Here is a 56,067-nt window from a genome sequence, read left to right as displayed (position 1 = left end):
GGCCGTCCGCGCCGAAGAGGCCGGCCTCGACGTCTACGCGACGGGGGAGCACCACAACCCGCCGTTCGTGCCGTCGTCGCCGACCACGCTGCTGGGGTTCGTCGCGGCGCGCACCAGCCGGATCGTGCTGTCGACGTCCACGACGCTGATCACCACGAACGACCCGGTGAAGATCGCCGAGGACTACGCGACGCTGCAGCACCTCGCGGACGGCCGGCTGGACCTCATGCTCGGGCGCGGCAACACCGGCCCGGTGTACCCGTGGTTCGGCAAGGACATCCGCGACGGCATCGCGCTGGCCGTGGAGAACTACGCGCTGCTGCGGCGGCTGTGGCGCGAAGACGTCGTGGACTGGTCCGGCAAGTTCCGGTCTCCGCTGCAGGGCTTCACCTCGACCCCACGTCCGCTGGACGGCGTCCCGCCGTTCGTCTGGCACGGGTCGATCCGCAGCCCCCAGATCGCCGAGCAGGCGGCCTTCTACGGCGACGGGTTCTTCCACAACAACATCTTCTGGCCGGTCGAGCACACCCGGCGGATGATCGCGCTCTACCGCGAGCGCTTCGAGCACCACGGCCACGGCCCCGCGGACACGGCGATCGTCGGTCTCGGTGGCCAGACGTTCATCCGGCGCCGCTCCCAGGACGCGATCGCCGAGTTCCGCCCGTACTTCGACCACTCGCCGATCTACGGCCACGGCCCCTCGCTCGAGGAGACGATGGACCAGACACCCCTGGTCGTGGGCAGCCCGGAGCAGGTGATCGACCGGACCATGCGCTTCCGCGAGGACTTCGGCGACTACCAGCGCCAGCTGTTCAACGTCGACGGCATGGGCCTCCCGCACGAGACGGCGCTGGAGCAGATCGACCTGCTGGGCGCCGAGGTCGTCCCGGTGCTGCGCAAGGAGTTCGCGCGAGGACGGCCGTCACACGTCCCGGACGCGCCGACGCACCGGTCGCTCGCCGCGGTGGAATAGCCACCCGCCGCCTGCGGTTGCGCTGAGCGTGACCGAATCAGTGCGGTTCGAGGTGCTGGGCCCGGTACGGGCGTGGCGTGGCGACGTCGAGCTGGAGCTGGGCCCGCCCCAGCAACGGGCGGCGCTGGCGGTCTTGCTCCTGCAGGGTGGCACATCGCTCTCACCCGCCCAGCTGGTCGAAGCGCTCTGGGGCGGCGCGGAACCGAGGGCGGCGACCGGCATGGTCCGCTCGTACATCTCCCGCCTGCGCCACGCCCTGGAGCCGGACACCCCGATCAAGTCGATCGGCGGCGGCTACGCGATCATCGCGCCGACGTTGGACCTGACGAAGTTCCAGCACCTGCTGACCACCGGCGACGCCGCCTCCCTCCGAGCCGCACTAGACCTGTGGCACGGCACCCCGCTGTCGGGCGTCAACGGCTTCGAAGCCGAGCGTGTCCGCCTCGAGCAGCTGCGCCTGAAGGCGATCGAAGACCTGGCAGCAGCTGACATCGAGGCGGGCCACCACGCCGGCGCCATCAGCGCCCTGACGGAGCTGATCACCGAGCAACCCCTGCGAGAACGCCCCCGCGAGCTGCAGATGCTGGCCCTCTACCGCTCCGGCAGGCAAGCCGAGGCCCTGGACGTCTTCGCCCACATCCAGCGCCGGCTGGAGGACGAGCTGGGCCTCTACCCGGGCCCGGAACTACGCGAAATGCAGCGCAGAATCCTGTCCTCGGACCCCACATTGGCCGCCACCATCACCCGCCCCACCCAGCTACCTCCGCAGCTCCCGGAGTTCGTAGGCCGCGAGGACATGCTGACCGCGCTGGCCGACACCCTGCGGACAACCGGCCCAGGCGTCCCGGTGGTGGGCGTCGAGGGCCTGGCCGGGATCGGCAAGACAACGTTGGCGATCCAGCTGGGCCACAAGATCGCAACGTCCTTCCCGGACGGCCAGCTGTTCACGGACCTGTCGGTCTCACCGGACCCGCTATCCGAGCTGCTACGCGGCATCGGCGTCACGGACCTGCCACCGTCGACGAGCGAGCGAGCGGCGCTGTGGCGCACCCGCACGACAGGCCGCCGCCTACTCATCGTCTTGGACGACGCCCAGGCAGCGGAGCAGATCCGCCCGCTGCTCCCAGGCACCGGAGGCCCGGCGGTGATGATCACGGCGCGCCAGCGCCTCTACGGCCTGCCTCACGCCCACTGGCAGAAACTACGAGGCCTGGACCCCACGGCATCGCTGCTGCTGTTGAGCCACCTGATAGGCCCCCGAACCCACCACGACCCTGCAGCGACCGAGGAACTGGTCGCCCGCACAGCGGGCCTACCCCAGGTCCTGCAGGCGGTGGGAGCCCGGGTGTCATCCCGCCCGGAGTGGACGATGCCCCAGGCACTCAGCCGCCTGGGCCGCCCGGCGCCAGACTCGCCGGTGACACCCCCGGAGTGCAGGGCAATAGAGAAGCCGTACGAGTCGGCAATGGCCCAGCTGACCCCGGCCCAGTCCCGAGCATTCCGAGCGCTGTCCCAGCTCCCAAGGCCGGTAGTCCCGCTCGCCGTTGCCGCCGAAACCCTGAACCTCGAGCTACCGGCGGCAGCGGCGATCCTGGAGTCCCTGGTGGACGCTCACTTACTGGACCCAGCCGGCCCAGACGCCTACCGCTACCAGGAGCCCCTACGCGAGTTCGCCCGAAGCCGAGCAGGCCAAGAGGACTGGATCGATACAGCAGCGAGCCAAAACGCATGATCATCCCAACCTGCGACAACGCGCCGATCCGGACCCCCCTGAACGCCCCCACAAGGCGGCCGGGTACTCTTTTCTTCAGCAGGTCCGAGTGGCGGAATGGCAGACGCGCTAGCTTGAGGTGCTAGTGCCCTTAACGGGCGTGGGGGTTCAAGTCCCCCCTCGGACACACACGTTACCCACACGGGGAGAGGCAGTCACCGCGACTGCCTCTTTTTTGTTGTCGTAGACCACCTGTAGGCCCAAGTCGCGGTAGACCTGCGTGATCCTCTCCGGGCTCCGCGAGTTGAGGTGCCGCTCGACGTTGCCGAGCTGGTCGAGCATCGCGTATACCTCCGCCACGTCGACCGCTTGCGCGTCCGGCAGGTGCCTCAGCTCCTCCATCGCGGCCTGCCGCTCGGCCTGTGCGCGCTTCATCGGCTCGACGAAGTTGACGGGGTCCACGCCGGCCTCGATGGCTGCCAGGTGCCGCCGTAGCTTCTCCTCGGCGCCCTTCAGCCGCTTCTCCGCGTTGGCTCGACGGCCGTCCACCCGGCCATCCTGCGACCCGGCGAGCAGCCGAACCGTCTCGTCGCGGTTGTCCGGATCGAAGACCTGGCACAACCACTCGTTGATCGGCGGGACTACGACGTTTTCTCGCAGGTTCACCGTCTTCGGGTGATCGGCCAGCGCCGCCGATCCCGGCGCCATCGTCCGTGCGATGCACCGGTAGTAGACGCCCTTCCGGATCGCAGCACCTTGCATCTTCCGGCTGCAGATCTCGCACCGCACCAGCCCCTTCAACAGGTACGTGTGCTTGGTGGCTGCGCGATTCCGTTCGAGCTTGGCAATGCCGGGCAGTCCGCCGGCCGCACGGGATCGGCGCATCAACTGCGCCTGCGTGAACGTCTCGACAGAAACAATCTCCGGGTGAGCAGGTCGCCGCGACCGAACAACGCGATCCGGCGCCGCTCGCTTGAACCGCACGACGTGCCCGGCGCTGACGTCGTCCGGATTCAGCAGCGTCTCTTGCTTGATCCAACGCCCGAAGATCGCGTACCCGGTGTACCGCGGATTCTCCAGAATGGACCGGACGGTGCTCCCTTGCCAGCCATCGGCGAGCCGGTGCCGGTTCTGGTCGGGCCGGCGTTCGGAAGGGCAGGGCACTCCGTCCTCGTTGAGCCCCTTCGCGATCGCTCGATCGCCGACCCCTTCCATGTACTCGGCGAAGATCCGCTGGACCACCTCGGCTGCGTCGGGATCGATGGCCAGTACGCGCAGCCGGAACCCCTCGGCGGCCTTTCGCGGGTTCGGGTGCGGACCGCCATCGACAACGACGTACCCGTACGGCGCCCGGCCGCCTTGGTGTCGCCCTTCGTTGACAACCTGCGCGTCCATCGCGGCGCGGACGCGAGCCTGGACGTGCTGGCGTTCCGATTCGCTCATGCCACCGAGCACGCTCATGAGCATCTTGTGCGACGGGTTCCGCGCGTCGTACTTCCCGCCAAGCTCCGGCACCCACAGGTCGACGCCGTACGCGGCGAACCGCGGCGCGATGAGCGAGAACTGATTGCCAAACCAACAGCGCGTGCCCTCGCCGACGACCACGGCGTTCCACGTCCGCCGCGGATTCTTCAGCTCGGCGAGCAGCCGCGCGGCCTCGTCCCGGCGCTCCCACGGGACTGACCGCGACTGCCCAATGTCGAAGTATTCGGCGACGATTCGGCCGCCCAGCGGCTCGACGAACTTCCGAGCATTCCCAAACTGCCAGCCGCGCGAGGTCTCCGGGTCCTGGTTGTCCTCCGTCGAGCACCGGCCGTAGACCGCGAGTTCACCAATCCCGTCGTCGACCGGCTCGGCCACCTCAAGACCAAGGATGTCGTCCAGTGTTGACCACGGGTCGTTGCTGATTTCAGCCGTCACGGTTCCTCCTCTGCCGGTCCGTCCAGGACCGGCACCTCGGTAAGCTCGATCAAAACGGCCAGCAGCCCGCGTGCCACGGCTGGGGTCAGCTCTGGCAATCCCACAGGTAGGATAACCCGGATCGGTCGATCGTCGGAGTGAGTGGCGCTCATGAACGACCTTCCTGCCCGGTCAATTCGCCGCCTCCCCCCGCGCGGTCGATTGCACTCCTGATTTCAGCCGTCCGGTACCCGCGAACCTGCCGCGTCTCGCCGTCTTCGCCGGTCACGCGGTCGCGTGTCGGCCGGCATCCCACCTCGGCCATCTGCTGCGCGAACGTCCGGGAGTCGACCTCCAGGACGTCCAGCAACTCGGCTGTCGGCACGAAGTCTCGGCCGTCTGGCCCGAGATCGTCTCCCAAGTACTCGACGAGCGATGCGAGCACCTCGGGCAGCTCACCGGGCGACTGAGCCTCGCCAACCACGTGACCTGCACCGATTGCCTTGACCGCGGCCGCGTGGTCGAGCACCGGCATGGTGTCTTGCCCGGTCGCGTGCCCGGTGAGCGTCCCGGCTGCCTCGCGCAGCGTCCGGCCCTGCTCGCAGATGGTCCGCCAGTCCTCGTTCGGCATGTAGTACGTCCGAACCGTCATGGCCAGCACATCAGCACCGGCCGACGTGTCGCCATCCGGCCGCAGGATGCCAACACCCTTGTGCGAGGGCAGCAGCCGACTGGAGTCGAACCCGCGCGTGTTCATCTGCTCGCCGAGCACGATGTTCGAGTCGCGCCAGTCCATCACCCGCAGCGCGAACCGCGACCCGAGCACCGCCCGCAGCCCGGACGGAATCGTCTTCGAGTCCGGCCGCTGCGTCGCCAGCACAAGCACGATCCCGGCGGCCGGTCCCTTCTTCGCCAGCCACGTCAGCAACTCGCCGACGTACTCACCCGCGGTGAGCTTCTTCCCTTGCACGTCCACGGGCGTGCGATCCTCCAACGGAACCTGAACCTCATCGATGAAGATGGCCGTAATGGGCATGTTCAGCGCCTTGTCGCGGGACATCTCCGGCGTGACCTTCGATTCCGGGCACGTGAGGTCGTCCAGATCGCGCATCCGCCGAAACCGAGTCTGAACCTCACCGACCAGCTCAATCAGCCAGTCCACAAGCGCCAGAACGTGTTCGGGCTCGTCGCCCGACATGAAACGGTGCGCCACCAGGCCGGCCGCGTCCCAGTCCTTCCCAGCCTTGAAGTCCGCGACGTACAGCCGTACCCAAGCGTCGAGGATGAGCCCCGCCGCCGCGAGCCGGGCGGCGAAGGTCTTGCCCTGCCGAGGGATGGCCCCGACCAGCAGGGACGTCCACACCAACGGAAGGTCGATCCGCCGGTCCCGCGCGTCCCGTCCGAACGGGATCGGCCGCCATGCATCCCACTGAGCCACGCCCAGCAGCGGCGTCCGCAGCGGCGGAGAGGCGTACGGGTCTTCATCAGCCACCCACATCGATACTCGTCCCGCGTGTCCACCGTTGCCGCGGACCCGTTCGACGATCAACTGGACCTCATCGACGGCAAGCGCCGACGCGAGCGCGTCCCGGTTCTTCACGACGTCAGCCGCCTTGCGGGTGGCCGGAAGGTCGACCGTGACCGCCCAGCCGTCACCGACACGCGTCGCGCGCTCGACGAGCCGTAATGCCTCATCCTTGCCGATCAGCTTCGCGTCCCGGAACGCGTCCACCAGCACCTGCGGGTCCATCGTCCACGTCAGGGTTCGCGGCCCGGCGAGCGCCGGCTTTCGGCCGGGACTGCCGTCCTTCTTACGTCCGAGGATCGCGAGCGCCAAGGAGGCGGCGGCCGCACCGATCCTCAGAGGATCGGTGCCGTACACCAGGTCAACGACGGCCACCCCGACGATCGCGACGACCAGGACAGCACCGGTCACCTTCCAGCGGAACAGGGTGAGCGCCCGAATCTCAGTGAACTTGTCGGCCAGCTTCTCCGACTCCTCGGCCGCCGTTCGGTAGTCCTGGACGGTGACCCACCCACGCCACCACCGCGCCCCGACGACCAGCCCGCGAACAACCGCGCCGACGTACCGCCACGGCGACTTCACCAGCCCGACGACGGCGTCCTTGCCCGCTTGGACGGCCTGCGGCTTGCTCTTCAGCCACAACGGCACACGCGGCGAGTGCCGCCACCACCGGACGAAGCGGTTGGTCTTCGGCTCCCGGCGTCGCGGTTGAGGCAACGTGTCGTCGACCAGTTCACCGTCGAACACGGGATCAACCTTGACCGGCAACGACTCAGCCATTGCCCACCTCCGACCGCAGTGCCCGCGCCAGCCGGGGCGACAGGCCCCGCGAGCAGCCGGTAGCCCGCCGTACCCACGCCGGGGTGATCTCGACGTCCGGCGTCCAGCTCTCCCGAGCGATAGCGAGGTAATCGGCGAACAGCACTCGTCGCCCGGTCTCCTGGACGGGACGCCGTTCAGCTGCGACCAGGACGGCATCGGTGAGCTTGTCCCGCAGGTCAGTGATCGCCTCGACGGCGACGAACACGACCAGCGGCGGCACCGAGTGCAGCACGATCGCCGCAGCCTCCCCCGCGGCGAACGACGTCCAGGTGTTCATGACGTAGGTAGCCGCGAGCGTGAACCACTTCGCCCTCCGCACCCAGACACCCGTCCGGACCTGGTACCGCGCGGTGACCTGCTCGGCCCGCAGAATCGCCAGCAGAACGAGCGAGACGGTCGGGTCCAGCACCCACGCGGCCAGCCACGGCAGCGACCCCGGCCGGGTGCCGGCTGACGCGAAACCCTGAACGTTGGTCATCGTGAACGCCAGCCCGAGCACGATCCCGGACCAGCACATCCAGTCGACCTGCCGCCGCACCCGCTCGATCCGCAGCGCGACGACGTCCGGATCGGTCTGGTAGGCGCGCACCTCGGCGGCTTTGGCCGCGTCCTGCGCGAGCCGCTGCGCCCGGTTCATCGCCGACCACCTCGCTTCGAGGTGTCGACCGTGGTCACCGTCATTGCGCGGGTCAGCGCGTAGGACGCGAACAGCGCCGGCAACCCGAGGACGGCGAACAGCAGCCATGGGCTACCGGGGTGAGCGATCACCACCCACTGGACCGCGACGATCAACCCGGCGTTGAACAGCACCCGCCCGACCAGCGACACGAGTCGGGCGCCGCTCCGAGCGGCTTCAGCAGCGGCCTTCGCCCGGCGGGAACTGGCCCGCCAGACCCAAAACAGCACGAGCAGTACGCCGACACCGGCGAGGATCTGCGTGGGCGTCACGGTGAGTCCGTTCATCGCGCACCCCGATCGGTCCGCTCACCGCGCCGCAACCAGACGGGGTGCAGCGCGCGCCGGTCGTCGTCGGTCATCCCGCCCCAGACGCCGACGGTGTCGAGGCCGGCCGTCCGCAACTCCAGTTCCAGGCACTCGTCCCGGACGGGGCACCCGCCGCACAGCCGCCCGGCCAGCTCGCCGTCACTGTCAGCGTCGGGTGGCCCGTCGTCAGGCGGGGGCCACATGCAGACTCCTTCGCTGGTCACGACGTCAGTCAGGACCTCGGTCGGAACCCAGCGCAGCCGGTCCAGCCGCCAGGCGATCCCAATCAACTGCAGGTCGTCGGCGCTCATGCGGCACCTCCGGCCTGACGCGACCCGAGCAGACGGGCCAGCTCGGTCGACGACACACGGAGCCCGGAACGGCACCGGGTGGCGCGCAGCTCGCGTGTCCGGATCGCCCGGCTCACCGCAGCGCGGGAGACGCCGAGCAGCCAGGCCGCTTCTCGAATGGTGTGAAAAGTGATGTGCGAGTTCATGAGAAAGACCAATCTGATGATTTCAAGACTATGTTGTTGATTTCAGCTCTTCGTAGAGCGCGTTTGTCCGACGCGCCGCCGACGAAGTGCTAAGCGACGTGGTGAAGGCTTGAAGAACCGCTAATCTCGGCGCTGAGGCGGAGCGCGGAGGAATACGTGACGGAGGACTGGACGGCAGTCGCCAAGGCCATCAACATGCGCGTGAACGAACTCGGCTGGCGACAACGCGAGCTGGCCGAGCGGTCGCACGTGTCGCAGGCGATCGTGCGCGAGCTCCAGCACCACACAGTTGAGCGCCGCCGGAGCGCGCGCACGCTCGAAGCGCTGTCGACGACGCTGGGCTGGCACCCGCAGCATCTGCTGGCCGTGCTGCAAAACCGCACCCCGCCGCACCCGGACGAGCCGGCCGACGACGGCCACGAGCTGTGGTCCCGCCTGGACGTGCTGGAACAGCGCCTGGCCGAGATCACCGACCGGCTGGAGGACGTCCAAACGAGCCTCGCGACGGTGGTTGAACACGTGAAGCCGAAGCGTTAGCGGAGGGCGATTCGGGCTGGTGAACCAGGTGATTTCCATACCTAGAATTCAAGGCCGAAACGACGTCCGATCCCATGCACAACCAGTGCAGAAGCAGTGCGCAACCACTGCATATCCGCTGCACAAGAGCGCTTTGGGGCGGCAATGAGCGGGGTAGGCGGCTGGACCGGACGGTCAGCGTCGGCGCTGCAATCCGCGTTGCGGCTGAGCAATGAGAAATTCGCCGAGAAGCTCGGAATCGGCGCGCGTACGGTCGCGTCCTGGCACCAGAAGCCAGATCTTCGCCCGCAGTCAGAGATGCAACAGGTCCTCGACACCGCGTATGAGCGAGCGTCGGACGCCGAGCGAGCCCGCTTCGCCGAGCTGACCGGCGACGGGCCGGCCGCCCACACCAGGCCGGACACGAGGGAAGCCGACCGACGACTTGCCGCGGACCCCCACATCGGCGCGGCTCTCGAATGGCTCGACCAGCACGCCTACCGGAGCCCTGGCGCCGCACGCCGCGCCGTCGCCGAGCAGGCCGCGCGCGTCGACGCGCAGGAGGCGTACGCCCGGGCCACTCGCCGCGGGTGGGTCGACCAACGCGCCGTGACCGACGCACTCGCCGAGTACTACGGTCGACGTCACGGTGACCACGGCTTGTATGCCGGAAGCTGCGGCGAGCAGGCCGTGAACACTAGCATCCTGACCTGCGCTGATTGGCTCGATCTGGCGTGCGAGCTACGCCCGCCGCGCGACGGGCTCACGATCGCGAGCGCCCGGCCAGACGCGCGGGAAGTGCTCGACGAGCACGCGACGAGTGCAGCGGTTAACCGGCTGGCCGAGACGGTGGCCATGAATACGCGGCTCATGAACGCGCCGCTCTACCGGCTGCTGAGCACGGACATCCGTGAACGCCACCTCGGCGGCACGTTCGGCGTGGACCACTTCGTCCACTACGCCCTGACGATGGACCTGCTCGAAGGCGAGCTGCTCGACGCGCTCGCGGCCGGCGACACGACGTCGCTGCCCCTTCGTGATCGCTACCTCCCGGACGTCGGCGCCGTCCTGGACGTCGGCGGCCGACTCTGCGCAGGCGGAGCCCTCGCCTTGACGGCCATCGCGCGGCCAGCCGACCCGTACCGCGGCGAAGCGGACTACGTGCTCTTGGTCCAGGAACGCTCCGGCCACGTACTCAACGCCACGCGCCGGCTCGCCGTCATCCCAAAGGGCTTCCACCAGTCGCTCACCGACGTACGGCGGGAAACCCAGATCGGCGCGACCCTGCGGCGAGAGATGGAAGAGGAGCTGTTCGGCCGGCCGGACGCCGACAACACCGTCGCCGACACGCTGACCGCGGACCCGATGCACCCGACCAGGCTCACGGAGCCGATGCGCTGGCTCCTCGCCGAGCCCGGCCGGTTGCGCATGGAGTGCACCGGGTTCGGCCTGAACCTCGTGAGCGGGAACTATGAGTTCGCCAGCCTCATCGTCATCGACAACGAAGAATTCTGGACACGCTATGGCGGAGTGGTCGAAGCAAACTGGGAATCCGCGACTCTTCGTCAGTATTCGACTACCGATGCGGAACTCGTCACCGAGTTGTTGAGTGATGTAGCGTGGAGCAACGAAGGACTGTTCGCCATGACGCAAGGGCTTCGGCGCCTTGCGGAAATCGGCGGAGAGCGCGTAAAACTGCCCGCGATCGAATGGGAGATAGGCCAGTGAGCGACGGTTGGACCGCCGGCAATGCCAACGAAGACGCGGCCGGCACGCGCGGCTGGCTGGTCGGCCACTTCATCGACCCGTCGCAGGGCGTCCGAGCCTCCAAGGACGTCGAAGTCAAGTGGGCCAACCATCCCGCGGGGGACAAGCGCCCCGAGTGGACCTCCGACGACCAGCGAACAACGCTGGTGATGCTGATCTCCGGCGAGTTCCGTGTAGAGGTCACCGGCGGTGGCAAGATTATGACACGCCAGGGTGACTACGTGATGTGGGGACCGGGCATCGACCATTCTTGGGAAGCGTTGGCGAATTCGGTCGTCCTGACCGTTCGCTGGCCCTCAGCAACTTAATTCGACGGCGGGAATCTTCACCCGATCACCGCCGATCTCGGCGAGCCGACGTAACCCCTGGAGAAACGCGAACAGTCCTTCGTTGCTCCAGTTTTCGTCACCGATCAGTTCGGTGACCAAGTCACCGTCGAGCGTCGAATACTGCTGTAGGCCGGCCGCCTCCCAGTTCGCCTCAACGTCGCCACCGAACTGCGGCCAGAACTCCTCATCCTCGATCACGACCAGGCTGGCGAACTCGTAGTTCCCGCTGACCAGGTTGAGCCCGAACCCGGTGCACTCCATCCGCAGCCGTCCCGGCTGCTCGGTCAACCACCGCATCGGCGCGGAAAGCCTGGTCGGATGCATGGGGTCGGCGACCCGGAGATCTCCGGCGGACCGGTCGACGTCCGTCCTGCCGAACAGCTCCTCCTCAAGCTCGCGGCGCAGGGTAGCTCCGATCCGGGCGTCTGCCCGCTGGTCCGCGAGCGGCCCGTGGAAGCTTTTCGGGATCACCGACAGACGATTGGCCGTGTTCACGACCTTTGTTGACCTCTTCTGCACCAGCAGCACGAAGTCGGCGCCACCACGGAACGGGTCCGCCGGGCGCGCGATCGCTGTCAACGCCAGCACGCCACCCGCGCAGAGACGGCCGGGCAGGTCGAGCACCGCGGACACGTCGGGCAGCTGGCGGTCGCGGAGTGGCATGTGCCCTGGACGGGCGCTGCGACCGCTCGCCAAGTGCTCGATCAATTCGCGTTCCAGCAGGTCGACGCCAAGCGCGTATTCGACAAACGACGCGATCCCGACCTTCGCCCGCAGTGCTCCGGGCTGCGGGTCGACCTCGAGCAGCCGGTAGAGGGGAACGTCGGTGATCCGAATGCCGCCCGCTGCTGCGTCCGCGAGACGCTGCACCGCAGCTCGCTCATCGACTACCGCCGATGGCCTCGCTCTGCCGCCCTCGAAGGCGGTGTGCTCGCTCGTGGGCGTCAGCGAGCAGGCGAGATCCAGCCACGCTGGCCGCGTAAGGACGCTGGTGGTCACCTCCACCTGACCGCAGCGCGCGACGTAGGGCCGGTGGTCGCTGGTCGGCGGCGCGTAGTAGTCATCCAGGGCATCCGCGATGACGCTTCGCAGCGGATTCTGCCGGTTCCGAGATGAGGCGACTGCGCTCGCGTACACCTGCTCACGGGCTCTCCCCAACGGCCACCCCGCGTGCCGATCGAGCCATGTGAACACCGGCTCGAACGAGTCGTCGGGGCTGAACTCCCGCGTGACGGCGCTCGGACCGATCAGGGCCTGCAACTCGTCTCGTGAACGACCGAGCACGTTCGCGAGCTTCGGCCAGAGGTAGGGGAGTGGCACGTAGTCGCCCGCCTCCCAGCGAGCAACGGTCGAGCGGTCGACGTGCAGCACGTCCGCCAGACCCTCCTGGGTGAGGCCGGCGACCTTGCGAGCTGAGATCAGCCCGTCACGACGTCGCCCTATGGGCATGACCAACCTCCAACCCTGCGTGACCAGATCAATGTAGCAGCAGTAACCGCAGATCAGACCGGCTAGTGCGACGTCCGCGCCACGCAAATGCCGCGCTGCTGCTCTGGTCGTCGAATTTGACTCCCGCTTGACTGATTTCATCAGTCGTGAGGTCGAAGGGAGGGGACGTGACAGGCACTAGCTGCAGGTCGCTGCACTCGGCGCTCTACATCAGCTGGTACCGGTGCGTGCTGGACGGCCTGACGCACGCGGTCACGGACGACGAGTTCCTCCGTGGCGTCCGCCTCCAGGAAGGCCGGTACCACTCTCTGTGCGGCCACGAAGTGCTGATTCACTCCTGCCTGGCACCGGCCGACCGTTCATGTCCGATGTGTCGTGAACTCGTGAACGCCTCCGCGCGCGCCGCGGTGAGGCGACGATGACGCCGATCTCGCCCCCGTCGCGTATGGACCTCGACGCGCTGTTGCTCCAGCCGGTCCGCCTGTTCATCGCCTGCCTGCTGGCCGACACCAGCTGGCGTTCGCAACTCGCCGTTCAGCAGGCATTAGGGCTTCCCGCGCCCGATCTCGAACTGCACATCGAGTTCCTGCGCGCGGCTGGCTACCTCCAGTGCCGCGCCGAACCTCGCGAACTCCGCCTGACCCCGCTAGGCCTAGACCGCCTGTTGGAGCACATCGGCGCGCTAAATACGGTCGCGGCAACAGCCGGTGCTCTCGTCGCTGAGGTGCGAGCTGCGCTCCCCACCGAGAACTCGCCCTGATAGCAGGCCACCCCACCGTCGTCCTCAATCCGCAGCCCACGTGGGCGTTCCTGCCACCACCAGCCCTCAGCAAGGACCCGAAGATGCCCAAGCCGATCATTCGTCCACCTGCCACTGTCGCCGTCAGCAGCAGCCTGCGCGACGCGCGCAAGCGCCGTGGAATTGGCCTGCGGAGGCTTGCGGACAAGATCGGCGTTCACCCCGCGACACTCTCGGCGTGGGAGCTGGGCATCAAAGTCGCACCGGTGACGTCCGTGGCGTGGATCCTCGGGTACCTCCGGGTCGAGTCGGCCGAGTACGACCGAGTGATGGCGCTCGCCCCGCACGCCGGCGACGCGAACCTGGTCGACCAGTCTGACCCGCAACTGGGGCATCTGCTGTGGACATACGAACAGATCTCCAGCCGCGTCGTGGAGTGGGCACCGTCGTGCATTCCGGAGCTTCTCCAGACGCGGGCGTATGCCGAACGAGTACTCGACAAGGCTGTGATGCCGGACGACCGCAGGGACATGGACCTGCTGAGCCGCCAAGTCCGCCAGCAAGCACTGAATGACGGGAGCCGTCACCACGTGTTCCTGATTACTGAACAGGCGCTACACGGTATGGACGACCTGCACAAGGAGCAGATCGGGCACCTTCGCGTGGTAGCGCAGCTCAAGCACGTGACCGTCCGCTTCATGTTGTCAACGGAGACCGCACTGAAGTCGATCGGCGCCTTCACACTTTTCGAGGATCGATCCGATCCGATTGCCGTGCTGCTTAGACACCACCACTGCAACACCTACCTGACCGACCGGACGATGCTAAGCCGCTACCACGGCACGGCAAGGGCACTGCTACGGCGCGCGTTCGGTGAGCTGGCGAGCACCTCTGTCTTGAGCGCGCCCGCACTGATTGAGGCGACGCAGTGACTGCGGCGATCTATATCGATCCGATCGTGATTCAGCCTGTAATCGACGGCGCGTGGCATCGGGTCCGCCTGACCGAGATTCCGACACCGGGGCAAGTCATCACGATGCTCTGCGGAGCATTTGGTGCCGCGGAGTTCCACCTGTCCGCCGAACGCCGACGACACCAGATCCTCCGGCAGTGCGAACGCTGCGACGTAATCGATCGACGACAACGCGGCATCCCCCTTCGACAGGATCGAACCGGTCGTCCTTGATGCGTTGACCGCATTCTGTAGCGAGACGCTCGCTCGGCGAACTCGACTTCGACCGCCGATGTGACCAGGTAGCCTGTACGAGGTGTGACTTCGGTGCTCGCGGGACCCGTGGGGGACGGCTGTGACGAGTTCAATTGCACCCGTCACAGCCGTCACCGGCGACATCTGCGCAGGTCAAGCCGCTTCGCGGCTGTCACATCAGGTGACACGGATCGCATCAAGTCGTGACAGCCGAACGTGTGACGTGTCTCGCGGCAGTGTCTTGTGCTGCGTCGGGCTTACCGTCATAAGGTGGCCGCGGACAGTCACAAGAATCGACCTGGCGTTAGCGGCATAACGCAGACAACAGCAGAGGTCGCTCGGCCCATCGAACAGGGCGACTGGCGACGTCTGCCGTCCCTGCGTGCAGTCAAGTCCCGTCGAGCGCCGACTCGCTGGGGATCTTTGATACCCGACCCCCGGGTTCGCTTCCACCCAGGTCATCGGCATAGCCGACGCGTGCCGCGCCGCGACACGTCCGGCGACCGCCCACATACGTTCAGTGGACACCCCGCCGCCCTGGGCAACTGCCGGCAAGTGGCTGGGGTCGCAACGACGTCTTAGTGACGTCGAGTGCCGCCCCCGACTGCTGAAGCGCTGAACGTGAAAAGATCCTCGCCGTACCTCGCGGACTGTGCGCATCCCAACGCAGTGGGATTGCTCCTCGCCGCTACATGCAAACGTCGTGGGTCGTCAGCCGGAGGACCGTGTGTGGTTATGGCCAGCACTTAGCACCTTCGAGGTCCGATAGACCGAGCAATTGACAACGGTCGGACACCGACAACCCGACGACTCAGTGAGCCATCATCTAACTACGGGCTGCTGACGTCGTGCGCTTCTGCCGGATCTTTCCCTCGTTGGGGCGAGTCGACGGGCCAATCGACGCAGTTCGCAGTAAAGTGCCCCTGTAAGGCGTCTGGGCCGCCTGTGGCTCGATGAAAGGGAGGTCCTGTGCGACTTGCTCGGGTGTACGTTCGCTTCTTTAAGTCGTTCAACTTCGACTATGAGCGACGCGCCAAAGAAAATGCTCAACGTCATGACTGGGAGCAGTTGGAGGAGGGCTGGTATCCGCATGTTCGCTTGAATGTGGATCCAGAGGTTACAGCAGTAGTTGGCGCAAACGAGTCTGGAAAAAGTCATCTCCTTGATGCAATAGAATGCATTGTTGGAATAAAGAGTGTTCGGCGCAGTGATTTCTGTCGTCACTCTCAGCTCTATTCGATAGAGACCCATGAAATCAGGCTTCCCGATGTGGGTGCAGAATTCATCATCTCATCGCAGTCGGAAGCTAGTACGCTTGCTGAATTTGGAGTAGGCGCTAGTCCTGGGCAAAGATTCCTCTTCATGCGCCCGGGTGCTGGCAGGCCTTTCGTTAGCCTGGGCAACGAGAGGGTCGAACTTGACGACGATGAACTGAAGATTGTTGAGGATATTTTTCCTCGCGTAATTCGATTCTCTACGAAAGTCGCCATACCTGACAGTGTGCCGATCTCGACCCTTTGGGGTGGTAACAGCGGCGCTCTGAGCGACCGGCGTACGCGAAGCCGATTCATTGATATGGCTGAAACCGTTCGGGCGTCGGATGCCAATGAGTTCGGCCCGTTCGTTCCAAAGTTCCTTGAGTTCTTCTCGTCTCGTGGAACTGCTGCTGTTGATTCTGCAAAGAAGCAGAAAGAACGAGACGAACGCGAATTGGCAAGAAAGCTGCTAGTCGACGTTGCTCGTGTCGATCCGGAGATCTTCAAGGATCTCCAGGAAGCCATCTCTGCTGGAAACGAAGGCGATGTGAGCGGCCTGGTCGGGAAGATAAATCAGTCTTTGAGTCGTCATCTGAACCTATCTCGTTGGTGGACTCAAGATAATGATTTCGCGCTGCGCGTATCGCCTCGCGAGCGCGAATTGGTTTTACGATTCAGGATAGAACTGAAAGCGAGTACTCATTCGCTGAGCGCAGTCGAGGGCTCACGCACTTCTTGGCGTACTTTGTGCAATTGCGCGCGCACCGCCGAGACCCTGCTCGATCTGAAATACTCTTGATGGATGAGCCGGACGCGTATCTATCTAACGCTGGGCAGCAGGATTTGTTGCGCGTTCTGGAGAACTTCGCCGTTTCTGACAGCGGCGTACGGCGTGATCAAGTTGTTTATGTCACCCATTCACCTTTTCTGATCAACAAGAATGCAGCTCATCGTCTTCGTGTTTTCGATAAAGGAACTCAAGAAGAGGGGACCAGGGTGGTAAAAGACGTCGCGCGTACACACTATGAACCACTGCGCTCCTCTCTTGGGGCTTACGTTGCCGAGACCGCTTTCATAAGTGGAAAGAACCTCATTGTCGAGGGTGTTGCAGATCAGGTGCTGTTGGCTGGAATGTCAAACGCGCTTCGTGCTGGGGGGTATCCCTCGGCTAGTCTTCTCGATCTGAACGAAGTTACAATTGTTCCAGCGGGGAGTGCGGATAGCGTGCCGTACATCGCTTACCTTGCGCGAGGGCGGGATCCGATGAAGCCGCCTTGTGTTGCATTGCTTGACGGGGACATCGACGGTGAGCGGGCTGCCGAAAAATTGCGAAGGAGTGACGTCAATAGAAGGCCGGTGCTCGATCAAAAATACATCGTAAGATTAGGTGTGTGGGCCGCTTCGCAGAGCCCGGAAATTACTGGCGCTTCAAACTTTGGAAAGATCGTCGAAATTGAAGACTTGATCCCGCCCCGCATTGCTATTCTCGCCGCCCGTCGCTATGCGGTCCAGGTTATTGGCTCTGACGTGGAGGCGTCTGAGGTACTTAAGGAAGTTGATTTAAAGGCAAGAGTCGAGTCGTCGAGCCGGCCACTCTGGGATGAACTACGCGAGCTATTTTCAGATAAGATGAACGGCGAAACTATAGACAAAGTGGGTTTTGCGAGGGAGGTAGTCGCATATGTTGAAGGATTAGATCGCAACGAGCCACGCCCGGTTGGGGTCCCTGCTTTGGAGGAGAACTTCACCAAGTTGCTCGGGGAGCTAACTTCTCTTCTCGATTCGGCTGCTATCGAGGAAGCTGAGCGTCGCCGCTCTAAGCGAATGGGCCGCGTCATTCGAAGCTTCATTGAAGACTATCAAGAGGGTGCGACGCGATCTCTGGCTGATGCTCGCCTGCGAGAAATTGAAGCAGCCCTTGCTGATATTGCATCTCACGACGTTGTTCGACAAAAAATCTCAAGTATCCGGCGTGACTTTCATCTTCGACAAGAGCCAAATAAACCTATTGAAGATTATGCAAACTTCACGGATAGGCTACGGGGATTACTGGTTCAAGAACGTTTAGCGAGTCAAAGTTCAGATAATGAATGAAAGTCAGAATCGACGCAATGACCCATTGGTTTGCCGGGTCATGATAACATGACTTCATGTGGGATTGGTTGCAACCGACATTGTCTGCACTTAGTCCAGTGGCTACGGGGACGGTCGTCTGGATTGCTGGGCGAGAAGGCCGAAAGAGTGCTTCGCGCGAAGCTGATTTGGATCGGTCAGCGGCTCGTAGTCTGCATATCCTTGAAAGAAGGACTGAAGCTTACCAGCGGGTCCTGCAGATTGGATTTGATCTTCAGGATGATCTCAGGTCTGCTGGCAACGAGTTAATCTTTGGTGATGCTGCAAAGATTTCGATGAAGCATCAAGAGAAATGGCCCGAAGCTCGTGCGATATGCAGAACGGTCGGAAGCTTATCTATCGTTTCGGCGTTCAAGGAGTGGCATAGCAACTACGCTCTTGCGGCTGAGGAGTTGAGTCGCGCCGTCATTACGGGGATTCGTACGGCTCGTGGCCTTCCTGTTAGTTCTGGTCAGGAGGATCACTGGGACAATTTTAAGAAAAATATGGAGACTGCTAACCATTGCTTCGAGCGCTTGCAAGATCGCATGAATGCTGAACTCGGGGTCGACGAGTAGGCAACAACTTTCCTTGGTCACCGTTAGTGCTAGCTGGGGAGTCAGTTGAAGCCAGCACAGGTTTACAGAAAGTGTGCCAGTGCGACGTCGGGATGGCTCGTGGGCGACGATCACTGGTAAGTCCGACGCTGGTGTGGCAGTGGTGGACGGAACTGGGCGTCGACCTCGACCGGTTTGGGCGAGCACTGCGCTTGAGGCGGAGGTTGCCGCAATTCTGTCGGCATCGGTCGGCGGCTCCGGCCTGGTTAGTGCTCGGCTCGGAGTTCGCTCGCGGCATTCAGTCGCAGCTGACGCGCAGTTTGGCCGGCCGCGTCCGTAACCGGGGTGCGGTCCCGAGCTGCACGGGCTGACTGGACTCATCCGTGGAGCCAGGGGCACGCCGAGATCGTCGTGGCTCTAGCTGTCTACCTAGTGTGCAAGGTCGTCCGGCGTCATGTGGTCTCGGGTGGCTGTTCAGCCTCGGTGGTAGTCCTCATCGAAACGCTTCGCTCAGCCGATAGGCGAGAGAAATGGCCGAAGGCCAGCCAGCGTCAACGAAGGCATGGAGTACCGACCGGATCGATGTCAGCAGCTTGTTATCAGCGATCACAACTTCGCGGAACTCGGCCAGGTAGCGCTCGATGAATTTGGTCGTTTCGGCGGCTGCGACTGAGTCGTACGTGTACTCGTCGCCTGCGCCCACCGCTGTTGCTGCTGTGTGGAAGGCTCGAGACGGGTCGGCGGCGGCAAGATGGCCCAGTGCTTCGATCAGGAAGTGCGTGATCGAGGGATGCTTGAATTGAGCGATCCCGTCCAATACGGTGAGGGCTCTGGCGGCGAATTCGCGATCTTCGGTGGGATCACCGCTGGTCACTAGAACCGCTTCTGAGGCGAGGTTGATGTTGCGGGAGATGAGGTCGACCGTGAGAAAGATCTTGCCCAGCCGGTCCGGGGAGTCAGTAGCTGTATGGCGAAGTTGGGCCAGGGCAGCGGTCGCAGCCTCCAGCATGTCGAAAGCACGTGCGCGTTCCACGGCTTGTTCAGGTGGCAGTTCAGTCCATGTGCGCAGGTTGTCGACAGCATGCTGGGCGGCCGCCGTCGCGATGGGATCGGAGAGCCAAGTTCGGACCAGCTCCTTGGCGGTGGGTGTCTGATGTCGGATGGCGAGCATCAAGGCGAGTGAGGTGATGATTTCGAGCGGTTCGAGTTGATCCGAATCGGATTCGATCTCGTTGAGCAGCTCCATCCAAGGTTCCTGATTCACGAGGCTTGCTAGGACACCGTCGACCTCTGCGGGCCGATCTGAGCCGCAGTCCCAAAACTCTCGGAGGAGTACAGCGGCGATAAGAGGCTGCTTTTCGACGAGAAGACGGTCGCGCACGAGCTCAAATCCACCTTCTGGCTCGAGGGAAAGTCGCCGCGCCACCTGGGCGACGTGGAGCCGGATGACGTCGTCAGCATCGTTGATCTTGGCCCGGAGAACCTCACGGAGCAGGTTCGCGTGCTGCGACGACCGCCAGGCGGATTGACACCAAAGGGTTGTCAGTGTGCTGATAGCTGTCCGTTTCGGCGTCGGTGTCCAGGACATCATGATGCGGGCTCTTCCTCATCCGGCGTGTCGTCTGAGTCCGCTGCGGAGAGCAGCAGGGGAACGATCAGTTTGGCCAAGCCGGAATCCGGCTCCGGTGGTTTGGCGCGGACTAGAGCTTCGATGGCGCGGAAGATCATTTCGGCGCCTGGCAGACGGTGGTCGGGACCGCCTACTCCGGCGGCAACAGCTTGGCGGAGTGCCTGTTCGAGAGCGGTCTGCTGGTCCGGAGACGGGGTGGTAGGCAGCGTGTCGACCAGGGTGCGGAGCGTGTCGAGCGCCTCACGTTGCTGGAAGTCGGTAAGGTCTGCGTCCTGTTTCCCCAGGTAATCCTGCAGGGTAAGGGGCTCGATGCCCGCTACGGGCCCGTGAGGTTGGGGGATGGGAGGTGGTCCGCCGGCTTCGGCCTGCAGATGTGCTCGCTCGGCGAGCGCGGAATCTTGGATCTTGTCGATGTCGAGGCAACCGCACATCTGGTCCAAGAGATGTTCCGTCGCCTCGTCCGACGGGTGTACGAAGTGGCTGGGGCCGGCCAGGATGGCTTGCTCGAGATCGTGCTCTTCGGCGGTGGAGATCGAGGGACCGACTGCCCGGATCAGCTTGCCGGCGGCGGCACGGGTCTGAGAGTGCGCAATCAGTCCTCCGCTCCCCAACACGGTAAGAAATGCGTGCCCCAAGTCGGCGGGCCTCTCCGCGGCGGTGACCAGCAGTGCCTGCCAGGCCTCAGGGTGCTGAATCCGCCGGACCAGATCTTCGACGAGCGCGTCGAGGTCTGCGTCTCCGATGGGGACTTCGAGCAAGGCAGCGACGAACGCGGTGAGGATGGCTTTCGCGGCGCCGTGGCCCGGGCCATATTGGAGCCAGGAGCCGTAGAGGCCGACTTGGCCCTGGGCGGCCCGCACGGAGATCGTATAGCCGCCGACTTCCGTGGTCGGCTCGTCGGATTCCGGACGAAGAGCCTCGGCGAGGACTTCGACGGAGCGTGCGATGTCCGCGGCGGCGATGAATGCGGCCATCTTCCGCCCGACCTCGTACTTCGCCATCTCGAGGTCCTGCCGGCGAGTTGTGGTCATCGTCACGATGCCCTGGATCAAAGGACTGACGTCGTCGCTGTCGTCACTCCATCGGAGTACTTTCACGAGCAAGTCGCGGGCCAGGTCAGGGTCTGCAGCGGCGATCACGTCGACAGCCTCCACATAGTGGTAGAGGTAGCGAGGTGACCAAAGCACCATGATCTCCGGCTCAAGTGTCGCCCTGAGGAGATGGCTGTGTGACCGCTCGATGGCGATCACGCGAGGGAGAAATCTCGCCGCTGCGGTTGCCAGCCGTTCGCGTCCGGACGGTTCCTCGAGCGCTACGGACATCAAGCCGACCACGCATTCCGCCCACACGTGAGCCGCTACTGCCCCGGGATGCATCGTCGATAGTTTGTCGATCTGCTTTAGTAGGCGAAACGTCTGGTTCACCAGTGGGATCTCGAAGTTGGTTGTCACCTGTGCGGTGGCGCTGGCAAGCACTTTGGTCCACAAGCCGACGTTGCTGCGGGCGCGTTTACGCGCTGCTTCGTCCTCTGCGTCAAGGACTCCTGCGATCCACCCGATGATCGCCGAAAACGTTCCGCTGTCGCTGTGAGAGAGGTCTGTGAGCCATTGCACGTCGTCGTCTGTTGACACCTCGGAAACGAGAACCCGAACAGCGGCGACCCCAGCGAGGCTGTCGCCATGCTGCGCCAGCGACGCGACCGTGGCTGCGAAGGTGGAGCGGTCTTGATCGACGTGCCAGAGGTCCGTCAGGTGCAGGTCGATGCTCGGTCGTGCCACAAGCACGAGATTGGGGTCGGTTCGCAGCCGTGTTACCAGCTGTGATCGGTCATCGACGGCGAAGATGAGTGCGGCGACGCTGTAGTCGAAGAGGATGTGGTGGGAGTAGGTGAGCAACGGTGGCCCGCTGGCCTTCAGACGGCCCGGAAGCTCGTGAAGCACTCCGTCCTGTACGAGCGCTGTTCTCGCATCGAGGAGGGCATGTGGTACGCAGCGGCCACTCGCGCGGAGGGTTCGCTGTTCCAACATCGTCTCGCTGAGGCATTCCAGTGCCCGCAGACGTGCTTCGCTGTCAGTGCTCCGGGCTACACGGACGCGCCAGTACTCCTGCAACAGCTCGAGTTGGTCGCGTGTATCGGCCAGCGAGGTTTGGCTGACTCCGGCGATCAGTAGTTCACAGGCAAGCCGGAGGTTGAAGGGGTTGCGAATGAGGTCGAGCATGTGCTCGTTCGCGCCAAAGACGAGCTGCGCGACGCCGGGATGTTTGCCGGCGAGCACGGTGAGCTCATCGGACGCGAGGTTCCCTAGCAGGAAGTGGCGGACGCGCCGAAGCGTTTCATCGACGTGTTCCCGCTGATCTGAAACCGGTGGGCCGGAGAATACGTCGGTCCATATCGGACTGTGGTGAAGGTCGAACCGCCGCATCGTCGCGATTACTCGCCACCGCGAACCGACGAGTCCCTGGATCAGCCTGACCAGCCAAGGGAGAGGACCGCCTCGGGTGGCGTCCAAGCCGTCGATGAACAAGGTCGCGTGTGATTCGCCGACCCATTCGCGAAGCACGGCGAGCAGCGATTGGCTTAGCTGGATGTCGTCGCGAACCGAGGCTGCTTCGGACCCGATGCTATCGACGGTCAGAAGGACGACTTCATCGCCACGGTCGATCATCCTATGGGCCAGTTGGTTCAGCACACCCGTCTTACCACAACCCGGTTCGCCGGTAAGAACAAACGTGTCTTCTGTGGCGAGCAATGCGGGGAGCTCCGCACGATCGACGGAGGTATCTTCCTCCGCCCCCGGCAACATCGTGTGGGTGTCGAGGGCGCGGAGGTTCGACGCCGTGACTTCGCGTAGCGCTTCGCGGTCGTTTTCGCAGTCCCGTTCGCGTTCAGTGTCGGTCTGTGGCATCCGACTCAGCAGTTCGAAGGTGAACGCGGCCGCGTTTCGCGAGGCAATAGGCTGCCATTCGCGGTCAGCCTCCCCGGTCTTGTCACTGAGCAGATCGGAAACACCGCGTACGACCAGTGCGACAACATCACTGTTCACGTAAGCGCCGTAGAGGAAGCCGTGCCCTTCCATCTCGACAGCGACGGCATCGCCGCAATGCTGGCGCAGAAAGTCTGCAGTGGCCGACCGCTGATCGGCGACGACCTTGCTGCCGGCCGCGATCGGCTTGACCAGCGCTGTCGGCCGGGGTGTAGGCATTGTAGGCAAGATCCGGTGTTGCCAGGCCTCGTCCCGGGCGATCTGATGTGCGCGCTGGATGAGCTGGTACGTACTCGGGTACGTCTTGATGCGCGGCCGATATCCGGTTGCTGTGTCCTTGCCGGACTCGTAGCCGTAGATATCGTCAGCCGCAACCACGTCGCCGAGCTTGAGATCCTTGATCCCTCCCGCCACACCGACGAAGAACACGATCTGCGGGCGGAACGCACCGATCGCGCGCTCGAGCTGAACACCGGCCTCGGTGTTGCCAGCGCTGGTCTGGGTCAGGACCACGGTCCAGCGGCCGCGTTCAGTGGGGAAAGCGCCGATTTCGTAGAGGGTGCCACGTTCCTGGCTTTCGTCGAGCGGCTCGACCAGGTGCTCGCGTACGGCTCGGTACTCGTCGGCAACGGCGGTGCAGATGACGACCGTGCCCAGCACAGTGTCGTGAGCGGTGTTCATCGGCGATTCGGCGCCTTTCCTGCTCTGCGTGATGATGTAGCGGTGTCATGCGGCTCGTCGGTCACCGAGTCGCGAAGAAGGGCCGGGTGCAGCCGGATCCCGGTTCCGGCGCGGTAGAGCTTGGCCGGGCGTCCTCCGGTCCCTTCTGCTCGAGTTCCTGTCGGTATAAGGAATCCGCGTGAGCCGGTGACCTTGCGATGAAAGTTCGATGGATCGAGCTCGACATCCCAGACGATCTCGTACACTTCGCGCAGCTGCGCAATCGTGAACTCCGGAGGACAGAATTTCGTTGCGAGAGTCGTGGCGGACAGTTGGCTGCGGGCGTAGTCGACCGCATCGATGAGCAATCGGTGGTGATCGAACGCGAGCTTGTCCGGATCGGAGAGAACATCCTGAACGGGAACCCAATGCGCGGCTTTGGCATCCCCGCCGGCAACGGGTAGTGGGAGGTCGGGCATCAGCGCGACATAGTTCACCGACACTACACGCCCGCGTGGATCACGATCGGGCGCTCCGTAGCTTCTTAGCTGGCGAATGGCAAGATCGGCACCGTTCAAGCCAGTCTCCTCGGCCAGTTCACGGTGCGCGGCCTGGTCGAGATCCTCGCCGTCCTCCAAGAAACCGCCAGGTAAGGCGATCCGGTCCTGAAAAGGAGGGTTGGCTCGCGTAACCACGAGGACTTGGAGGCTGCGGTCCCGAACTGTTAGCACTGTCAGGTCGACTGCGACAGCGCTGCGGGGGATGTCCCACTTGTTCACAAGCTCACGGTACGGACTTAAAGTTCAACTGACAAGAAGTCTGATTGGCTAGGGTTTGCCTGTTGAGCGAGCTCATCGGAGCCTGTCGGGGCCGACGCTGGCGTGGTGGTCGCGATAGGTAGGTGATCGGAGAAACTCGTGAAGCTTGAACTCGGCGTTCGCACGAGCTTCTCGGCATTGCTGAGTGGGCAAACCGAGCTGTTCCGCTGCAGTGATCAAGCTTAAGCCCTCAATTCTGGTTCTCCCGATCAGTTCAGCTTCGACGCGGGTCAGGACGTGGTAGCCGATGGCTTCGGCGAGAACGAGGTCAATGTGTCCTCTTGGTGCCGCTATTGGCACTATCCTGAACGCTGCATTCCTGGCGCAGTCGGAGGAGGGTGGCTGGACCGCGCTCATTGCTCGGTCGTACGCGACTCGCCTGAGGTGAGGGAGCAGGCGTCGCATTGAAGGATCAACCACTCGCAACGCCTCGATGAAGCCGAGCGCGACCTCCGAGTCGATTTCGGCGGGATCTCCGCCGTGTTCGACGACGACACGGCGTGCTGTCGCTGCGAGGCTAGGAGCGAGTAGGCCTGCGGCGATAATCTGCCAGATTTGCGTTCCCGTCTGCGCTAGCCGGATCAGCTCGGCCCAGATCGCGTCCTTGATTGCGCGGTCTGTCGCTCGGCTGCCGAGAAGGTCGGCGACCTCGCCCAACGAGAGCACTTGTCCAGGCAGGTCTGGAGACAAGGCCCAACCGTCCAGAGTGACTGGTGAGTGCTCAACCAACAGTCGGAAGGCGTGTCTGACAGTGGTCAGCGCTGTGAGCGTGCCTCTGTCTGCGGTCATGGCGCTCCTTGCTTTCGCGATCCGAAGGTCCATCTGAGCCAGGTCGAACGCTTATGGTCATAGTGACAAGTAGTTCGGCATGCAGACGGTAGCGTCCTGGACTGTTTGGGTCAAGCTGACAAGAACTTCGCCGGCTCGGGATGGTGCGCCGGGGGGGGTGTTGACGGGCGCTGTCTGGCCGCTCGGTGGGCGTGGATGAGTGTCCACTTGGTGCATCGAGGCGGGTAGGCGCGTCGGATCTTCTAGCCGCTGCAGCTCGGTCGCGAGGTCGGCACGGTTGGCTTGGCGACGCTGGAGGTGATGCCGCCTAGTTGTTTCGGGTGGGCCGGCTGGATCGGGCGTGGACGGGAAACTCGCGACAGGGCGGGGCACAGCGGGTTAATCGGGCGAGACGTCGGCGCGGCTCGGCGAGCAGGTCAGACCACGCGTTTGAGAACGACGGGTATTTTGGCCTGGCCCACCTCCCAGGTTCATAGGTGCCCCGTCGGCTCTCGGAATCGTGTCCATGGCCGGCACGACGGAGCTAGGTGATCGTGCGGGCACGAGGATGTGCCCACGGTGTTGCGGTGTCAGTTGGCAGCCGAGTGGGTTGGGTCGGTGTAGTCGCGACGATGTCCTCGTGCCGACCGACACCGAGAGTTTCGGCATGGCACTGCGTGCACGGACCGTGTGGAGCGCAGCGTGGGTCGGTGAGCAACATGCGCACGTGGTGGTAGGCGTCGTTCGGGTGGTCCGCTTTGATGAGATACCAGGTGCCGGACTGCTCTGAGTCAGGCAGTGCCGCGGCGATGGAGTGCCGCATCGGTAGGTAAAGGTCGGAGCCGTGCTGGCGGATGGCGAAGGTCCGGTCGAGGTAATCGACCTCGTCGGATTCGGGCAGGTTTTCGGCGAACCAGACGGCTGCGTCGGTGATCGTCCCGGGACCCCAAAGCAGGTCGGCCGGGTACTGGGTCGTGTCGTGCAGGGAGTCGAACTCGGTCAGGCCCGGATCGGCGATGCACTGGTCGGGACGGAAGACGGCGCGCACGATGACGCACCGCCACGGCTTGTCCGGGGGTTGGTCGCCGGCGAGGTCAGAGGCAAGTCCTACGTGAACCTGCGTCTCGCCCTCGTCCCACGCGAGCGCGACTACTTCGCGTTTGATGGGCGCAGGGTACAGCCGCCCGCCCGGTGTTGGCGCGCCCCAAAGGTGATTGATGATTTCCGCAAGATCGCGGAGGGTCCTGGCTGCGTCGACTGGTGTTGCCAGGTGATGGCCGGTGGGATGGGCGACCAGGTCTCGCAGGTTGGTGATTGCCTGTTCGACGGCGCGGTTGCGTTGGCCGCGCAGGAGCTCCAGTCGACGGGCCCAGCTGCGCAATCCACCGAGCATGCCGTTGAAGGGAAGAGGCTGGCCGTCCTCGAGCAGCAAGTGCCAATGACGATTCTTTTTGATTGCCGCATACAGCTGCTCGTAGTTGGTGGCAGCAACGGTGTGGTGGCTGCCGTCCTTCTTGTTGACGAAGGTGACCGTCCCGTTGTGGTGCTCGATGAACCGGTCGCGCAGCGCCTGCTCTAGGACAAGCAACCCGCGGTCGTTGACCAGGGTGAAGTTCTCGTAGCAGAACAATCCGTGCGCGAAGGCCGTGCGGAGGTCCTCAAAGCTGCTGCGCGTGCCCTGGGCGACCATCGGTGAGAGTTCGAACTGTGCGACCACCTGCTGCTGGTACTTGGCCGCCTCCTCCGAAGGCATGGGGCCGCCCAGCCCCAGCGGGGTGAACATGAGGGTGCGATCATCGGGCTGCCGCAGCTCCTCCAAAGTCTTGATCCTCACTACCGAGCCCTTCTCCGAACCTGGTGAACAGGACAGGATACAGCTCGGGTCTGCCAACGGCGACGAACTGCGGTATGCGTGTCGCGATATCTGTTGAGGCCGAGCGACCTGGGGCGATGAGGATGCGTGCCGTTCCCAGCGTGTCGTTGCGGTTAGCGGTGGCCCAGGTCGCGGAGGACGTCAGCCGGATGTCTTAGTCCGCGTGGGCTGGCCGCGAGGTGTGGGCGGCGATCAAGACTGGGCGGAGGTTGCCTTCGTCGGGCTGGTAGTAGGCGATGTCGTCCGGGAAGACGTACCAGTGGCCGCCGCCGAGTGACCCGACCGCTTGTATGCAGAACTCAACGCACGAGTTGGATTTCTGTGGTTAACGTGCAAGATCGTCCTCGGACACAAATACGTGGGAGATCTCCCAAACCACAGAGTAACTGGCCCGCCACGGCGAGTCTTTCTCGCGTTCAGCCCCAGCCCGCCTCGGCTACGCTGATCATGAACGCGCCCTCCCCTCGCGCAGCTCGCCGGGGAGGCATGTCGTGAGCACCTTCCTCTCACCCCTGGTCCTGCCCGGCCGGATCGCCACGCCGTCTCAGGCTGAGTCGTCGTCTCCTCCCGTCCCCATGGGCCTCCCGCCACTGCGCGACTTGGGCGCTGTCGACGGTCCGCGGCTGTCGATCGCGCTGATGGACGGCGGGGGACGGCTGCAGGACCGCGGCGCTGTCGCCGCGCTCGGCTGGAGCCCCGGTGACCGCCTGCTGATCACCCTTATCCAGACCTCGGTCGTGATCCGCCGACGCCCGGACGGGGTGTTCGTCATGCCCCGCAAGCCCTACGTCGTCCTCCCCGCCCCGGTCCGCAAAGGCTGCGGCGCCTTGGCGGGCAGCCGGCTGCTGCTGGTCGCCGACCCCGCCCACGACGTCCTCATCGTCCACCCGGAAGCCGCCGTGCAGGCGATGCTGCGCACCTCCCACACCTCACTGGCCGCCCCCGAGGAGGAGGCATCATGAACGCACCCGCGACCCCGCAAGACCTCGAAGCGGCCCGGCTGCTGCTCTCACGTCTCGGCGTCGACCCGGCCGACCTCGTCTCCGACGCCGGACCAACGAAGACGGCATGCCCGATCAGCGGCCGATGCCCACGATCCGCGAGTGGATCCCGGTCGTGGCCGGCCTGGTCTCTCCGAGCACGGCCGCCTCCTACGGCTCGTACTGGAATAAGGCCGAAGCCAAGTGGGGTGATCGGCGCATGGACACCATCATCGCCAGCGAGATCAAGACCATGCGCTGCCTCTACAAGCACCTGGTCAACGACGGCCGGCTCGATGAACGCCGCAATCCCGCCACGCGCGTCACCAAGCCCAGCCGTAATGCCTCGACTCGTCGTGCCCTGGCAGGCAACCGGCTGGCCGAGCTGAACGACGTAGTGGCCAGCACCGGCGATGACCCGGAGCTGGACTCGCTGATCTGCCGCCTGCACGAGGAGAGCGCCTGCCGCCGCGGCGGCGCCCTCGCCCTGCGGCCCCGCGACCTCGACCGTAGGCAGTGCACGGTCCTGTTGCGGGAGAAAGGCGAGACCGAGCGCTGGCAGCCTGTCTCGCCCACCTTGATGCGTCACCTCATCGCCCACGATGAGGAGCGCGGCAGCGGCGACCCACAAGGCCAGCTGCTGCGCTACAGCAGCGGCAAGCCGATCACGTCCCGTCGCTACGACTACATCTTCGGCCGGGTCCAGAACGAGCTCGAGTGGGCCAGGGCTCTGCAGGTCAGCGCGCACTGGCTTCGCCACACCACCCTGACCTGGGTGGAGCGCAACTTCGGCATGGGCGTCGCCCGTGCCTACGCCGGACACGCCGAGTCCGGCAGCGACCTGACCACCACCAGCTACGTGAAAGCCGACATCAGCGAGGTCGCCGAGGCCCTTGCAGCGCTGACCGGGGAACCGCACCCGCTTGCGCCTGCCAGGACTGCGCGGGCTGAGGCGGAGCGATGACCGGCGGGCGCGGCGGGAAACCGCCGCGCCCGCCGTCATTCGGCTGTCCGATGTGGCGTGCTCGCCAGCTCGGCGTGATAGGCGGTGACCATCTCATGGAGGACGTGTTGCGGGTAGACGACCAGGAGATCGTGCTCTGGCAGCGCCGCCAGCAGCACTTGGTCGCCGGGGCGTATCCGGCACTGTGCACGCAACCGGGCCGGGAGAGTCAGGCTCATCTTCGGAGGCACGGACGCCTGCTCTCGCGTGGCGCACGGTGCCACGACGAGCAACCCCGAAGACACTGCGAGTCGAATCGGCAAGCCGACGGCCCAGCCCAGCTGTTCCAGAGCCACCCGCGCCGCCACCACGCCGTTTCCGGCGACTCGGACCAAACCGACGATGACAGAGCCGCCGTCCACCAGAGGCCCGAGATCTGCTACTGGCAAGGGAACGACTGCGTCCAGGCTTCGCTTTCGAGCGGGTAGAGCAAGTGCCGCGACGATCCGATCAGCTGACTGAGGGACAACACCAACTGAGAAAGTACCAATCGCTGGCTCAGATGTTGTCGGGTATTCAGGCGTATCGGCCTCGGCGCCACTCCATGTTCTCGACATCCTGCATCCACGTGTTTCTCGGCGTGGGAGGGCCTCTTCGAGGATGCCGCACAAATCAAGCGCACGGTCGGCAGCAGGATCGCGTTCCGGCTGCTCGCGGAGGGCTCGCGCAGCGTGAAGGCGGCGATCGCCGGGTGCTGGTCGACGACCGACCGGGCCGACGACCGGCCGCGCGCTGTGGTAGAGGAACAGCCGCTGGTCGTCGAGCTCCTTCGGCAGCTGCCCGATGTCCAGCGCGTGGTGATGGCCTGGAGCCTGGACGGGTTCGATCCCGCGGCGATCGCCGCGATGACCGGGTCGACGCCCACGACCGTCCGATCGAACCTACGGCACGCGCGCGAGCGAATGAAGCAGCTGCGCGCCGCGCAGGACGCGGAACAGACGCTGGACACGACGAAGCCGCGGAGGCGGACGCGATGACCTCGGACGAGGAGTTCGACAGCTGGCTGGCCGAGGCCGACGAGAGCTTCGTACAGTCGATCAACGCCGACGTCGACCACGCCGCAGTGCTCCACGCCGTGCAGCGGGCCGCTGCCGAGCGGGCCAGCAAGGAGCTCACCGAGATGGTCGCGGTGGCCGCGGCCACCGGCGCTCCCCCCGAGCGCCAGCGCGGCTGGTCGGTCACGCCGGGCGGCTTTCCGGCGGCGAGCCGCCGGAGCCGGTCGCGTCGGGCTGGGAGCTGCCGAGCATGTTCGACCGGGTGCAGGCCGAGCGCGACCACGAGCTGGACTTTGTGGTGCAGAGCGCGGTCGAGGGCGCGCCGGAAGCGGTCGAGCGGGTGCTGCAGACGGTGCGGCCGCTGGTGATGCGGTACTGCCGCGCGCGTATCGGTCAGCACGATGGAACGTTCGTGGCCGCGGACGACCTGGCGCAGGATATCTGTCTGGCCGTGCTGGTGGATCTTCCTAGCGCGTCCGGGCGGTACCAGGATCTGCTTCGGCTCGTGTACGGGATCGCCGCGCGGCAGGTCGGCTCGGCGAAGGCCACGATGGCGCCGTGCTCGCGGATACGGATGCCGGCGTGGAACCGGCTGCCCGGCACGCGGCGCTGCCCGAGTGAGCACGCCAGCGATGGTTCGCAGGTGTGGCGGATGCTGGCCGTACTCTCCGCCAGCGAGCGGGAAGTCGTCGTGCTGCGGGTGATCGTCGGGCTCACCGTCACCGACACCTGCGAGGTGCTCGGGCAGAACCCGGGCTGGGTCCGCTTCAAGCAGGCTCACGCGCTGGCTACCCTGCGGCGCCTCCTTGCCGCGTGGTACCGATGCTGATGCCGATCAGCGGTCTGGCAAGATTTTTGTGGTGCACTCTGGTCGTAGAAGGCGATCCACAGTGGTCCAGCCGGGAGCGACCACAGTGGACTCTTCCGGGGACCCGGTCCGCTCTCAACCCCCGGTGGGCAACGGGTTTCCGGCTCGGGAGGGGGCGCAGGAGAGGGCACTCCTCCCGAGCCAATCAACAAACGACGCCGGCCGCTCGCTTAGCTGGGCAGCCAGGCCCTCACGGTGGATGCGACCTCCAGGCATGGTCGTCGAACTCCACCCTCTCGTGCGAGGCTCCGATGAGATCCACGATCCCGAAGTCGTACAGATCGGCCGGCACATCCCGGAACGTGAAGCCGCCGCCGCTGCCGGTCACCGCGCGGGCGACGACCGCTCCGGTTACGTGGTTCCGCAGGTAAACCTTCACTCCGGGCAGCGGAGTGCTGTCGGGCAGGCCGAGTTGCGGCTTCCGCGGCTGAGTGTCCCTTTGCTTTCGGTTGAGGCCTCGGCGCGCTCCGGAACGTAGAAGACGTTGCTATCCGTGAGGAAGCGACCAGACGAGCGTCGCCTTTCGCTTCTCCGTGCTAACGGGCCAGGTAGAGACGCGTCGCGTAAGCTGTCGAGTCCAGTGCTCGTGATCGATAGCCGGAGGTCGGCAAAGACGGTTGCCGACGTCTGGAGAAACTGTCCCCGTGGATCAGTCGGCCTTTCATGAGCTCGTCGGGGGTTGCTCGCCCTGGGACAGCTGAAGTCCTGTCTCAGTTCGCCGCGCGCTTCGCGCGTTTCGTCGGCGAGCCTCCGCTGACCTACCTGACCGGCTGGCGGACGACGCTGGCCGCGGAACCCGTCGAGGCCGCCGTTCTCCGTGGTCCTGTAACCAGACCGGCGTCGCAGCATCCGGCGGGCCCGCGATCTCCTGCCGTTGATCAAAGCCGCAGCGACTGCCACCTCCGACCGCGGTCATCGACGAGTCGGGCGCCCGAGTGCGTGAAGGGTCCAGCCGGCCGCGTTCCACCGCTGGGCGTCCAGCGTGTTGCGGCCGTCGATGACCTGGCGGTTGGCGACCACGGCGCCGACCATCTCCGGATCGAGCTCCTGAAACTCCCGCCACTCGGTGAGGTGCAACAGCACCTCGGCGCCAGTCGCGGCCTCGACCGCGGAGCTCGCGTAGTTCAGGTTCGGGAAGTCCTTGCGTGCGTTGTCGGAGGCCTTTGGGTCGTATACAGTCACCTCTCCGCCCTGGAGCTGGATGGACGCGGCGACACTGAGTGCGGGCGAATCGCGGATGTCATCGGAGCCGGGCTTGAATGCCGCGCCCCAGACGGTCACACGTTTGCCGCGGAGGGAGCCGCCGCACTGTTCGCGCGTGAGGTCGACCGCCCGGCGCCGCCGACGGAGGTTGATGGCATCCACCTCGCGTAGGAATCCCAGCGAGTGCCCGACGCCGAGCTCGTCGGCCCTGAACCGGAAGGCCCGGAGGTCCTTGGGCAGACAGCCGCCACCGAAACCCAGGCCGGGCAGCAGATACTGCCCGCCGATGCGCGGGTCGTGAGCGAGAGCGCGGGCGAGGTGGGTGACATCGGCGCCGGTGGTCTCGCAGATCTCGGCGATGGCGTTGATGAACGAGATCTTGGTGGCCAGGAACGCGTTGGCGGACACCTTGACCAGTTCCGCCGTGGGCAGATCGGTGACTACCAGTGGCACGCCGCGGGCGAGGGGGATCCGGTAGACCTCGCGCAGGAGGGATTCGGCCTGCGGTGAATTCACCCCGAACACCAGCCGAGCTGGTCTGAGTGTGTCGCCGATGGCGAAGCCCTCCCGCAGGAATTCCGGATTCCACGCCAGTTCTACGTGTGCGCCGGCGGGCGCGCGCCGGCTCAGGCGGCGGGCGAGCTGCTCGGCCGTCCCGACCGGGACCGTCGATTTGCCGACCACCAGGCTCGGCCCGTTCAGGGTGGGGGCCAGCCGGTCGATCGCTTCTTGGAGAAAACGCAGATCTGCTGCCCTGTCGGTCTTCCTCTCCGGCGTCCCGACGCAGAGAAAATGTATGGCCGGCTCGCCGGCGGTGAACTCCTTGATATCCCTGTACGAGGACGTGAAACGCAGTCTTCCGGACTTCAGATGACTTCGGATAAGGCTTTCGAGGCCTGGCTCGTAGAACGGCGGAGTTCCGGCGGAGAGTGCGGAAATCTTCTCCGGATCGGTGTCCATGCCGAGAACTTCGAACCCCATTTCGGCCATGCAGGCTGCGTGTGTGGCACCCAGGTAGCCGGTCCCGAGAACGGTGATTCGCATAGCTGGGATCCCCTCGGCGGCACGGGCTGCAGGTCCGATACTGCGTCGTCCCGCTCGTCGAGGTCAAGTGGGAAACCGGCTGACAATCGTCAATTTCTCGAAGGTCCACAGGTAGTCCATATATGCTCCATAATTGTCCCACATAAGAGCTGTCGGACGCGGACTCCGCCGTGGGTAAGCCTTACGATCCTGTGTTGTGCCCGACGATCGAGTAGTGAATTTCAGCCTCCCGGACGGCTTGTTGCCCGCCGATGGTCGATTCGGCTGCGGTCCGGCCAAGGTACGGCCCGAGCAACTGGACGCGCTGGCCTCGCGCGGCGCGGACTTCCTCGGGACCTCGTACCGCCGCGGTGCGGTGCGCGTGTTGCTCGGCCGGGTCCGCGCGGGGCTGCGAGAGCTGTTCGAACTGCCCTCGGACTACCAGGTGGTGTTCGGCAACGGTGGCGGCACCGCATTCTGGAACATCGCCACCCACGGACTCATCCGGAACCGGGCCCAGCACTTGTCCTTCGGTGAGTTTTCCAGCCGTTTCACCGCGGTCGACCGGGCAACGCCCTGGCTGGCGGAGCCGTCGGTGATCGAGAGCCCACCCGGAACCCACCCGGATCCGCGGAGTGACCCGGACGTCGACGCCTACGCGCTGACGCAGAATGAAACCTCGACCGGCGTGGCCATGCCGATCCACCGGGTTCCCGGGGCCGGCGGCGATGCCCTGGTGCTGGTCGACGGCACCAGCGCGGCGGGGGGCATGCTCGTGCGGCCCGAGGAGTTCGACGTCTACTACTTCGCACCGCAGAAGTGCTTCGGTGCCGACGGCGGACTCTGGATCGCCCTGATGTCGCCGGCCGCCGTGGCCCGCGCCGAAGAAATCGCAGCGGCTGGCAGGTACATTCCGGAGTTCTTCAGTCTGCCTGCCGCCATCGATCACTCGGCTCGTGACCTCACGTTCAACACACCGTCGGTGGCGTCGCTGTTCTTGTTCGCCGAGCAGATCGACTGGCTGCTCGGCCTCGGCGGACTGCCTGGCGCCGCGGCCAAGGCGGCGAGCACAGCGGAGCTGGTTTACGACTGGGCCGAAGATTCGCCTTATGCGGCACCGTTTGTCACCGAACCGAAACAGCGGTCGCCGGTGGTCGCGACCATTGAGTTCGCCGAGCACATCGACGCGGCGGGACTGATCGCCGGATTGCGGGCGCACGGCGTTCTCGACTTGGAGCCCCATCGCAGTTTCGGCCGGAATCAGCTGCGCATGGGCATGTTCCCGGCGATCGACATCGCCGACGCCGAGGCGCTGCTGGCCTGCATCGACCAAGCCGTCGCACAGCTCGGCCGGGCGGCCGGGCGGGGAAGGAGGTCCAATGCCTGACGCACCCACCGCAGTGGTCGTCGGCGCCGGGATCGTCGGCGCGTCCATCGCGCACAGCCTGGTCCAGAGGGGGTGGTCGGTCACCGTCGTCGAACAGTACACGCCGGGCCACGTGCGGGGCTCCAGCCACGACACCTCCCGGGTGCTCCGGCTGTCCTACGGCGGCGGCCGCGACATCGACGTCTGGTACACCCGTCGAGCCTGGCGGGCCCGGCAACTGTGGCAAGAGATCGGGGCGGAAGAGGGAATCGAGCTCTTCCACAACGTCGGGGTCGTGTGGTTCGCCAGGGGGGAGGCCGAATTCGAGGAGCAGAGCGCACGCAGTCTCGAGACGCTGGGTCTCCCGGTCGAGCGGCTGGCCCCGGAGGCGGCCCGCGACTTCTTTCCCGACGTGCGCTGCGACGACCTCGAATTCGTGCTGCACGAACCGAGCAGCGGGGTGTTGCGGGCGCGACTGGGCGTGCTGACCCTGATGCGCCGCGCCCTGCGCGCGGGCGCCAAGCTGCGCATCGCCCAGGCCCGGCCGAACGCGGAAGGCCGGGCCGTCGTGGACGGCGAGGTGCAGGCCGCCGACCGAACGATCTGGGCCTGCGGCCCATGGCTGGGACGCTGGTTCCCGCAACTGGTGGACATCGAGTCCGTTCGGCAGAACGTCTTCTACTACGGGGTGGAGCCGCACTGGCGCACCCCCGGCCTCCCGGTCTGGGTCGACGGCGGCGCCTACGGGGCCGGGGACATCGATGACAGCGGCTTCAAGGTCGGCGGGGCGCTCGGCGCCGCTCCGGTCATCGATCCGGATCTCGCTGACCGCCGTCCCGATCCGGAGGCCGAGAAAGCCGCCCGGGGGGCGCTCACCCACCGGTTCCCCGCGCTGGCTGGCGCGCCACTGGTGTCCCGGCATGTCTGCCAGTACGAGCTGACCGCCGATCAGCACTTTCTGCTCGCGCCGGTGCCTGGATCGGGCGGTGGCTGGCTGGCCGGCGGGGGCGGGCACGCGTTCAAGTTCGGGCCCGCCTTCGGTGAGTACACCGCCGATCTGATCGAGGGTGGCGAGCAGCCACTGCCCGAGTTCGGGCTGGGACCGCGGGAGAAGTTCCAGAGCAGGAAAAGCACGACCCCGGGACAACTGCCACGTCAGCACCGCTGAGTTTCCCGGATCGGTAGCCCACGACAAAGGAGAGAACATGTTGTACGAAGCCGAACGGCAGCTGCTTGTGGAAAGCATCAGTGACATGGCCCGTTGGGGGTTGATCGAGACCACCGGCGGTGGCCTGAGTGTCCGGGCCGACAACGGCGACATCATCGTCACCGCCACCGGCTCGGCTTTCGCGCGCTGGAAGGTCACCCCGCGGGACATGACGGTGATCTCGGCGACCGGCGAACTGCGGGAGCGCACCGGGGGAGTGGCCCCAGTGGGCGCGCTGATCCACATGGCCGCCTACGAGATGTTCCCCGACTGCCGCGCGATCGTGCACGCGCACAATGCCTACGTGCTCGCGTTCGCCTCACTGGGCATGGGCATCCCCTCCTGTGTCAACCAACTGGACACCCTGGGCGAGGTGCCTTGCTTGATCGCCGACGACACCGCGGTCAAGGGCGGAGTGCTCAGCGGTGAGTCGGACCGGCCCGAGGTCAAGCTCCCCGACGGCATCGCACAGCGGCCGGAGATCGCGGCTGTCGACACTTACCAGCTCATTCCGCAGCTGAAGGAGAAACTGGGTCCGCGTGCAGACGAACTCAAGCGCCACGGCCTGGCGTGCGTGCTCTACCGCCATGGCGCCTTCACCTTCGCCCGTGGACTGACCGAGGCGGTGGAGAACCTGGCCAGGGTGGAGATGAGTGCGCGGACTGCGGTTTTCCAGGCGATCCTGCGCGGCGGGCTGGCCGGCGTCGAGCCCAACCTCCTGTTCCCGAAGGCGGGACTGGGTGCCGAACAGCAGCTCGCGGATGTCTGACGGTTTCGCCGAAAGCGCGTACTACGCGCAACTAGCCCGGACCAGGGGTGCTGCGGGGGCGGTGCAGCTCGACGGCGCCGGCCGGGTGCTCCTGGTCCGGCCCGGCTACAAGCCGGTCTGGGACCTGCCCGGGGGCGTGGTCGAGGCCGGGGAGTCCCCGCTGGCCGCGTGTACCCGCGAGGTGCGGGAGGAACTCGGCATCACCCCGGTCATCGAGCGGCTGGTCGGAGTGGTGTGGTTCCCGCCCCGGCCACACCGCGCGCCGTCGAACCTGTTCGTGTTCGCCGGCCGCCTGCCCGAGTCCGTCCAGGCGATCATCGAGCCCGACCCCGGCGAGATCGCCGAATTCGGCTTCTTTCCGGTGTCGGCGCTACCGGAGGTGGAACAGCACACCGAACGCCGGGTCCGCTCGTGCGTCGAGGGATATCTCGGCGGAGGGACGGTCTACTACGAGGAGCCGACGAAGCCGGCCTGGTACGGCGGTTCCGGGGAGAGGCCGGGATGAGCCCCCGTGAGCCGGTCGAAACTGTGCTGCTGGACGCCGGGGGAGTACTGATCATGCCCGCCGCTGAAGCGGTGATCACGGTCCTGCGGGCCGCCGGTGTGCGGGCCGATGTGGACGTGATCGACCGGGCCCACTACGCGGCCACCGCGGCGAACGACGCGTCTCCTCCCCGGAATCGCCTGCTGTACCTGAAGGCGTTTGCTCGAGCATGTGGAGTGAAGGACGAGCGTGTCGAGTGGGTGGCCGCTGAACTCTCCATCGCGATCGACGGTCCGACGTGGACTCGAGAGCTGCGTGGGGCCGCGAATTCGCTGCGAGCGCTGAGTTCCCTGCCAGTCGTGCTCGGCGTGGTGTCCAACTCGGTCGGGCTGGTGGCCGAGCAGCTGCGGCAGGCCGGCATCTGCCAGGTCGGGCCGGGAGCCGGGATCCCGGTGGCCCTGGTGATCGACTCCGCGCTGGTCGGGATCGCCAAACCGGATCCCGGGATCTTCCACCTCGCGCTGCGGGAGCTGGACGCCCGGCCGGGGCGGACCGTCTACGTCGGGGACACCGCCCGTATCGATGTGGACGGCGCGCTCGCCGCCGGGATCCGGCCGCTACACCTCGATCCGCACCTCGACTGCCCCGATCCGCCGGGCCGGCACGAACATCTGCGCAGCCTCGGCGACCTGGCCGCGTGGGTGCACGCTCATGGACGATAGCGCCGGCCGCACCCCGAACCGCTGGGTGCTGCTCACCGTGAGCCTGATCGCCTGGGCGGTCGGTGCCACCGCGGTGTTCCAGCTCTCGCTGGTGCTGCCGACTCTGCGGGCAGAGACTGGGATGTCGCTGGCGCTGGCCGGAGCTCTGCTCGGGGTCGCCAACGGCGGACTGACCGTGACCATGCTGGGCTGGGGCCTGGTGGCCGACCGCTTCGGCGAACGGTATGCCATGTCGTGCGGCCTGGCTCTCTGCGCCTTGTTCCTGTGCGTGGCCGCCGTCACCGGTGGTGTCGTGGCGCTGTTCGGCGTTTTCGCCCTCGTCGGGATGACGGCGAGCTCCGTGTACGCGCCGAGCGGGCAGGCGGTGGTGCGGCGGTTTCCAGCCCGGCAGCGCGCTTTGGCTCTCGGCTTGACCCAGACCGCGACGCCACTCAGTTCCGCGTTGGCCGCGGCGGTCGTTCCGGGCGTCGCGGCTGCCTGTGGTTTGCCCGTCCTCTGGCTCGGTATGGCCGGGCTCTGCCTGCTGACAGCGGCGGTGGTGTTCCTGTTCGGCGGACAGCCCAGGGCGGGCATGGCCCCGGTCGGTCCGGCTTCCGGCGATGCCGGGCCGGTGCCGTGGCGGCGGATGTACGGGGCCTGTGCGTTGCTCATCCTGCCGCAGTCGGCGCTGCTCACCTTCAGCGTCAGCTACCTCGTAGATGATCGAGGCTGGAGCCCGGTGCGTGCGGGATGGCTGCTCAGCGGGGCGCTGCTGCTCACCGTGCTCACCCGGCCGCTGGCCGGCTACGTCGCGGACCGTCTCGGCACCCCGCTGGGCCTGATGCGGATCTTCGCCTTCGGCAACGCCGTCGTGCTGCTGCTCGTCGTGCTCGGTGCGCTGACCGGAACCTGGCTGGGCACGGTTATGGTGTTCGTCGCCTGCGTCTCGACCGTCACCGGGTACGGGCTGGCCTCCACGGTGATCGCCTCGTTCGCCGCGCGGGCCCGGATGGGTCGTGCGCTGGGAGTGCAGCACACGCTGCAGAGCCTGGTGACCACCGCCGGCCCGGTGGTGCTGAGCGCGGTCATCGGCGGAGCCGGTTATGCAGGGGCGTTCGTCGTCATCGCGGTCGCCCCACTCGCCGGTGGGGCGCTTCTGCCGGTGACGGCCGAACGGCTCGGTCAGTCCCGCCAACAATGCTCGAGCACTTCGGTGGAAGGGGCACCGGCGAGGATGGCCTGGTGGACGCGGCGGAGATAGGCGGAGGGTTCCACACCCGTCTGCGAAACCAGGTTCCGACGCGCGTCCAAATACGCGCCCAGGGCCTCTCCCTTACGCCCGGACCGGTACAACGCGAACATGTACTGCGACCATGTGAGTTCCGAGAGCGGGGAAGCCGTGACCAGCTCGCGGAGCTCGCCCACCACCTCTTTGTGCAACCCCAGTCGCAGCCGGGCCTGGACGAGGTCGTTCAGCACGTCGATCCGGCGCCCTTCCAGCGCCGTGACAGGCGCCATGAGGGCGGGGGTGACACGGACGTCTTCGAGCGGTTTTCCACGCCACAGAGCCAATGCGCTACCCAGACGTTCGGCGGCCAGCTCATGGTCGGACCGACGCAGTGCGGCCCGGCCCTGCATTGCGAGCCGGTCGAAGACGGACAGATCGAGTTCGTCGGCGCGCACGCGCAACAGATACCCGGGCATCCTGGTGATCAAGCGGTCGCGCCCGGCGTCGCCGGCGATGTCGAGCAGTCGGCGGACACCGGCCACATAGCTGTAGACGTTCGCGATCGCCGAGCGTGGAGCCGGGCCGTCCCACAGCATCGCGGTGAGCCGGTCCACCGACACGATGTGGTTGGCATTGAGCAATAATATACTCAGCAATGCTCGTTGCTTCGGCGTGCCGAGACCGCTCACCCGGCTTGCCGGGCCGACCTCGACAGGACCCAGAACGCGGAAATCCATTTGCCATGCCCCCACTGCTCCCAAGGATCGACTGACGACAGCGCATCCGCGAGGTGTCACGCTGCAAAACGAATCGCTCCATCTCACACGCGCGCGATGACACTCCACGTGTGAGGAATTGTCAGATGAGGCGCACCCCGACCTACCCTCCTGCGGCATCCCAACCTTTTCCATCGCACCATGATCGGCCAACGCTCGGAGACGCGGAACGGTTTGGCCCAGCGGTCGGATGCCACCCGATCGGACCAATGAAGGCAGGATCTGCAGCCTCGGCGCTGTCGCCGTCCGGGACTGAATGGTCCCGCTACAGTTGCTGCGATTCAGCCGTTGCCGACGGTTTACCAAGGTCAGCATCACGTCGACGGCCTGGATCTGCCTTGTGACGAACTGTGGCAGGCGGGCGCGCAGAAGGTGAATTAGTTCACCCGACTGGCTTCCGAAAGCAGTCGGCGACACCGCCTCGGGCGCCTCGGCGATCGCTCTGCAGTACGCCGACGGCGCGCCTGGCCAGATCTCGAAGAAGCTGAGCGTCGGCGGCTACGCCGCCTTCGGCCCGGACACCGCTGTGGGTCGACTTGAGAAGTAGGGTTCCTGCCATTATCGAGGCGGCGGCTGGGACCTCCTGGTGACGTCTACGAGGCGGCGGAGCCGGCGCGAATGAAGCCATTGGACTGTTCTGGGTTCGCGCAAGCCACTCAACCCGCGCCGCGATTATAGAATCTTTATGGCGTTCACGTGGGCGCGCTGTGGGTGCGGTTGGCAGAGTTGACCCAATGGTCAGTCGATGGGTACCGCGATCTCCGGTGAGCCGAACGCCCTTGCGACGCGTGGTACTGACCTGGCTGACGACGGCGTCCGGCGGCGCGGAGCGGTCGACGCTCGAACTCGCGCGAGGTCTTCGTGAACTGCTCGGGGTAGAAGTTGCCGTCGTGTGGTGGGACAACGGCGGCGCTCTCAGGCCTGATCCGCAGGGTGTCCGCATGCGGCAGGTCGCGGATCACGACGCTTACGAACGGGCGCTGGTCACCGAACTTGGAATGGATCCGGCCGGGACGGTGCTCATCGGAGCGCACCGGACGGCGATGGTCGACATCGCGCTGGCGGAGTACTTCGCCGTGCCGGTCATTTCGGTGCTGCGGGGAATCCTCGTCGCGGACCAGGGTCTGCGGACCGTCGATCCCCGGGAGCGGCGGCTGGTTCCGCGCCTGCCCGGCGAACTCGACTGGGACATCCTCTCCCGGGCCGGCTGCTGGGTCGGCGTCAGCGGCGCCGCCACGAGAAGCATCCGGGAGCTGTCTCCGCGCCCGGTCAACGCGGTCACCATACACAACGCCGTCCGTCTTGGCCTGTACCGGAAGGTCCGGAAGCCGCCGCTGCCTCGCAGGTTTTCGGTGGTCGCCCGCACCGAGCCGTGGAAGCTGATCGACCGGGTGATCCACGCCTTCGCGCGCCTGCCCGACGAACTCGCCGCGCACGCACAGCTCAACATCTACGGGACCGGGACGGCGTTACCGGAGCTCCGGCGACTGGCGGACGAACTCTGCCGCGGCCAGGACGTCCGGTTCCTGGGCCACGTACCGGATCACAAGTGGCTGGCCGGTACAGACGTCCTCGTCACGGCCTGTGACATCGAGGGCTTCGGCCGTTCGGTGCTCGAAGCAGGCGGCGCCGGGATCCCCCAGATTGTGCCGGATCGCGGGGGCAGCACTGAACTGGTGGTGCCCGGGATCACCGGTCTGGTTTACTCCGCCGACGATCCCGCCGGTCTCACCGTCGCTCTGGCCGAGGCCGCCAGGTGGCCCGCGAGCCGTCTCGACGCACTGGGCAGCCGAGCCCGGCTCAACGCCCGATCGTTCTCCCAGACCCGTTGTTTCCTCGCCTACGCCCGGCTCGCGCAGGAAGTTCGCGAGCGGAGCCGGAACCCCTCGCCGCTGTCCGTAACCGACCGGACGGCATAGATCGAAAGGATCACCAGAATGGGTCACGAAGCCGAGCGTCACCACATCATCCGGTCCGTCAGCGACATGACGCGCTGGGGGACTCTGGATCCGGCCGGTGGTTCGGTCAGCGTCCGTGCCGGCACCGGTAACATCGTCAGCACCACCGCGAGCTCCGCTTTCGTGCGGTGGGACATCACCGCCCGCAACCTGATGGTGTACAGCCCCGAGGGCTCGATCGTGGAGCGCGCCACGGACCTGGCGCCACCGGACGCACCGCTGCATATGGCGATCTACCGGGAGTTCCCGAACTGCAACGCGATAGTGCATTCCCATGCGCCCTACAGCCTGGCGTTCGCCTCGCTCGGCCTCGGCGTGCCGTCCTGCACGAACAAGCTCGACACGATGGGTGAAGTACCCTGCTTCACCTCGGACGATCCCGCCGTCAAGGAGGATGTGCTCACCGGACGGGTCGACATCGAGGTCGCCGAATGCATGGGATCACGCCCGGACGTTATCGCGGGCTACCTGCTCACCGTGAACCCCCAGATGCTGGAACACTTCGGCCCCCGCGGCGGCGAACTGGACCGGCACGGCCTCGGCTTCGTGGTGTACCGGCACGGTGTCTTCGTCTTCGCCCGCCACCTCGACGAGGCCGTCGAGAACCTGACGAGGATCGAGGTCAGCGCCCGGACAGCGTTATTCCAGGCCACCCTGCACGGCGGGATCAGCGGGATCAAACCTGACGCGCTGCACCACCCCGGCGGCACCTGGTCGGACAAGCTGTACTCGGGGAACAGCCGCTGAGCGCGCGGCCGGGCACCAGGGGCGCGTCCGCGGGCATGCTCTTCGACGACCACGGACGCGTTCTCATCGTCAAGCCCACGTACAAACCGGGCTGGGGTTTGCCGGGCGGGGTGATCGAGGAGGACGAGTCTCCGCTCGCGGCGTGCGTGCGTGAACTTCGGGAGGAACTCGGCATCACCCCGGTGCTTGGTCCGCTGGCCGGGGTCGACTGGATGCCACCGCGGCCGGGCCGCGACGAGGCAAACGTGTTCGTCTTCGGCGGCCGGATCCACGACGAACTGCTCCCCACGATCCGACTTCCGGCTGATGAGCTGTCGGCGTGGCAGTTCGTCGACGTGCTCCGGTTCCGGGAGCTGATGGCACCGCGGATCGCCCGACGGATCGAGGTCTGCCGCCGCGCGCTCGACGTCGGCCGGGTGGCCTACATGGAATTCGGCTACGAGGTCTTGCCCATGTCGTCCGACACGTACTGATCGGCTGTCCGACGGAAAGCAAGCCACCCGAAGCAGCCGAACCAGAATTCGCTTTCCAGCACGAAACCCTCTGCCCCCGCCTCGGCGATCACCTGCGCGCGGGTACGTGGGTGCGCGACCGGGTTCCTCTGCGCGTAACGGAGATCGACGAGTTCCTGATCGTAGCTGCCGGTGCGGAAGTACGCCATCGCCAGACACACCACACCGCCGGCTCGCACCAGCCGCCTCATGCTCCGCCACATCGGCGTCGAATCCCGTAGATAGTGATAAGCGCCGACCAGCATCGCACCATCGAAGCACCGCGCACCGGGAAGGACGAGTGGCTGTTCCAGATTTCCCTGGACAACGCAGGTGCGGGGCTCATCGGCGGTGCGTTCGGTCGAGACCCGGACGAAGTCCGCGCTGACCTCCACGCCAATGAACCGGCCCTCGCTACCGCCGTTCGCATGACGCGCGAGTTCGAGCAGGCCCAACCCGGTTCCGGAAGCCAGATCGAGTAGATCCGCACCCGTGGAAACCAGTGTGTGCACCGCGCTCATTCGAGCGTACCGGTAATACGGGAGCTGCATTCCCTGATCCCAGAGATCGGCGTTCGAGGCGTCGAAGCCCGACAACGCTTGCCTTTCCTCTTGGGTCAGCGATGCCACCACCCGGCCGAAACTCCCGCTGTACCCGAGCTCCCGATAGCTCGATTTACCGGTGGCCAGCCGAATCAGCTCGTCGTCGATGGACCGTGGTGGCGCGTAATCGGCCACCGCACCGAAGCGCGTGGGCTGATCACCGACCCGGCGAACCGCTCCGCACCTGTTCAGCGCTTCGAGCAGCAACTCGGCCACCGCTACCTTACCCGGCACAACTCCGTGCCTGGACACGAACTGTGCCACAGTCAGCGGCGTTTCGAGCTCGGCGAGCACGCCGTTGTCCAAGGCTGCGCGGTAGATGAACTCGTAACCGGACCGGCGGTATTCCATGTAGGCGGACGCCATCCGCTCCGGCCGGATTCGCAGGAGTTCTTCGTCGGTGAAGTCCATGACCCATCCTCCACGTAGAAGAGTTGACGATTGGTTCCCCATAGGAATTCTACGCTGCACCGGGCATGCCGGAAGGGTTTCCGGTTCCAGTTCCGGGTACACTCGACCGGAAGGTGGCTGTACCGTATCGGCAACAGCGGCACGCCCTCGCGATCAAGGTCCATCCAGGGTGAGGTCGTTCGGTCGCGTTGCAAGGGACAGCCGGTCCTACCACTTACGGAGGACTCACTGACGCCGGATGCCCGCGATCAGATTCTCCCAGTTCTCGTGGGCGATTCGTGCCCGGTCGGCGTCGCTGATCGGGGCGGTCGCCACGAACCGCCGGGCGGAGCCGCTGTGCTCGCGGGTGAACGGGTGGTCCGAGGCGTACATGATCCGGTCCGCGCCCACGGTCTCCAAGCTCCATCGCAGGTACCGGTGGCTGGCGATGCCACCTGGGGTGATGAAGACGTTCGTGCGGAAGTACTCCGCGATCGGGCGCTCCAGCGTGGTCACCGCGTCCAAGGCCGCCACGCGGTCGAGGTAGAACAGCACGACCTCGCCCCAGTGCCCCAGGATCAGCTGCAGCCCCGGGAACCGGTCGAAGACCCCGGCGACGATCAGCCGGAGCGCGGTCAGTCCGGCGTCGTAGTGCCAGCCGAACGTCCCGGTGGCCAGCAGCTCGTCCACCGGGCCGCCGAAGCGCCGGTAATAGGCCTCGGTGACCGCCGGGACCGGCGCGCTCGGGTGCAGGTACACCGGGGCGCGCAGATCCTCGGCGGCCTCGAAGATGTCCCAGAAGCGCGGCTCGTCGAGAGCCTGACCGCGGCAGTTCGCGTTCACCAGCGCCCCGTCGAACCCGAGGTCCACGACGGCCCGACGCAGCTCGTCGGCCGCCGCCGAGGGCGTGGACGTCGCGAGGGCCGCGAACCCCCGGAACCGCCCGGGATACCGGCCGACGGCGTCGGCGAGGACGTCGTTGGCAGGACGTTGCAGGGCCACGGCTTCGGCGGGGTCGAGGTCCTGCAAGCCGGGCGTCGTGAGCGACAGCACGGCGGTGTCGATCCCGGCGTCGTCCATCGCGGCGACGCGGCCTTCGCCGAGGTCGAGCAACGCGGCACTGGCGACCGCCCGGCTCATCATCGGCGCGGCGAGCGCGGGGTCGTGCCGCCGCCACGCCGCGACCACGTCAGCCGTGGCGAAGTGCTCCTCGAGCCCGTAGAGCCTCACCGGGCGGTCTTGAGCGCGCCGGCCCAGGATTCGAGCTGGTCGAACAGCACCGACGCGGCGTCGTCGTGCATCTTGGACGGGGCGAACTCGGCGAAGTTCTCGAAGTCGGAGAAGAGCGAGAACGACAGCTGCTGGCGCACGTGGGCCAGCTGCAGCTCACTGCAGATCGCCCGCAGGTGCTCGATGGCGCGGGCGCCGCCGAGCGCGCCGTAGGAGACGAAGGCGGCGGCCTTGTTGTTCCACTCGGCGTAGAGGTAGTCGATGGCGTTCTTCAGGACGCCCGAGGTGGAGTGGTTGTACTCGGGGGTGACGAAGACGAACCCGTCGAAGGCGGCGATCGTGGCGGACCAGGCCTTGGTGTGGTCGTTGGTGTAGACGCCCCGGCTGGCGGACACGGCCTCGTCCAGGTGCGGCAGCGGGTGGTCGAGCAGGTCGATGAGCTCGTAGTCGGCGTCCGGCCGTTCCTTGGCCTTGGCCAGCACCCATCTCGCCACGGCTTCGCCCTTCCGGCCGGGACGGGTGCTGCCGAGGATGATCGCGATCTTCACAGGAAGTCCTCTCGCTTGAAAATTCAAGTCAAACGCTAGCACGATGACGTGAATATTCAAGTCAGCTAGACTGTGGTGGTGGCGGAACCCGAGCAACGCTGGCTCACGAGTGACGAGCTGTCGGCGTGGCGCGCTTTCATGCGGCTCGCCCAGCGGCTGCCGGCGTCCCTGGATGCGCAGCTGCAGCGCGACGCGCGGCTGAGCTTCCTCGAGTACTACGTGCTCGCGCACCTGTCGGAGCAACCGGATCGCCGGGCGCGGATGAGCGAGCTGGCGGCCTTGGCGAACACGGAACTGTCGCGGCTGTCCCACCTGGTCGGCCGCCTGGAGAAGCGCGGCTTCGCATGCCGGGAACCGGACCCGGGCAACGGCCGGTACACGCAGGCGATCCTGACCGACGCCGGCTTCGCGCACCTGGAGTCGGTCGCGCCCGGACACGTCGAGCGGGTGCGGGAGCTGTTCGCCGACCCCCTGACCCCGGCCGAGCTGCGTACGCTGCACCGGATCGCGGACAAGGTGCTGACCCGCGTCGACGACCAAGCCGAATAGTGGAGAGCCGGCCACACCGCGCGACCGGCTTCCCGTCGTGCGCGGCTTTCCCGCTCATCGCCACCGCGTAGTCGCCCGTCGACGAACCGTCTGAACAGCCAGCACCACGCCGCAATGGTCGATGTGGTTCACCACCGACGACGGGCATACCGGCCCGCTTCAGCTTCTGGGCTCAAGCGATCGCACCCAACGCACTCCCATGGCTCCCCTTTATGTCAAGGGGCGACTCTGACGGGGGGTAGGCTGGCCGCCGGTCGGCGAGCATGCGTGCGTAGACGACGTTCGACAAGCGTCGTTTGAGGGCGCGCATCGCTTCCATCGAGGTCTTGCCAGCCGCCTTCTTCGAGTCGAATAGGATGCATCCAACGACGCCGTGCAGGTCCAGCAGCGTGGAGCCGCGGGCGATCACCAGCTCACGAAGATCCTTGTCCGCGGCCTTGATCTTCCTGTCGATGGTCTCGAGCTCCGTGATCAACTCCACGGCCAGACGGCGGCGGGTCTTGCCCACGATGTCCCGCGGTCTGACCGTCGCCACGAGCGCGCGAGCTTGCGTCGCGGACAGGAACTTCTTCGCACCGCTGGGAAACAGCTCCAGAAGCAGCCGGTGAAGACGGTTGACGGTTTGTGTCCTGGCGCGACCGAGTTCGTCGCGACGGTCGACCAGCATGCCCAGCACGACCAGCCCGGGTCAGACTGGAGGCGGACCAGGTTCGGAGCGCGCAACGCGGCCAAGGCGACGGAGTGCGCGTCCACCGGGTCGGTCTTGCGGCCGTTGCCAGTCGCGAACACCCGCACCTGTGCGGACAGCTTCGCCGGCACGTCCAGGACGGTCTCGCCGTCGTGAACCAGGCGGTGGGCGACATGCCTGCCGACACCATCGCAGCCCTCCACCGCCCATGGAACCGGAGGCCGGCCGCCGGCATCTCTTTTCAGCCACTCCTCGCGCGGTGCTCGGCGAGACGCATGCCATGAGAGAGCCACACCAATGACACTGGCGAGCAACCGATTGTGAGAGCGAGTCACCAAGCACCTGGACCAGAGTCCGGCAGGACTCTGGTCCTGCCGCCCAGTCTCAAGTAGCCGATGAGCGAGTGGCCGAAAGTGTCGGACCCGGGTGGCAGGATGAGCAAGTGCCGTCGATCAGGCCAGATCGGCCACGGCGACCTACGCGTGGGGCAGCAGGCCTCCCGCGGCCCGGACGAGGAGGTGCCATGGCAGTCTTTGCTGTGACCACAGCGAAAGGCCCCGGATGGGAGTCCGTCCGGGGGATTCGAGAGCAACCCGAATGGGACCAGCACGCGAAGTTCTCCGACGGCCTCGTCGACCGCGGCGTCATCGTTCTCGGCGGTCCGATCGGCAGTACGAACGATGAGGATGTCGCACTCCTCGCCGTGGAGGCAGCCGATAAGGACGAACTGCGGTCCATCTTCGCGGAAGACCCGTGGGCGCTGAACGAAGTACTGCGCATCAAAGAAGTTCGCCCCTGGACTTGGTGGCTCGACGGGCGGTGAAGCGAGCCGCCCGTCGGTCAGTCCTGCTCGGTTTCGGTGACGAAATCCGGGGGTGCCTGCAGGTCGCGGGCGCGGAACTGCCGGCCCAGCCGCACGCCACGGCTCGCGCCGAGGACGTGAGCTTCCCTAACCCGTTGCAGAACCGGGATCCACGAACACCATCTACCTGGCCAAGGTCCAGCGGCCGTAGCCGGCGACCGCACCGGGACGCGGTCGTCCCGGTGCGCGCCGAGGCGACCGCGTCCCGGTCGCCTGAGTGCCGTCCTACCCGTTCGACACGCGAGGCCGGCTCGGGCGGGTCACAGCGCCAGCGCCTCGTCGAGGTCCTCCTGCGTGCACCAGCCGATGGCGTCGTCCGGGTCGAGCTGCGTGACCTCGCACAGGACGGCGGGAGGGTCCATCCGCCGCCACGTGCGACTCCCGCTGTAGCGGGGGTAGATGACGAGATACCGGCCGTAGTCCTGGAAGCCCCGCACACCGACGACCGCCCACACACCGTCGGGCGCCGTCGGGTTCTTCTTGAGGTGCTGCTCGGTGACGCCGTACACCGGCTCACGGCAAGTGCCCGCCGCCTCGTTGTCGGTGCGGTGGCACACGTAGTCCGCGTTGTTGGCCAGCAACCGCTTGACCTCGTGTGGCAGCAGGTGCTTGGCGTTGACGCGGCGCCGTCCGCCGCCGGGACCCGTCGGGGTGGTCGTGGCCGGCGTGGCCGGGGTCGCGAGCCAGCTCGACAACCAGCTGGTGACGCCTCCGGCGAACACCATCGGCCTGCTGGCCTCGACCCACGACCGGAACTCGTCGAACGCGTACGGCGGAAACACCGGGAACTGCTGGCGGATCAGCACAATCGGCTGGTACCGGCGCGCCGTGAGCCACACGCTGTCGAACACGGCCCGGCGCACCGCGAGGCGGCTCGCGGCCGGGATGAGGGCGGTCATGCCTCGCTCCAACCGGGCTTGGCCATCGCGGCGAAGGCCTCGTCGACATCGGCGGCGACCCACGCCGCCAGGTCGTCCTTGCTGACGCCTTTCAGGTCGGGGTCGGCGGCGAGCGCGGCCTTGAGGTCCTTCTCCAGGTTGGCGAGCACCGCCTTGGTGAACTCGGCCTTCGACGGCAGCGCGGCACGGAACGCCTCGCGCTCCTTGGTCTCTGCGGCGGTCGGCTGCTTGATGGGATCTGCCTTGCTGGTCCCGACCTTCGCGGTCGTGGCCACCGGTGCCTTCTGCTCCATCGGGCTTCTCTCGGTCGGCGGACGGAGTGACAACCGGCTGTCGTTTCGGTAGTCGACGTCGTTACCCGGCCGAGGGGATCCCACCCGTTCAGCTCAGGTGGTGCACGGATGACGCCGCGGTGTCGACCGCCCCGAAGCGGACCATCACCGACCTGGTCAGGCACGTGGGCCAGACCCAGCACGGGGCCGCGGAGATCGTGACCCGGCCCGGCAGGATCGCTGCTGCTGGTCTTGCCTCGCCGAATCCCGCTCTCCGGCCGCGAAATCCTCACCATCAGCGTCGACGGCAACACCTCGTGGGGCCCTGCGCCGCGGACGCGACACCCGGGCTTCGATCGACCTGGCTCACGGTCACCCGGGCGACACCGACTGGATCCGCTCCACCCTGAACTGCCGTTCGGCCTCCCGCTTGTGGCACCACGCCAACAGGAACGGCCCATCCCAGCCGATCGGTGTGATGGTGCGCTGCGAGGGTTCACCCTTCCCGTCGACGTAGCCGATGCGCACGTCCGACCGCTCGTCGATGGCTCCTGCCAACAGTGCTACCGCCTTCTTCGCCAACTTCGGGTTTCGTCCCCGCACGACCTGCGCCGTGGACGGCTCGTCCGCGTCCAGGTCGGGTAGGTCCACCGCGACGGGCTCCACCTCCACCGGAGCGACCGCTCGTGCCTTCGGCCGCCGCACCACGATGCTGCCCGACGACGGGTCCTCGACCACCGCGAACCCTTCCGCCTGCAACCACGCGACCACGTCCGATGGCGGCATCGCGCTCCCCGCCACGGTCGGTGCCAACTTGACGAAACCGGGCAACCGCATCAACTCGGCGACGACTTCCGCCTCGGCGACGACGCAGCACTCCACCGCCTGCACCCGCACCTGCCCCCGCCCGCGCTCTCCCAGCAGCGCCCGCAGCGCCCACGGCACGTTCTGGTGCGTCAGCTCGTCCAACGCGGCCAGCAAGGTTTCCCCGGTCCACCCCTGGGCGAACGCCGTCCGCACGCTGGCCGGGGTGAACTGCCACACCCGCGCCCCGTCCTCCGTCAAGCTCTCCGCGGATGCCGTCAGCACCCGTGCGGCCTCCACCGTCAGCTGTCCGAACACCACGGCCTTCAAGTCCTGCAGTACCTCCACCTCACACCGCATCGGCACCACCACCTCAGCCACCGAAGCGGCCAGCGCCTCCGTGTTCCCCGCGGACAACAGCGCCTCCCCGCACACGCTCAGCACGTCTCCCGCGACCGCCCCCACCATCTCCGCCTCGCGAACAACCCCACCGACGTACTGGTGCACCGCCGGGCAGAACCAGTAGGCGGCGGCCGCGACCCCCTCGACCGACAGGCCGGCCTTCCCGGCCCGCAACACCGCCCACCGGGCCGCCCGAGCATGTGACGACTCGACCTTCGACACGGCCGTGGCCTTTCGGGCCGTCGGGGAGTGGGACAACCAGAACCAGGCCCACGCCAGCTCGGCCCATTGCCGAGCGGGCGTCGCCTGCCGCCACGGCTCGTATCGCGCGGTCACCTCGAAGGCCGGCCCGGCCTGCACCAGCAGTTCGGCCGCGAACAACAGGTCCAGCACCAGCAGCAGGTCGTCTTCACCCACCCCGAGCGCCTTCCCCAGCCGCTGCCGCTCCTTGACCCCCACGCCGCCCTGCCGCAACCCCACGATCGGCCTGCTCGTGTCCAGCAGCGCATAAGCCGAGCGCAGCAGGTGCTGCACCGACGACCGCACTTCAGCGTCCGAGCCACCCCGACCAGGCTCGACCGCAGGAGGTCCAGTGACCTCCAACCGCTCTTTCGCCCGTTTCCACCGCTCCAGCACCGGCGGCACCAGGCACACCACGTCCGCCTCCGGCCACGCCACGCCGACCCGTCGCAGCTCACCCAGCGCCGACCGGACTACCTCCGGTCCCCTCCGGTCAACTCGGCCACAGAGTCAACGGTGGCGCCGGACCCCAACGCGGCCGCCGCCTGCCCCGCCGCCACCGCGTCCCGGCTCACCAGCCGTATCGCAGCCAACGACCCGCGGCCGCTCAACCGTTCCGCGAGCGCTTCAGGCCCATCCGGCACCGGCGCGATGCGCACCTCGGGGCGGACCCGCAACACCTCGGCCAGCTCCGCCCGGTCCATCCAACCGAGGTATCCCGCAAACGAACCGGTTTCCATATCAGGATTCTGCCCGGGACCTCGGCAGTCTCGGAAGCAGTGGCTCGCATTCCCCGCACGCTGTCAGTACCGTGCGCCGGCGAACTTCCGTTATGGTCGCGCGAATCGGGAGCGAGTCCCAGTTGCTTCTGCCCGGCTTGGAAGCCAACGGTGCCGGCCGAGGGCCACCGGCGCGGCGGCCCTGGTCACGGCGGTGACGCTCGGCGCCACCCACCACGGCGGCGCGACCCATTCCCCGCCGCCCGCGGACCGGGACTACCCCTCCCGCGGCGGGAAGCTGCTGTCCCGCGACGGGATCCACTGGGAGCTGACGCGGGCGAACCTGGAGCTGGACCTCGGCGTGGCCGGCGGTCCCGAGGACGCGATGGTGTACCGCCAGTTCGTCGTCACCCACAACGGCGCCGACCACGTGTTCTTCAACGCCAAGAACAACCGTCCCGGCTGGAACGAGACGATCGAGCTGGCGGTGTGGCGCACCGGGCTGCAGATCGTCGACCCGGCGAAGTGGACGATGACCCAGGGCACGGAGATCCCGAACGGCGCGTCGTTCCAGGTCGGCGGCGGCCGCGCGACGACACTCGGCAACGCGGTCGCGACCCAGACGTTGCAGGGCAACGTGCCGATCCGCGCGCTGGACTACGACCTGGCCGCCGAGGTGACTCCGCACAGCACGGCGCTGAACGACCGGGACGCGGTCCTGATGACGAGGTTCACCACCCGCGACAGCTACTACTACGCGGGAATCGCTTCCTGGGGCCAGAAGTACGCGATCGGTGTCGTGGATGGTGGCGTCAACACGAAGCTGGCGGGCACCGGCACGGCGGCGGACATCAAGCCGGAGGAGACGCACGCGCTGAGGTTCGCGGTCCAGGGCTCGAAACTGACCCTCTACGACGGCGGCCGCGAGGTGCTGTCGGTGGTGGACCCGACGCTGGTCCCGGCGGTGAGCTTCGTCGGCCTGCAGAGTTCGACGGCGACGGGAAAGACCTCGTTCGGGAACGTGTCCGTGCACGCGTTGTGAGCCGAGGCGGCGCCACGCTCAGGCCGTGAGGGCGGCGATGAGCGGGGCCGGGTCGGGTGCGGCCCCGGGTGCCTGGAACACGACGGACGTCACGCCCAGCTCGCCGTACTGCTCGAGGGTTTCGGCCATGGCGCCGGCGAGGTCGTCGCGGGCCGGGTCGACCGCGACGAACGACACCACTCGCGGCGCCGGGCGGCCCGCGGCGGCCGCGGCCGCGGTGACGTTCTCGACGACGGCGCGGACGGCGGAGGGCTCGAGCGGCCCGGCGTCAGGGGCGTCGAGGAGCACGCCGTCGCCGACCTCACCGGCCAGCGCGACGGTCTTGGGCCCGCGCGCCCCGACGAGGAGGGCGGGCACCTGGGTGGGGGGCCAGTCGAGCGCCACGGCGTCGAGGTGCACGTACCGCCCGTCGACGGTGACGGTCTCGCCGTGCAGGAGCGCGCGGACGGCGGCGGTGTGCTCCCGCAGCAGCGTCATGGGGGAGGCGGCGCGGGCGCCGACCTGGCCCATCCAGTCGAGCACGCCGTGGCCGAGCACGGGCTGGAAGCGGCCGGGGAACGTCCGGGCGAGCGTGGCGATCTCCATGGCGGCCAGCGCGGGGTTGCGCAGCGGCACCGGCAGCAGGCCGACGCCGACGGTGATCCGCGACGTCCAGGCCAGCGCGGCGGCCGCGCTGGTGAGGCCCCCTTCGCGGAAGCAGTCCTCCCAGACCCACAGCTCGTCGATCCCGGCGGCCTCCGCCGCCACGGCGGCGGCCCGCAACTGCTCGGGCGGCGACTGCGGCCGGAACACGACCCCTGCACGTGGCTTCGTCATGCCCGCCATCTTGCCGCACGAGACGCCGGGCCGCCGGAATCCGCGAGCGGACCACTGTGGACGGTCGCTTCGGTGGCGGCGATGCCGCGCCGTTTCGCCCGGGATCAGGGGCTGCGTCAGCTCCGCGGTTCGGGGTCCGGCTCCAGGGTGAACCACACCGTCTTACCCACTCCGGGAGCCGAGTCGAGGCGGAGGTGGCCGCCGTGGCGCTGGACCATGCGGTCGACGATCGCGAGGCCCGCGCCGTGGCCGCCGCCGTAGGGGTCGCGGGCGTGCAGGCGGCGGAACAGCCTCAGGACGTCCTGCTGGTGGACCTCGGGGATGCCGATCCCGTTGTCCCGCACGAACACCGCCGCCGCGTGGTCGCCGTCCGCGGGCCGCAGCCCGGCCTCGACTGTGCGCGGCTGCTCGGACCATGCGTACTTCGCTGCGTTCACCAGCAGGTTGACCAGGATCTCCTCCAGCCGGGCCGGATCGGCGGAGATCGTGACGTCCTCGCCGGGAAGCGTGGACTCCACGGCGTTTTCGGCCAGCCGGGCGCCGGCGATCTCGAGCGCCCGGCCGGTCTCTGACGAGCGGCTCGGGCTCACCCGCCGAGGCGTGGTGTAGCGGCTGAGAAAATGCTGAGTTGCTCGGCGGTGTGGAATGCGTGAGATCGTGGCTCGCCGGGTACCTGCCGCTTCAGTCAAGATCAGGCGAAGTGAGGAGCGGACATGGGCTTGCTGGTTGGGTTGCTGGTGATTTGGGCGGTTCTGGTGGTGCTCGGGATCGTGATCAAGGGTTTGTTCTGGTTGATCATCGTGGGTGCCGTGCTGTTCATCGCCACCGGAGTGATCGGTTTCGTCAGGCGCAAAGCCGTGGGCGGGCGCAGCTGAGGCAGCGTTGACGTGCAATCGACGGTCACGGTGAATACAACCCTGATATTCGCTCGTGTTCAACGGCGGGAATGACGCAGTTCGACGTCATCGATCCGAACCGCGAGTGGCCCGAGGACCTTGTCGATCGGGCTCCATCGCGACCCGCGTCGGCTCGGGTGGGTTCAGGTGGAAGCCGGGATTGGCAGCTCCCGTGGTGCCGCGTCGTGCACCTCGCCGACTGTGGAGACCCGGAGCAGCCGACGGTCCGCACCTGGTGATCGCGAGTCCCGCTACGGTGTCGGCTGAAGCTTCGGTCGGGTGGAAGGTGGCACAGTGGCGGGCAAACGCGACCTGATCCTGCAGGCCGCCGTCGGCACGATCGCCCGCAACGGTGTCCGCGGGCTGCGCGTCGAGGAGGTCGCTGCGGTGGCCGGGGCTTCCACCGGGCTGATCTACTACCACTTCAAGGACCGCGCCGGGCTGCTCGCCGCCACCCTCGACCACGTCAACGACCGGGCCGAGCGCTACACCACAGGGGCCTTGCCGGAGACCGGTGACCCGCGCGTCCGGCTGGAACAGCGTCTGCTGCTCGAACTGCAGGATGTCGACGAGGTTCGCGAAAACAGCCTGGCCTGGGGCGAGCTCCGCGCGAGCGCGGTGTTCGAGCCGGAGCTGCGCGACCGTCTGGCCGCCGCCAGCAGGCTGTGGGTCGCCGAGATCGCCGAGCTGGTCGCGGCGGCGGGGGCGTGCGCGAAGGCCGAAGACGTCGCCGAGCGGTTGACCGCGCTCGTGGAGGGGCTGTCGGAGCGGTGGCTGTCCGGGACGCTCACCCTCGTCCGGGCCAGGAACCTGCTGGCCGGGGCGGTCGCAGCCGAGCTCGGAGCCTGAGGTGCCGCCCACATCGCCGAATCATGCTCAAGGTCAACTTGACTGAATTTTCAGTCAGTGTCAGGCTGTCTGTCAGTAAGCCCCTCTGACAGGAGCCCGATGCCACCCGAACTCGTCTCCCGACGCAGCGCACTCACTGCTGCGCTCGGACTCGGCGCCGCGGCTCTCGGCGCCGCCGGGTGTGGCACCCAAGCCACGTCCGGCGCGGCAACACCCGCGGCGGGCAGCGGCGCCGCCGCGGCCGGACGGACCTTCGGGGCCGAGTGGGAGCACCACGTCAGGACGATCATGTCGTGGCCCGCATCGACCGGCATCTGGGGCGAGGACCTGCCTGCCGTCCAGGCCGACATCGCACGGCTCGCCCAGACCGTCGCCGGGTTCGAAAGCGTCGTCCTGCTGGCCGCGCCCGCGGATCAGGGCAAGGCGCAAGCCGCGGTGGGTCCCGAGGTCGAGGTCGTCCCCATCCCCACCGACGACCTGTGGGCCCGCGACACCGCGCCGGTTTTCGTCCAGGACGCGGGGACGTTGACCGGCGTCGACTTCAATTTCAACGGCTGGGGCGGGAAACAGCGCCACCCGAACGACTCTCGTGTCGCGACCACCGTGCTGGCGCGCTACCGGCTCCCTCGCATCGCCGCGTCGCTGGTCGCCGAAGGTGGTGCGCTCGAGACCGACGGTCAGGGAACGTTGCTCGTCACCGAGAGCTCGCTTGTCAACAGCAACCGCAACCCCGGCAAAGACCGGCGGCAGGTCGAAGCCGAGCTCAAGCAGGTCCTCGGCATTCGAAAAGTGATCTGGCTCGCGGGCGTCAAAGGGCAGGACATCACCGACGCGCATGTCGATTGTCTCGTCCGCTACGTCGCCCCTGGCGTCGTGCTCCTGGACACGGCCTTCCCCGGCAGCCCGCCGGATGTCTGGTCGCGCGCCGCCGAGCAGGCGCGTGGTGTCCTCACCGAGGCCACCGATGCCGCCGGGCGCCGGCTCCAGGTCGTCGACCTGCCCCAGCCCGACCCCGACCGGATCACCGGCCGCGGCGACGCGTTCGTGTCGTCCTACGCGAACTTCTACATCGCCAACGGGGCGGTGTTCCTCCCGAAGTTCGGCGACTCCGAAGCCGACGACCGGGCTCGCGCGATCCTGGGCCGGCAGTTTCCGGACCGCGAAGTGGTGCTCGTGCCGATCGACGCCATCGCCGCCGGTGGGGGCGGGATCCACTGCTCGACCCACGACATGCCCGGCTGAGCGCATCCTCGACGGGTTCGCGGCCCGGCCCGGGGAGGACGCCCGAGTGGGCAAGGAGCAGCGTGGCCGGTGGTACGGGTGACGTCCGGGGTTGCCCCGAGGCGCGTCCGTAGCCGGTGGTCACCCCGATGGCGGCAACGTGA

At 66.6% G+C, this 56,067-nt stretch carries 55 protein-coding genes and 1 tRNA gene (1 of these 56 running past the window's edge); 31 read left to right on the top strand and 25 right to left on the bottom strand.

The window, feature by feature from the left end:
- From MUY22_RS43915 to MUY22_RS43905, 3 genes are all read left to right on the top strand, one after another.
- Positions 1 to 973, top strand: the 3' portion of a protein-coding gene (locus tag MUY22_RS43915) for an LLM class flavin-dependent oxidoreductase (protein WP_247064405.1). It extends 98 nt beyond the left edge of the window; the window shows 973 of its 1,071 coding nt (coding positions 99–1,071); its start codon lies beyond the left edge, outside the window; its stop codon occupies positions 971 to 973.
- A gap of 28 nt (positions 974 to 1,001) precedes the next feature.
- Positions 1,002 to 2,705, top strand: a complete 1,704-nt coding sequence (locus MUY22_RS43910) for an AfsR/SARP family transcriptional regulator (RefSeq protein WP_305879345.1) — start codon at positions 1,002 to 1,004, stop codon at positions 2,703 to 2,705.
- An 82-nt stretch (positions 2,706 to 2,787) separates the two neighbouring features.
- Positions 2,788 to 2,871: transfer RNA gene (locus MUY22_RS43905), tRNA-Leu, on the top strand.
- On the opposite strand, the gene MUY22_RS43900 is transcribed toward MUY22_RS43905, so the two are convergent.
- From MUY22_RS43900 to MUY22_RS43875, 6 genes are all read right to left on the bottom strand, one after another.
- Positions 2,853 to 4,604, bottom strand: coding sequence for a recombinase family protein (locus MUY22_RS43900; RefSeq protein ID WP_247053569.1), 1,752 nt, complete (start codon positions 4,602 to 4,604; stop codon positions 2,853 to 2,855). The genes MUY22_RS43905 and MUY22_RS43900 overlap by 19 nt on opposite strands.
- A gap of 148 nt (positions 4,605 to 4,752) precedes the next feature.
- A complete protein-coding gene (locus tag MUY22_RS43895; RefSeq protein WP_247053568.1) occupies positions 4,753 to 6,888 on the bottom strand; it encodes an FtsK/SpoIIIE domain-containing protein in 2,136 nt (711 codons plus the stop codon).
- Positions 6,881 to 7,567, bottom strand: a complete 687-nt coding sequence (locus tag MUY22_RS43890; RefSeq protein WP_247053567.1) for a hypothetical protein — start codon at positions 7,565 to 7,567, stop codon at positions 6,881 to 6,883. The genes MUY22_RS43895 and MUY22_RS43890 overlap by 8 nt, the downstream gene beginning before the upstream one ends.
- Complete coding sequence (locus tag MUY22_RS43885) at positions 7,564 to 7,893, bottom strand: hypothetical protein (protein WP_247053565.1); 330 nt, start codon at positions 7,891 to 7,893, stop codon at positions 7,564 to 7,566. Before MUY22_RS43885 ends, MUY22_RS43890 begins: the two co-directional genes overlap by 4 nt.
- Positions 7,890 to 8,225, bottom strand: coding sequence for a WhiB family transcriptional regulator (locus MUY22_RS43880; protein WP_247053563.1), 336 nt, complete (start codon positions 8,223 to 8,225; stop codon positions 7,890 to 7,892). Before MUY22_RS43880 ends, MUY22_RS43885 begins: the two co-directional genes overlap by 4 nt.
- The gene (locus tag MUY22_RS43875) at positions 8,222 to 8,410 is read right to left on the bottom strand and encodes a helix-turn-helix domain-containing protein (protein ID WP_084093921.1); all 189 of its coding nucleotides are present in this window, start codon (positions 8,408 to 8,410) and stop codon (positions 8,222 to 8,224) included. Before MUY22_RS43875 ends, MUY22_RS43880 begins: the two co-directional genes overlap by 4 nt.
- A gap of 156 nt (positions 8,411 to 8,566) precedes the next feature.
- Here MUY22_RS43875 and MUY22_RS43870 point away from each other — a divergent pair, with 156 nt between their 5' ends.
- From MUY22_RS43870 to MUY22_RS43860, 3 genes are all read left to right on the top strand, one after another.
- Positions 8,567 to 8,947 carry a helix-turn-helix domain-containing protein gene (locus MUY22_RS43870; protein ID WP_247053561.1) on the top strand — a complete coding sequence of 127 codons (381 nt, stop codon included), beginning with the start codon at positions 8,567 to 8,569 and terminating at the stop codon, positions 8,945 to 8,947.
- Between the two features lie 144 nt (positions 8,948 to 9,091).
- Positions 9,092 to 10,654, top strand: coding sequence for a transcriptional regulator (locus MUY22_RS43865; RefSeq protein ID WP_247053559.1), 1,563 nt, complete (start codon positions 9,092 to 9,094; stop codon positions 10,652 to 10,654).
- The gene (locus MUY22_RS43860) at positions 10,651 to 11,001 is read left to right on the top strand and encodes a signal peptidase I (protein WP_247053557.1); all 351 of its coding nucleotides are present in this window, start codon (positions 10,651 to 10,653) and stop codon (positions 10,999 to 11,001) included. The genes MUY22_RS43865 and MUY22_RS43860 overlap by 4 nt, the downstream gene beginning before the upstream one ends.
- Here the strand turns inward: MUY22_RS43860 and MUY22_RS43855 are convergent.
- On the bottom strand, positions 10,990 to 12,471 hold the full coding sequence (locus MUY22_RS43855) for a helix-turn-helix domain-containing protein (protein WP_247053555.1): 1,482 nt from the start codon (positions 12,469 to 12,471) through the stop codon (positions 10,990 to 10,992). The genes MUY22_RS43860 and MUY22_RS43855 overlap by 12 nt on opposite strands.
- Before the next feature lie 418 nt (positions 12,472 to 12,889).
- Between MUY22_RS43855 and MUY22_RS43850 the strand changes: the two genes are divergently transcribed.
- The 6 genes from MUY22_RS43850 to MUY22_RS43825 all read left to right on the top strand — a co-directional run bounded on the left by MUY22_RS43850 (position 12,890) and on the right by MUY22_RS43825 (position 18,363).
- On the top strand, positions 12,890 to 13,231 hold the full coding sequence (locus MUY22_RS43850) for a MarR family transcriptional regulator (RefSeq protein ID WP_247053554.1): 342 nt from the start codon (positions 12,890 to 12,892) through the stop codon (positions 13,229 to 13,231).
- Positions 13,232 to 13,314: 83 nt separating this feature from the next.
- Positions 13,315 to 14,142: a Scr1 family TA system antitoxin-like transcriptional regulator gene (locus MUY22_RS43845; RefSeq protein ID WP_247053552.1), complete on the top strand. Its 828-nt coding sequence runs from the start codon at positions 13,315 to 13,317 to the stop codon at positions 14,140 to 14,142.
- Entirely contained in the window at positions 14,139 to 14,396 is a 258-nt protein-coding gene (locus tag MUY22_RS43840; protein ID WP_247053550.1) for a hypothetical protein, read from the top strand. The genes MUY22_RS43845 and MUY22_RS43840 overlap by 4 nt, the downstream gene beginning before the upstream one ends.
- A 1,005-nt stretch (positions 14,397 to 15,401) precedes the next feature.
- On the top strand, positions 15,402 to 16,472 hold the full coding sequence (locus MUY22_RS43835; protein WP_247053547.1) for an ATP-binding protein: 1,071 nt from the start codon (positions 15,402 to 15,404) through the stop codon (positions 16,470 to 16,472).
- Positions 16,472 to 17,767: an ATP-dependent endonuclease gene (locus MUY22_RS43830; RefSeq protein WP_247053544.1), complete on the top strand. Its 1,296-nt coding sequence runs from the start codon at positions 16,472 to 16,474 to the stop codon at positions 17,765 to 17,767. Before MUY22_RS43835 ends, MUY22_RS43830 begins: the two co-directional genes overlap by 1 nt.
- A 56-nt stretch (positions 17,768 to 17,823) precedes the next feature.
- Positions 17,824 to 18,363 (top strand): hypothetical protein, encoded by a 540-nt coding sequence (locus tag MUY22_RS43825; RefSeq protein WP_247053542.1) that lies wholly within the window; start codon positions 17,824 to 17,826, stop codon positions 18,361 to 18,363.
- A 472-nt stretch (positions 18,364 to 18,835) separates the two neighbouring features.
- Here the strand turns inward: MUY22_RS43825 and MUY22_RS43820 are convergent, their stop codons facing one another.
- From MUY22_RS43820 to MUY22_RS43800, 5 genes are all read right to left on the bottom strand, one after another.
- Positions 18,836 to 19,588, bottom strand: a complete 753-nt coding sequence (locus MUY22_RS43820) for a hypothetical protein (protein WP_247053540.1) — start codon at positions 19,586 to 19,588, stop codon at positions 18,836 to 18,838.
- Positions 19,589 to 19,929: 341 nt separating this feature from the next.
- The gene (locus MUY22_RS43815) at positions 19,930 to 23,637 is read right to left on the bottom strand and encodes a hypothetical protein (protein WP_247053538.1); all 3,708 of its coding nucleotides are present in this window, start codon (positions 23,635 to 23,637) and stop codon (positions 19,930 to 19,932) included.
- Positions 23,634 to 24,395: an NUDIX domain-containing protein gene (locus MUY22_RS43810; RefSeq protein ID WP_247053536.1), complete on the bottom strand. Its 762-nt coding sequence runs from the start codon at positions 24,393 to 24,395 to the stop codon at positions 23,634 to 23,636. Before MUY22_RS43810 ends, MUY22_RS43815 begins: the two co-directional genes overlap by 4 nt.
- 72 nt (positions 24,396 to 24,467) lie before the next feature.
- Positions 24,468 to 25,223, bottom strand: a complete 756-nt coding sequence (locus tag MUY22_RS43805) for a hypothetical protein (protein WP_247053534.1) — start codon at positions 25,221 to 25,223, stop codon at positions 24,468 to 24,470.
- Positions 25,224 to 25,746: 523 nt separating this feature from the next.
- Positions 25,747 to 27,036, bottom strand: coding sequence for a hypothetical protein (locus tag MUY22_RS43800; RefSeq protein ID WP_247053532.1), 1,290 nt, complete (start codon positions 27,034 to 27,036; stop codon positions 25,747 to 25,749).
- Positions 27,037 to 27,566: 530 nt separating this feature from the next.
- On the opposite strand from MUY22_RS43800, the gene MUY22_RS43795 reads away from it, so the two are divergent.
- From MUY22_RS43795 to MUY22_RS43780, 4 genes are all read left to right on the top strand, one after another.
- Positions 27,567 to 28,037 (top strand): hypothetical protein, encoded by a 471-nt coding sequence (locus MUY22_RS43795; protein WP_247053530.1) that lies wholly within the window; start codon positions 27,567 to 27,569, stop codon positions 28,035 to 28,037.
- 106 nt (positions 28,038 to 28,143) lie between these two features.
- Positions 28,144 to 29,019: a tyrosine-type recombinase/integrase gene (locus MUY22_RS43790; protein WP_371827542.1), complete on the top strand. Its 876-nt coding sequence runs from the start codon at positions 28,144 to 28,146 to the stop codon at positions 29,017 to 29,019.
- Between the two features lie 710 nt (positions 29,020 to 29,729).
- Entirely contained in the window at positions 29,730 to 30,035 is a 306-nt protein-coding gene (locus tag MUY22_RS43785; RefSeq protein ID WP_247053528.1) for an RNA polymerase sigma factor, read from the top strand.
- 268 nt (positions 30,036 to 30,303) lie between these two features.
- Positions 30,304 to 30,882, top strand: coding sequence for a helix-turn-helix domain-containing protein (locus MUY22_RS43780; protein ID WP_247053526.1), 579 nt, complete (start codon positions 30,304 to 30,306; stop codon positions 30,880 to 30,882).
- A gap of 229 nt (positions 30,883 to 31,111) precedes the next feature.
- Here MUY22_RS43780 and MUY22_RS43775 read toward each other — a convergent pair whose 3' ends face one another.
- Together MUY22_RS43775 and MUY22_RS43770 are read right to left on the bottom strand one after the other, a co-directional pair.
- Entirely contained in the window at positions 31,112 to 31,300 is a 189-nt protein-coding gene (locus MUY22_RS43775; protein ID WP_247053524.1) for a hypothetical protein, read from the bottom strand.
- A gap of 533 nt (positions 31,301 to 31,833) precedes the next feature.
- On the bottom strand, positions 31,834 to 33,168 hold the full coding sequence (locus MUY22_RS43770) for a UDP-glucose/GDP-mannose dehydrogenase family protein (RefSeq protein ID WP_247053522.1): 1,335 nt from the start codon (positions 33,166 to 33,168) through the stop codon (positions 31,834 to 31,836).
- Positions 33,169 to 33,364: 196 nt separating this feature from the next.
- Between MUY22_RS43770 and serC the strand changes: the two genes are divergently transcribed.
- Genes serC through MUY22_RS43740 form a run of 6 tightly spaced genes read left to right on the top strand, consistent with a single transcriptional unit; the run spans position 33,365 to position 38,935 of the window.
- On the top strand, positions 33,365 to 34,534 hold the full coding sequence (gene serC / locus MUY22_RS43765; protein WP_247053520.1) for a phosphoserine transaminase: 1,170 nt from the start codon (positions 33,365 to 33,367) through the stop codon (positions 34,532 to 34,534).
- Positions 34,527 to 35,681 (top strand): FAD-binding oxidoreductase, encoded by a 1,155-nt coding sequence (locus tag MUY22_RS43760; protein WP_247053518.1) that lies wholly within the window; start codon positions 34,527 to 34,529, stop codon positions 35,679 to 35,681. Before serC ends, MUY22_RS43760 begins: the two co-directional genes overlap by 8 nt.
- Positions 35,682 to 35,718: 37 nt before the next feature.
- Complete coding sequence (locus MUY22_RS43755) at positions 35,719 to 36,489, top strand: class II aldolase/adducin family protein (protein WP_247053516.1); 771 nt, start codon at positions 35,719 to 35,721, stop codon at positions 36,487 to 36,489.
- Complete coding sequence (locus MUY22_RS43750) at positions 36,482 to 36,994, top strand: NUDIX hydrolase (protein ID WP_247053513.1); 513 nt, start codon at positions 36,482 to 36,484, stop codon at positions 36,992 to 36,994. The genes MUY22_RS43755 and MUY22_RS43750 overlap by 8 nt, the downstream gene beginning before the upstream one ends.
- Positions 36,991 to 37,695, top strand: a complete 705-nt coding sequence (locus MUY22_RS43745; RefSeq protein ID WP_247053511.1) for an HAD family hydrolase — start codon at positions 36,991 to 36,993, stop codon at positions 37,693 to 37,695. Before MUY22_RS43750 ends, MUY22_RS43745 begins: the two co-directional genes overlap by 4 nt.
- Positions 37,685 to 38,935 carry an MFS transporter gene (locus tag MUY22_RS43740; protein ID WP_247053509.1) on the top strand — a complete coding sequence of 417 codons (1,251 nt, stop codon included), beginning with the start codon at positions 37,685 to 37,687 and terminating at the stop codon, positions 38,933 to 38,935. The genes MUY22_RS43745 and MUY22_RS43740 overlap by 11 nt, the downstream gene beginning before the upstream one ends.
- Here MUY22_RS43740 and MUY22_RS43735 read toward each other — a convergent pair.
- Complete coding sequence (locus MUY22_RS43735) at positions 38,857 to 39,639, bottom strand: AfsR/SARP family transcriptional regulator (protein ID WP_247053508.1); 783 nt, start codon at positions 39,637 to 39,639, stop codon at positions 38,857 to 38,859. The two genes, MUY22_RS43740 and MUY22_RS43735, sit on opposite strands and share 79 nt — an antisense overlap.
- Before the next feature lie 1,082 nt (positions 39,640 to 40,721).
- On the opposite strand from MUY22_RS43735, the gene MUY22_RS43730 reads away from it, so the two are divergent.
- The 3 genes from MUY22_RS43730 to MUY22_RS43720 are packed head-to-tail and all read left to right on the top strand — an operon-like array spanning position 40,722 to position 42,856.
- The gene (locus tag MUY22_RS43730; protein WP_247053506.1) at positions 40,722 to 41,597 is read left to right on the top strand and encodes a glycosyltransferase family 4 protein; all 876 of its coding nucleotides are present in this window, start codon (positions 40,722 to 40,724) and stop codon (positions 41,595 to 41,597) included.
- A gap of 18 nt (positions 41,598 to 41,615) precedes the next feature.
- Positions 41,616 to 42,383 (top strand): class II aldolase/adducin family protein, encoded by a 768-nt coding sequence (locus MUY22_RS43725; protein WP_247053504.1) that lies wholly within the window; start codon positions 41,616 to 41,618, stop codon positions 42,381 to 42,383.
- Positions 42,384 to 42,418: 35 nt separating this feature from the next.
- Positions 42,419 to 42,856: an NUDIX hydrolase gene (locus MUY22_RS43720; RefSeq protein WP_247053501.1), complete on the top strand. Its 438-nt coding sequence runs from the start codon at positions 42,419 to 42,421 to the stop codon at positions 42,854 to 42,856.
- Here MUY22_RS43720 and MUY22_RS43715 read toward each other — a convergent pair.
- The 3 genes from MUY22_RS43715 to MUY22_RS43705 form a co-directional block, all read right to left on the bottom strand.
- Positions 42,820 to 43,887, bottom strand: coding sequence for a class I SAM-dependent methyltransferase (locus MUY22_RS43715; RefSeq protein WP_247053499.1), 1,068 nt, complete (start codon positions 43,885 to 43,887; stop codon positions 42,820 to 42,822). The genes MUY22_RS43720 and MUY22_RS43715 overlap by 37 nt on opposite strands.
- 225 nt (positions 43,888 to 44,112) lie before the next feature.
- The gene (locus MUY22_RS43710) at positions 44,113 to 45,096 is read right to left on the bottom strand and encodes an amidohydrolase family protein (RefSeq protein ID WP_247053497.1); all 984 of its coding nucleotides are present in this window, start codon (positions 45,094 to 45,096) and stop codon (positions 44,113 to 44,115) included.
- On the bottom strand, positions 45,093 to 45,644 hold the full coding sequence (locus tag MUY22_RS43705) for an NADPH-dependent FMN reductase (protein ID WP_247053494.1): 552 nt from the start codon (positions 45,642 to 45,644) through the stop codon (positions 45,093 to 45,095). The genes MUY22_RS43710 and MUY22_RS43705 overlap by 4 nt, the downstream gene beginning before the upstream one ends.
- Before the next feature lie 75 nt (positions 45,645 to 45,719).
- On the opposite strand from MUY22_RS43705, the gene MUY22_RS43700 reads away from it, so the two are divergent.
- On the top strand, positions 45,720 to 46,193 hold the full coding sequence (locus MUY22_RS43700) for a MarR family winged helix-turn-helix transcriptional regulator (RefSeq protein WP_371827541.1): 474 nt from the start codon (positions 45,720 to 45,722) through the stop codon (positions 46,191 to 46,193).
- Positions 46,194 to 46,365: 172 nt separating this feature from the next.
- Here MUY22_RS43700 and MUY22_RS43695 read toward each other — a convergent pair whose 3' ends face one another.
- On the bottom strand, positions 46,366 to 46,860 hold the full coding sequence (locus MUY22_RS43695; protein ID WP_247053490.1) for a hypothetical protein: 495 nt from the start codon (positions 46,858 to 46,860) through the stop codon (positions 46,366 to 46,368).
- 544 nt (positions 46,861 to 47,404) lie between these two features.
- Here MUY22_RS43695 and MUY22_RS43690 point away from each other — a divergent pair.
- Positions 47,405 to 47,704 carry a YciI family protein gene (locus MUY22_RS43690; protein ID WP_247053488.1) on the top strand — a complete coding sequence of 100 codons (300 nt, stop codon included), beginning with the start codon at positions 47,405 to 47,407 and terminating at the stop codon, positions 47,702 to 47,704.
- A gap of 299 nt (positions 47,705 to 48,003) precedes the next feature.
- On the opposite strand, the gene MUY22_RS43685 is transcribed toward MUY22_RS43690, so the two are convergent.
- From MUY22_RS43685 to MUY22_RS43670, 4 genes are all read right to left on the bottom strand, one after another.
- Entirely contained in the window at positions 48,004 to 48,642 is a 639-nt protein-coding gene (locus MUY22_RS43685) for a hypothetical protein (RefSeq protein WP_247053486.1), read from the bottom strand.
- Entirely contained in the window at positions 48,639 to 48,935 is a 297-nt protein-coding gene (locus MUY22_RS43680; protein WP_247053484.1) for a hypothetical protein, read from the bottom strand. The genes MUY22_RS43685 and MUY22_RS43680 overlap by 4 nt, the downstream gene beginning before the upstream one ends.
- Before the next feature lie 351 nt (positions 48,936 to 49,286).
- Positions 49,287 to 50,654: a helicase-associated domain-containing protein gene (locus MUY22_RS43675; RefSeq protein ID WP_247053482.1), complete on the bottom strand. Its 1,368-nt coding sequence runs from the start codon at positions 50,652 to 50,654 to the stop codon at positions 49,287 to 49,289.
- A gap of 179 nt (positions 50,655 to 50,833) precedes the next feature.
- A complete protein-coding gene (locus tag MUY22_RS43670) occupies positions 50,834 to 51,100 on the bottom strand; it encodes a hypothetical protein (protein WP_247053480.1) in 267 nt (88 codons plus the stop codon).
- Positions 51,101 to 51,293: 193 nt separating this feature from the next.
- Here MUY22_RS43670 and MUY22_RS43665 point away from each other — a divergent pair, with 193 nt between their 5' ends.
- Positions 51,294 to 52,121 (top strand): hypothetical protein, encoded by an 828-nt coding sequence (locus tag MUY22_RS43665; RefSeq protein WP_247053478.1) that lies wholly within the window; start codon positions 51,294 to 51,296, stop codon positions 52,119 to 52,121.
- A gap of 18 nt (positions 52,122 to 52,139) precedes the next feature.
- Here MUY22_RS43665 and MUY22_RS43660 read toward each other — a convergent pair whose 3' ends face one another.
- Positions 52,140 to 52,937 carry an LLM class flavin-dependent oxidoreductase gene (locus tag MUY22_RS43660; protein ID WP_247053476.1) on the bottom strand — a complete coding sequence of 266 codons (798 nt, stop codon included), beginning with the start codon at positions 52,935 to 52,937 and terminating at the stop codon, positions 52,140 to 52,142.
- A 116-nt stretch (positions 52,938 to 53,053) separates the two neighbouring features.
- Positions 53,054 to 53,527 carry an ATP-binding protein gene (locus MUY22_RS43655; protein WP_247053474.1) on the bottom strand — a complete coding sequence of 158 codons (474 nt, stop codon included), beginning with the start codon at positions 53,525 to 53,527 and terminating at the stop codon, positions 53,054 to 53,056.
- A 123-nt stretch (positions 53,528 to 53,650) separates the two neighbouring features.
- Between MUY22_RS43655 and MUY22_RS43650 the strand changes: the two genes are divergently transcribed.
- From MUY22_RS43650 to MUY22_RS43640, 3 genes are all read left to right on the top strand, one after another.
- A complete protein-coding gene (locus MUY22_RS43650) occupies positions 53,651 to 53,812 on the top strand; it encodes a hypothetical protein (RefSeq protein ID WP_247053472.1) in 162 nt (53 codons plus the stop codon).
- Between the two features lie 315 nt (positions 53,813 to 54,127).
- The gene (locus tag MUY22_RS43645) at positions 54,128 to 54,682 is read left to right on the top strand and encodes a TetR/AcrR family transcriptional regulator (RefSeq protein ID WP_247053470.1); all 555 of its coding nucleotides are present in this window, start codon (positions 54,128 to 54,130) and stop codon (positions 54,680 to 54,682) included.
- Positions 54,683 to 54,781: 99 nt separating this feature from the next.
- A complete protein-coding gene (locus MUY22_RS43640; RefSeq protein WP_247053468.1) occupies positions 54,782 to 55,924 on the top strand; it encodes an agmatine deiminase family protein in 1,143 nt (380 codons plus the stop codon).
- The last annotated feature ends 143 nt before the right edge of the window (positions 55,925 to 56,067 follow it).

It is taken from the genome of Amycolatopsis sp. WQ 127309, assembly GCF_023023025.1.
Classification (GTDB): Bacteria; Actinomycetota; Actinomycetes; order Mycobacteriales; family Pseudonocardiaceae; genus Amycolatopsis.
This window is presented reverse-complemented; position numbering and strand designations above follow the sequence as displayed.

Excerpts from the sequence above, each read along its gene's own strand:
- MUY22_RS43820 (WP_247053540.1), bottom strand. The coding sequence starts at position 19,588 with ATGGAGCTGCTCAACGAGATCGAATCCGATTCGGATCAACTCGAACCG.
- MUY22_RS43895 (WP_247053568.1), bottom strand. The coding sequence starts at position 6,888 with ATGGCTGAGTCGTTGCCGGTCAAGGTTGATCCCGTGTTCGACGGTGAA.
- MUY22_RS43790 (WP_371827542.1), top strand. The coding sequence starts at position 28,144 with ATGCCCGATCAGCGGCCGATGCCCACGATCCGCGAGTGGATCCCGGTC.
- MUY22_RS43825 (WP_247053542.1), top strand. The coding sequence starts at position 17,824 with ATGTGGGATTGGTTGCAACCGACATTGTCTGCACTTAGTCCAGTGGCT.
- MUY22_RS43880 (WP_247053563.1), bottom strand. The coding sequence starts at position 8,225 with ATGAGCGCCGACGACCTGCAGTTGATTGGGATCGCCTGGCGGCTGGAC.
- MUY22_RS43890 (WP_247053567.1), bottom strand. The coding sequence starts at position 7,567 with ATGAACCGGGCGCAGCGGCTCGCGCAGGACGCGGCCAAAGCCGCCGAG.
- MUY22_RS43735 (WP_247053508.1), bottom strand. The coding sequence starts at position 39,639 with ATGGATTTCCGCGTTCTGGGTCCTGTCGAGGTCGGCCCGGCAAGCCGG.
- MUY22_RS43855 (WP_247053555.1), bottom strand. The coding sequence starts at position 12,471 with ATGCCCATAGGGCGACGTCGTGACGGGCTGATCTCAGCTCGCAAGGTC.
- MUY22_RS43770 (WP_247053522.1), bottom strand. The coding sequence starts at position 33,168 with ATGCGAATCACCGTTCTCGGGACCGGCTACCTGGGTGCCACACACGCA.
- MUY22_RS43640 (WP_247053468.1), top strand. The coding sequence starts at position 54,782 with ATGCCACCCGAACTCGTCTCCCGACGCAGCGCACTCACTGCTGCGCTC.
- MUY22_RS43850 (WP_247053554.1), top strand. The coding sequence starts at position 12,890 with ATGACGCCGATCTCGCCCCCGTCGCGTATGGACCTCGACGCGCTGTTG.
- MUY22_RS43865 (WP_247053559.1), top strand. The coding sequence starts at position 9,092 with ATGAGCGGGGTAGGCGGCTGGACCGGACGGTCAGCGTCGGCGCTGCAA.
- MUY22_RS43845 (WP_247053552.1), top strand. The coding sequence starts at position 13,315 with ATGCCCAAGCCGATCATTCGTCCACCTGCCACTGTCGCCGTCAGCAGC.
- MUY22_RS43830 (WP_247053544.1), top strand. The coding sequence starts at position 16,472 with ATGGATGAGCCGGACGCGTATCTATCTAACGCTGGGCAGCAGGATTTG.
- MUY22_RS43680 (WP_247053484.1), bottom strand. The coding sequence starts at position 48,935 with ATGGAGCAGAAGGCACCGGTGGCCACGACCGCGAAGGTCGGGACCAGC.
- MUY22_RS43715 (WP_247053499.1), bottom strand. The coding sequence starts at position 43,887 with ATGGACTTCACCGACGAAGAACTCCTGCGAATCCGGCCGGAGCGGATG.
- MUY22_RS43740 (WP_247053509.1), top strand. The coding sequence starts at position 37,685 with ATGGACGATAGCGCCGGCCGCACCCCGAACCGCTGGGTGCTGCTCACC.
- MUY22_RS43885 (WP_247053565.1), bottom strand. The coding sequence starts at position 7,893 with ATGAACGGACTCACCGTGACGCCCACGCAGATCCTCGCCGGTGTCGGC.
- MUY22_RS43805 (WP_247053534.1), bottom strand. The coding sequence starts at position 25,223 with ATGACCGCAGACAGAGGCACGCTCACAGCGCTGACCACTGTCAGACAC.
- MUY22_RS43755 (WP_247053516.1), top strand. The coding sequence starts at position 35,719 with ATGTTGTACGAAGCCGAACGGCAGCTGCTTGTGGAAAGCATCAGTGAC.
- MUY22_RS43660 (WP_247053476.1), bottom strand. The coding sequence starts at position 52,937 with ATGACGAAGCCACGTGCAGGGGTCGTGTTCCGGCCGCAGTCGCCGCCC.
- MUY22_RS43745 (WP_247053511.1), top strand. The coding sequence starts at position 36,991 with ATGAGCCCCCGTGAGCCGGTCGAAACTGTGCTGCTGGACGCCGGGGGA.
- MUY22_RS43690 (WP_247053488.1), top strand. The coding sequence starts at position 47,405 with ATGGCAGTCTTTGCTGTGACCACAGCGAAAGGCCCCGGATGGGAGTCC.
- MUY22_RS43815 (WP_247053538.1), bottom strand. The coding sequence starts at position 23,637 with ATGAACACCGCTCACGACACTGTGCTGGGCACGGTCGTCATCTGCACC.
- MUY22_RS43695 (WP_247053490.1), bottom strand. The coding sequence starts at position 46,860 with ATGCTGGTCGACCGTCGCGACGAACTCGGTCGCGCCAGGACACAAACC.
- MUY22_RS43685 (WP_247053486.1), bottom strand. The coding sequence starts at position 48,642 with ATGACCGCCCTCATCCCGGCCGCGAGCCGCCTCGCGGTGCGCCGGGCC.
- MUY22_RS43780 (WP_247053526.1), top strand. The coding sequence starts at position 30,304 with ATGTTCGACCGGGTGCAGGCCGAGCGCGACCACGAGCTGGACTTTGTG.
- MUY22_RS43730 (WP_247053506.1), top strand. The coding sequence starts at position 40,722 with ATGGTCGACATCGCGCTGGCGGAGTACTTCGCCGTGCCGGTCATTTCG.
- MUY22_RS43875 (WP_084093921.1), bottom strand. The coding sequence starts at position 8,410 with ATGAACTCGCACATCACTTTTCACACCATTCGAGAAGCGGCCTGGCTG.
- MUY22_RS43725 (WP_247053504.1), top strand. The coding sequence starts at position 41,616 with ATGGGTCACGAAGCCGAGCGTCACCACATCATCCGGTCCGTCAGCGAC.
- MUY22_RS43650 (WP_247053472.1), top strand. The coding sequence starts at position 53,651 with ATGGGCTTGCTGGTTGGGTTGCTGGTGATTTGGGCGGTTCTGGTGGTG.
- MUY22_RS43720 (WP_247053501.1), top strand. The coding sequence starts at position 42,419 with ATGCTCTTCGACGACCACGGACGCGTTCTCATCGTCAAGCCCACGTAC.
- MUY22_RS43670 (WP_247053480.1), bottom strand. The coding sequence starts at position 51,100 with ATGGAAACCGGTTCGTTTGCGGGATACCTCGGTTGGATGGACCGGGCG.
- MUY22_RS43750 (WP_247053513.1), top strand. The coding sequence starts at position 36,482 with ATGTCTGACGGTTTCGCCGAAAGCGCGTACTACGCGCAACTAGCCCGG.
- MUY22_RS43760 (WP_247053518.1), top strand. The coding sequence starts at position 34,527 with ATGCCTGACGCACCCACCGCAGTGGTCGTCGGCGCCGGGATCGTCGGC.